Annotated in this window: 56 protein-coding genes (2 of these 56 cut by a window edge); 5 read left to right on the top strand and 51 right to left on the bottom strand. The window is 50.4% G+C overall.

Going from position 1 to position 57671, the window contains the following annotated elements:
• The 9 genes from NDK47_RS12260 to NDK47_RS12220 all read right to left on the bottom strand — a co-directional run.
• Positions 1–648, bottom strand: partial view of a stalk domain-containing protein gene (locus NDK47_RS12260; RefSeq protein WP_251875229.1) — the 5' portion only. Its footprint begins 366 nt before the window's first position; 648 of the gene's 1014 nt are visible here — the first part of the coding sequence; the start codon lies at positions 646–648; its stop codon lies off the left edge, out of view.
• 79 nt (positions 649–727) lie between these two features.
• Positions 728–1687 carry an ABC transporter permease gene (locus NDK47_RS12255; protein ID WP_251875227.1) on the bottom strand — a complete coding sequence of 320 codons (960 nt, stop codon included), beginning with the start codon at positions 1685–1687 and terminating at the stop codon, positions 728–730.
• Positions 1687–2757, bottom strand: coding sequence for an ABC transporter permease (locus NDK47_RS12250; RefSeq protein ID WP_251875225.1), 1071 nt, complete (start codon positions 2755–2757; stop codon positions 1687–1689). Before NDK47_RS12250 ends, NDK47_RS12255 begins: the two co-directional genes overlap by 1 nt.
• Positions 2750–4291: an ABC transporter ATP-binding protein gene (locus tag NDK47_RS12245; protein WP_407653414.1), complete on the bottom strand. Its 1542-nt coding sequence runs from the start codon at positions 4289–4291 to the stop codon at positions 2750–2752. Before NDK47_RS12245 ends, NDK47_RS12250 begins: the two co-directional genes overlap by 8 nt.
• A 92-nt stretch (positions 4292–4383) precedes the next feature.
• Entirely contained in the window at positions 4384–5439 is a 1056-nt protein-coding gene (locus tag NDK47_RS12240; protein WP_251875223.1) for a BMP family lipoprotein, read from the bottom strand.
• 166 nt (positions 5440–5605) lie between these two features.
• Positions 5606–6331 (bottom strand): GntR family transcriptional regulator, encoded by a 726-nt coding sequence (locus tag NDK47_RS12235; RefSeq protein WP_251875221.1) that lies wholly within the window; start codon positions 6329–6331, stop codon positions 5606–5608.
• Between the two features lie 182 nt (positions 6332–6513).
• The gene (locus NDK47_RS12230) at positions 6514–8919 is read right to left on the bottom strand and encodes an FtsK/SpoIIIE family DNA translocase (protein WP_251876127.1); all 2406 of its coding nucleotides are present in this window, start codon (positions 8917–8919) and stop codon (positions 6514–6516) included.
• A 131-nt stretch (positions 8920–9050) separates the two neighbouring features.
• Complete coding sequence (locus NDK47_RS12225; protein ID WP_251875219.1) at positions 9051–9284, bottom strand: YlzJ-like family protein; 234 nt, start codon at positions 9282–9284, stop codon at positions 9051–9053.
• Entirely contained in the window at positions 9281–10090 is an 810-nt protein-coding gene (locus tag NDK47_RS12220; protein WP_251875217.1) for a ClpP family protease, read from the bottom strand. The genes NDK47_RS12225 and NDK47_RS12220 overlap by 4 nt, the downstream gene beginning before the upstream one ends.
• A 98-nt stretch (positions 10091–10188) precedes the next feature.
• Between NDK47_RS12220 and NDK47_RS12215 the strand changes: the two genes are divergently transcribed.
• A complete protein-coding gene (locus tag NDK47_RS12215; protein ID WP_407653413.1) occupies positions 10189–10365 on the top strand; it encodes a YozQ family protein in 177 nt (58 codons plus the stop codon).
• Between the two features lie 141 nt (positions 10366–10506).
• On the opposite strand, the gene NDK47_RS12210 is transcribed toward NDK47_RS12215, so the two are convergent.
• Entirely contained in the window at positions 10507–12183 is a 1677-nt protein-coding gene (locus NDK47_RS12210; protein WP_251875215.1) for a ribonuclease J, read from the bottom strand.
• A 215-nt stretch (positions 12184–12398) separates the two neighbouring features.
• On the opposite strand from NDK47_RS12210, the gene NDK47_RS12205 reads away from it, so the two are divergent.
• Genes NDK47_RS12205 through NDK47_RS12190 form a run of 4 tightly spaced genes read left to right on the top strand, consistent with a single transcriptional unit; the run spans position 12399 to position 16574 of the window.
• Complete coding sequence (locus NDK47_RS12205) at positions 12399–14054, top strand: spore germination protein (protein WP_251875213.1); 1656 nt, start codon at positions 12399–12401, stop codon at positions 14052–14054.
• Positions 14038–15159, top strand: coding sequence for a GerAB/ArcD/ProY family transporter (locus NDK47_RS12200; RefSeq protein ID WP_251875211.1), 1122 nt, complete (start codon positions 14038–14040; stop codon positions 15157–15159). The genes NDK47_RS12205 and NDK47_RS12200 overlap by 17 nt, the downstream gene beginning before the upstream one ends.
• Positions 15128–16354: a Ger(x)C family spore germination protein gene (locus NDK47_RS12195; RefSeq protein WP_251875209.1), complete on the top strand. Its 1227-nt coding sequence runs from the start codon at positions 15128–15130 to the stop codon at positions 16352–16354. The genes NDK47_RS12200 and NDK47_RS12195 overlap by 32 nt, the downstream gene beginning before the upstream one ends.
• Before the next feature lie 13 nt (positions 16355–16367).
• Entirely contained in the window at positions 16368–16574 is a 207-nt protein-coding gene (locus tag NDK47_RS12190) for a CLC_0170 family protein (RefSeq protein WP_251875207.1), read from the top strand.
• Between the two features lie 73 nt (positions 16575–16647).
• On the opposite strand, the gene dapA is transcribed toward NDK47_RS12190, so the two are convergent.
• The 41 genes from dapA to NDK47_RS11985 all read right to left on the bottom strand — a co-directional run.
• Positions 16648–17517, bottom strand: a complete 870-nt coding sequence (gene dapA / locus NDK47_RS12185; protein WP_251875205.1) for a 4-hydroxy-tetrahydrodipicolinate synthase — start codon at positions 17515–17517, stop codon at positions 16648–16650.
• A gap of 100 nt (positions 17518–17617) precedes the next feature.
• Positions 17618–18844 carry an aspartate kinase gene (gene dapG, locus NDK47_RS12180; protein WP_251875203.1) on the bottom strand — a complete coding sequence of 409 codons (1227 nt, stop codon included), beginning with the start codon at positions 18842–18844 and terminating at the stop codon, positions 17618–17620.
• 11 nt (positions 18845–18855) lie between these two features.
• Complete coding sequence (locus tag NDK47_RS12175; RefSeq protein ID WP_251875201.1) at positions 18856–19896, bottom strand: aspartate-semialdehyde dehydrogenase; 1041 nt, start codon at positions 19894–19896, stop codon at positions 18856–18858.
• 40 nt (positions 19897–19936) lie between these two features.
• Positions 19937–20533, bottom strand: coding sequence for a dipicolinate synthase subunit B (locus NDK47_RS12170; protein ID WP_251875199.1), 597 nt, complete (start codon positions 20531–20533; stop codon positions 19937–19939).
• Positions 20526–21428, bottom strand: a complete 903-nt coding sequence (dpsA, locus tag NDK47_RS12165; protein WP_251875197.1) for a dipicolinate synthase subunit DpsA — start codon at positions 21426–21428, stop codon at positions 20526–20528. Before dpsA ends, NDK47_RS12170 begins: the two co-directional genes overlap by 8 nt.
• A gap of 134 nt (positions 21429–21562) precedes the next feature.
• Positions 21563–21823 (bottom strand): YlmC/YmxH family sporulation protein, encoded by a 261-nt coding sequence (locus NDK47_RS12160; RefSeq protein ID WP_251875195.1) that lies wholly within the window; start codon positions 21821–21823, stop codon positions 21563–21565.
• Positions 21824–21936: 113 nt separating this feature from the next.
• Positions 21937–23190 carry a M16 family metallopeptidase gene (locus NDK47_RS12155; protein ID WP_251875193.1) on the bottom strand — a complete coding sequence of 418 codons (1254 nt, stop codon included), beginning with the start codon at positions 23188–23190 and terminating at the stop codon, positions 21937–21939.
• A 104-nt stretch (positions 23191–23294) separates the two neighbouring features.
• The gene (locus tag NDK47_RS12150) at positions 23295–24305 is read right to left on the bottom strand and encodes a polysaccharide deacetylase family protein (protein WP_251875192.1); all 1011 of its coding nucleotides are present in this window, start codon (positions 24303–24305) and stop codon (positions 23295–23297) included.
• A 138-nt stretch (positions 24306–24443) separates the two neighbouring features.
• A complete protein-coding gene (gene pnp / locus NDK47_RS12145; RefSeq protein ID WP_251875190.1) occupies positions 24444–26582 on the bottom strand; it encodes a polyribonucleotide nucleotidyltransferase in 2139 nt (712 codons plus the stop codon).
• Between the two features lie 159 nt (positions 26583–26741).
• Complete coding sequence (gene rpsO / locus NDK47_RS12140; protein WP_251875188.1) at positions 26742–27011, bottom strand: 30S ribosomal protein S15; 270 nt, start codon at positions 27009–27011, stop codon at positions 26742–26744.
• A gap of 138 nt (positions 27012–27149) precedes the next feature.
• Positions 27150–28091 (bottom strand): bifunctional riboflavin kinase/FAD synthetase, encoded by a 942-nt coding sequence (locus NDK47_RS12135; protein WP_251875186.1) that lies wholly within the window; start codon positions 28089–28091, stop codon positions 27150–27152.
• A gap of 2 nt (positions 28092–28093) precedes the next feature.
• A complete protein-coding gene (truB, locus tag NDK47_RS12130) occupies positions 28094–29020 on the bottom strand; it encodes a tRNA pseudouridine(55) synthase TruB (RefSeq protein WP_251875184.1) in 927 nt (308 codons plus the stop codon).
• Positions 29017–30009 (bottom strand): DHH family phosphoesterase, encoded by a 993-nt coding sequence (locus NDK47_RS12125; RefSeq protein ID WP_251875182.1) that lies wholly within the window; start codon positions 30007–30009, stop codon positions 29017–29019. Before NDK47_RS12125 ends, truB begins: the two co-directional genes overlap by 4 nt.
• Positions 30002–30373 carry a 30S ribosome-binding factor RbfA gene (gene rbfA / locus NDK47_RS12120; protein ID WP_251875180.1) on the bottom strand — a complete coding sequence of 124 codons (372 nt, stop codon included), beginning with the start codon at positions 30371–30373 and terminating at the stop codon, positions 30002–30004. Before rbfA ends, NDK47_RS12125 begins: the two co-directional genes overlap by 8 nt.
• A 20-nt stretch (positions 30374–30393) precedes the next feature.
• On the bottom strand, positions 30394–30675 hold the full coding sequence (locus tag NDK47_RS12115; protein WP_251875178.1) for a DUF503 domain-containing protein: 282 nt from the start codon (positions 30673–30675) through the stop codon (positions 30394–30396).
• Positions 30675–33134: a translation initiation factor IF-2 gene (gene infB, locus NDK47_RS12110; RefSeq protein WP_251875176.1), complete on the bottom strand. Its 2460-nt coding sequence runs from the start codon at positions 33132–33134 to the stop codon at positions 30675–30677. Before infB ends, NDK47_RS12115 begins: the two co-directional genes overlap by 1 nt.
• Positions 33135–33152: 18 nt before the next feature.
• The gene (locus NDK47_RS12105) at positions 33153–33452 is read right to left on the bottom strand and encodes a YlxQ family RNA-binding protein (protein ID WP_251875174.1); all 300 of its coding nucleotides are present in this window, start codon (positions 33450–33452) and stop codon (positions 33153–33155) included.
• Positions 33449–33739: an RNase P modulator RnpM gene (gene rnpM / locus NDK47_RS12100; protein ID WP_251875172.1), complete on the bottom strand. Its 291-nt coding sequence runs from the start codon at positions 33737–33739 to the stop codon at positions 33449–33451. The genes NDK47_RS12105 and rnpM overlap by 4 nt, the downstream gene beginning before the upstream one ends.
• An 8-nt stretch (positions 33740–33747) precedes the next feature.
• Positions 33748–34833 carry a transcription termination factor NusA gene (gene nusA / locus NDK47_RS12095; RefSeq protein WP_251875170.1) on the bottom strand — a complete coding sequence of 362 codons (1086 nt, stop codon included), beginning with the start codon at positions 34831–34833 and terminating at the stop codon, positions 33748–33750.
• A gap of 39 nt (positions 34834–34872) precedes the next feature.
• Positions 34873–35331: a ribosome maturation factor RimP gene (gene rimP / locus NDK47_RS12090; RefSeq protein ID WP_251875168.1), complete on the bottom strand. Its 459-nt coding sequence runs from the start codon at positions 35329–35331 to the stop codon at positions 34873–34875.
• A 185-nt stretch (positions 35332–35516) separates the two neighbouring features.
• A complete protein-coding gene (locus NDK47_RS12085) occupies positions 35517–39827 on the bottom strand; it encodes a PolC-type DNA polymerase III (RefSeq protein ID WP_251875166.1) in 4311 nt (1436 codons plus the stop codon).
• A 226-nt stretch (positions 39828–40053) separates the two neighbouring features.
• Positions 40054–41802 carry a proline--tRNA ligase gene (locus tag NDK47_RS12080; RefSeq protein ID WP_251875164.1) on the bottom strand — a complete coding sequence of 583 codons (1749 nt, stop codon included), beginning with the start codon at positions 41800–41802 and terminating at the stop codon, positions 40054–40056.
• A 30-nt stretch (positions 41803–41832) separates the two neighbouring features.
• Complete coding sequence (gene ispG / locus NDK47_RS12075) at positions 41833–42915, bottom strand: flavodoxin-dependent (E)-4-hydroxy-3-methylbut-2-enyl-diphosphate synthase (RefSeq protein ID WP_251875162.1); 1083 nt, start codon at positions 42913–42915, stop codon at positions 41833–41835.
• Positions 42916–42961: 46 nt separating this feature from the next.
• Entirely contained in the window at positions 42962–44230 is a 1269-nt protein-coding gene (rseP, locus tag NDK47_RS12070) for an RIP metalloprotease RseP (protein ID WP_251875160.1), read from the bottom strand.
• A gap of 26 nt (positions 44231–44256) precedes the next feature.
• On the bottom strand, positions 44257–45417 hold the full coding sequence (locus NDK47_RS12065; protein WP_251875117.1) for a 1-deoxy-D-xylulose-5-phosphate reductoisomerase: 1161 nt from the start codon (positions 45415–45417) through the stop codon (positions 44257–44259).
• A gap of 39 nt (positions 45418–45456) precedes the next feature.
• The gene (locus tag NDK47_RS12060) at positions 45457–46245 is read right to left on the bottom strand and encodes a phosphatidate cytidylyltransferase (RefSeq protein WP_251875115.1); all 789 of its coding nucleotides are present in this window, start codon (positions 46243–46245) and stop codon (positions 45457–45459) included.
• An 18-nt stretch (positions 46246–46263) separates the two neighbouring features.
• Entirely contained in the window at positions 46264–47034 is a 771-nt protein-coding gene (locus NDK47_RS12055) for an undecaprenyl pyrophosphate synthase (RefSeq protein WP_251875114.1), read from the bottom strand.
• A 63-nt stretch (positions 47035–47097) separates the two neighbouring features.
• Positions 47098–47655, bottom strand: a complete 558-nt coding sequence (frr, locus tag NDK47_RS12050) for a ribosome recycling factor (protein ID WP_251875112.1) — start codon at positions 47653–47655, stop codon at positions 47098–47100.
• A 3-nt stretch (positions 47656–47658) separates the two neighbouring features.
• Positions 47659–48381 carry a UMP kinase gene (gene pyrH / locus NDK47_RS12045; protein ID WP_251875110.1) on the bottom strand — a complete coding sequence of 241 codons (723 nt, stop codon included), beginning with the start codon at positions 48379–48381 and terminating at the stop codon, positions 47659–47661.
• Positions 48382–48521: 140 nt separating this feature from the next.
• Positions 48522–49409, bottom strand: a complete 888-nt coding sequence (tsf, locus tag NDK47_RS12040; RefSeq protein ID WP_251875108.1) for a translation elongation factor Ts — start codon at positions 49407–49409, stop codon at positions 48522–48524.
• A gap of 94 nt (positions 49410–49503) precedes the next feature.
• Positions 49504–50211 (bottom strand): 30S ribosomal protein S2, encoded by a 708-nt coding sequence (rpsB, locus tag NDK47_RS12035; RefSeq protein ID WP_251875106.1) that lies wholly within the window; start codon positions 50209–50211, stop codon positions 49504–49506.
• 195 nt (positions 50212–50406) lie between these two features.
• The gene (locus NDK47_RS12030; protein ID WP_251875104.1) at positions 50407–51084 is read right to left on the bottom strand and encodes a DNA polymerase III subunit gamma/tau; all 678 of its coding nucleotides are present in this window, start codon (positions 51082–51084) and stop codon (positions 50407–50409) included.
• Positions 51071–51577 (bottom strand): DUF6115 domain-containing protein, encoded by a 507-nt coding sequence (locus NDK47_RS12025; RefSeq protein ID WP_251875102.1) that lies wholly within the window; start codon positions 51575–51577, stop codon positions 51071–51073. Before NDK47_RS12025 ends, NDK47_RS12030 begins: the two co-directional genes overlap by 14 nt.
• 48 nt (positions 51578–51625) lie before the next feature.
• Positions 51626–51967 (bottom strand): hypothetical protein, encoded by a 342-nt coding sequence (locus NDK47_RS12020; RefSeq protein WP_251875100.1) that lies wholly within the window; start codon positions 51965–51967, stop codon positions 51626–51628.
• Between the two features lie 35 nt (positions 51968–52002).
• A complete protein-coding gene (locus NDK47_RS12015; protein WP_251875098.1) occupies positions 52003–53421 on the bottom strand; it encodes a flagellar assembly protein A in 1419 nt (472 codons plus the stop codon).
• A gap of 87 nt (positions 53422–53508) precedes the next feature.
• The gene (locus NDK47_RS12010; protein WP_251875096.1) at positions 53509–54297 is read right to left on the bottom strand and encodes a FliA/WhiG family RNA polymerase sigma factor; all 789 of its coding nucleotides are present in this window, start codon (positions 54295–54297) and stop codon (positions 53509–53511) included.
• A gap of 17 nt (positions 54298–54314) precedes the next feature.
• Positions 54315–54686, bottom strand: a complete 372-nt coding sequence (locus tag NDK47_RS12005) for a hypothetical protein (protein ID WP_251875094.1) — start codon at positions 54684–54686, stop codon at positions 54315–54317.
• 4 nt (positions 54687–54690) lie between these two features.
• The gene (locus NDK47_RS12000; protein WP_251875093.1) at positions 54691–55176 is read right to left on the bottom strand and encodes a chemotaxis protein CheD; all 486 of its coding nucleotides are present in this window, start codon (positions 55174–55176) and stop codon (positions 54691–54693) included.
• A complete protein-coding gene (locus NDK47_RS11995; RefSeq protein ID WP_251875091.1) occupies positions 55163–55789 on the bottom strand; it encodes a chemotaxis protein CheC in 627 nt (208 codons plus the stop codon). Before NDK47_RS11995 ends, NDK47_RS12000 begins: the two co-directional genes overlap by 14 nt.
• 3 nt (positions 55790–55792) lie before the next feature.
• Entirely contained in the window at positions 55793–56269 is a 477-nt protein-coding gene (locus NDK47_RS11990) for a chemotaxis protein CheW (protein WP_251875089.1), read from the bottom strand.
• Positions 56270–56285: 16 nt separating this feature from the next.
• On the bottom strand, positions 56286–57671 hold the 3' portion of the coding sequence (locus NDK47_RS11985) for a chemotaxis protein CheA (RefSeq protein ID WP_251875087.1). It continues 675 nt past the right edge of the window; only the last 1386 of its 2061 coding nucleotides appear in the window; its start codon lies beyond the right edge, outside the window; it ends in the stop codon at positions 56286–56288.

The following is a 57671-nucleotide window of genomic DNA, read 5'->3' as shown; positions in this document are numbered from 1 at the left end:
AGCATTTCCCGAATGGCTTTCGCTCCACTCTCGCGCTGATCCGTAGCTGTCACCGTATGCTTCGTAGTGGCTATGCTTATCAAAAGGGAACACATAGCGTTCCGAGAGCAGATCTGCATTCTTTACCTGTGCAGTGACCGGAGAAGCTGCTATTTTGGCAGACTGCTCGTGATCTTCATCACGTGTCCGAATCTTCACTACTTTCGCCCTGTTATCCCAGGCGACCGAATACCCCAGCGTTTCACTCACAAAGCGGACAGGGATCATAGTCCTTTGATTTTGAATCACGGTTGCTGTATCCAGCGTCACACGTTCTCCATTCACATAACCAATCCGGCTGTCGGCAAATACAGCGACTTGATTCACGCCATCCCGCAGCGTAACCCGGCGAGAATCCGCATCATAGGAAACCTTCGTTCCCAACTGCTCTGCAACAAAGCGTATCGGGACGAGGATTCGCCCGTTTTGATGCAGAGGCGGAACATCCGTTTTCACACCGATGCCATCTACTATCAAAGAGATGACAGGGCCTGGTGATTGGGCAAAAGCCGCTTTGCTGTGAAAGATCGTGAAAACCGTCACAAGCAAAAACGCGCCCAGAATCCTGCTGATCAGACGAGAGCTGTTACTATGTAAGCAGCGGTTCATCTTATCCCCCCTGTGCGATTTTTGTCGTACACATTATCGCACAGGGAGAAAGACAGGTTCCAGACGCAAAAATTGTTAATCAGCGAGATCCAGTCTCGTATACCTTTCCGAGTGCTGCCGGGGCACTGGATCGTCCCACTACTCCAGCCAGCACCAGGATGGTGAGCACATACGGAAGCATAAAGATCACTTCTGTCGGTACATATTTGGTCAAGCCAAAAATTTGAACCAGGGACTTGATCGCTTGCGCAACCCCGAAGAACAGGGCAGCGCCCATCGCTCCCATCGGATGCCATTTCCCGAAAATGAGTGCTGCAAGGGCAATAAAGCCTTGCCCGGAAACGGTGTTATGAGAGAAGTTGCTGGTCGTTGTGAGCGAGATGGTCGCTCCGCCCATCGCTGCCAAGGCACCGGAGATCAGCACTGCTGTATAGCGCATCCGCTTTACATTGATCCCGACTGTATCGGCTGCGCGCGGATGCTCACCGACAGCGCGGAGGCGAAGTCCAAACGATGTTTTAAAGAGCAAATACCAGGAAAAAGCAACGAGTGCAAACGCAATATAACTGGTGGGATAGCCTTCAAAAATAGCATGTCCCAAGATCGGAATATCGCTAAGCAAAGGAATGTGCCACTTTCCAAAGACCTGTTGAAGGGTGGTTGTTTGCCCTGCACCGTGGAAGATGATTTTGGTCAGGTAAACCGAAAGACCGACAGCCAAAAAGTTCAGGGCTACGCCACTGACAACCTGATCGGCCCGAAAGGTAATCGATGCAACCGCATGCGGTGCTGCGAAGATTGCCCCGGCGATACATGCGCCCAGAAAGCCGATCCACGGAGCCAGTCCGCCAAACGTATCCTGTGCAAAATAAGTAACCACCGCACCTGTAAAGGCGCCAATTACCATCATGCCCTCCAGCGCAATGTTGACAACCCCGGATCGCTCCGAGTACATCCCGCCCAAAGCGGCAAATATCAAGGCAGTGGAAAACACGATGGTGTCATGCAAAAGGTTGCTGAGTACGACTCCCCAATCCATCAGTGTCCACCCTCCTTTTTCTTCCAGATTGGCTTAATGAAAAACTTCACGATGCCATGAGCTGCAACAAAGAAGATGACGGAAGAGATGACCACCCGGATCAATTCCACCGGAACACCTGCACCAAACTTCATGCCTGCTGCCCCGAACGTCAATATCCCGAACAGAATCGCTCCCAATACAACGCCAAGCGGAGTGTTGCCGCCGATCAAGGCAACGGCAATTCCGTCAAACCCGTAGCCCGGCTGTGCAGCCATGATGGATTGATAGTGGAAGACGCCCAAAATCTCGCATGCGCCCCCGATTCCGGCGAACATCCCGCCGACGAACATTGCGTTGACAACGTTGCGGTTTACATTCATGCCTGCGTACTCCGAAGCGTTCGGATTCAGACCGACAGCACGCAGCTCAAAGCCACTCTTGGTTTTCCACAACAGGACGTAGAAGAAGACAGCCGCCAATACGGCAAGCAATGTTCCCCAGTGCAGGCGCGCACTGTCAAACATTTGCGAGAGCCATGCAAAGGAAATCGATGCCGAGTCCTTGATCATATCGGAGCGTTGTTGGCCTTCCGCCACGTAAAACGCTTTGAGAATATAGTTGGCAAAATAAAGGGCGATCCAGTTCAGCATGATCGTCGTAATGACCTCGTTTACACCGCGGGCCGCCTTTAGCCAACCGGCGATGGCTCCCCACAAACCTCCTGCCAGACCACCCGCCAGTACAGCCAGCGGCGCATGAAGGTACCAGGGAAGATCAACGGAGATCCCAACCGCTGTGGAAGCGATCATCCCGATGATAAACTGCCCCTCCGCTCCGATGTTAAACAAACCGGTACGGAAGGCAAATGCTACAGAAAGACCTGTAAAGATCAGCGGAGTGATCTGTCGAATCGTTTCCCCAAAGTTATACGCATTGCCAAAAACCTTTTCAATCAAGGATGCATAGGCCTTGACCGGGTTAAAGCCCCCCGCCAGCATGGCAATCGCGCCCGTCAGCAAGCCGAGGATAATGGCAGCAACCGGCACGAGGAAGGATTCCTTGGTAAAAATGGCGATGACTCTATTCACCGTTGCCGCCCCCTTGCATACGTTTTCCTCCGGACATCATCAAGCCGAGCTCTTGCTCGTTCGTCTCTTTCGCATCGACAATGCCGACAATCTGGCCTTCGTAAATAACAGCAATGCGATCGGACACATTGATAATTTCGTCCAGTTCCAAGGACAGCAGCAGCACAGCTTTACCTTTGTCACGCTGCTCAATCAGCCGTTTATGAATAAATTCGATCGCCCCGACATCGAGGCCGCGCGTCGGCTGAGCCGCGATCAACAGATCAGGGTCCTTGTTTACTTCGCGAGCGATAATTGCCTTTTGCTGATTTCCTCCGGAGAGTGCACGGGCTTTCGTGTAAATACTGGGTGTCCGCACATCAAACTCCTTGATCAGCTTGCTGGCATGCTTGTCAATCGCCGGATAGTCCAGGAATCCGTTTTTATTAAATTCCTTATGGAAATACGTCTCCAAAACCATGTTTTCGCTCATGGAAAAATCGAGAATAAGACCGTGTTTGTGACGATCCTCTGGAATATGTGACAAGCCAGACTCTGAGATCAGACGCGGTGACTGATTGGTAATCTCTTGCCCTTTCAGAAGAACCCGGCCGCTGGAAGCTTTTCGAAGGCCGGTCAAAACCTCGATCAACTCACTTTGGCCGTTTCCATCGACGCCAGCGATCCCGAGGATTTCGCCCCCTCTGACCTCCAGGCTGATGTTGTTTAATGCATTGACGCCACGGTTTCCCATAGCGGTCACGCCTTCCACAGACAAGATCACTTCTTTGGGGCGGGATGGCTGCTTGTCCACCCGGAAGTTTACTTCTCTGCCCACCATTTTGGCAGCAAGCTCATCCGTGTTTGTGTCTTTGATCGCAAGCGAATCAATAACCTTTCCTCTGCGGATGATGGTGACGGAATCGCACACAGCCATAATTTCTTTTAGCTTGTGCGTAATCAAGATAATGGTTTTTCCCTCTTTGACCAGATTATGCATGATCTCGATCAGTTCCATAATTTCCTGAGGGGTCAGTACAGCAGTAGGCTCGTCAAAAATCAGAATGTCCGCACCGCGGTAAAGCGTTTTCAAAATCTCTACGCGCTGCTGCATTCCCACCGAAATGTCTTCGATTTTCGCTCGCGGATCTACCTTCAGGCCATATTGATTGGAGAGCTTCTCCACGTCCTGAATGGCTCGCTGCATATCTATCTTTAACCCGGATTTCGGTTCATTTCCCAATACAATGTTTTCAGCAACAGTAAACTTTTCCACGAGCATAAAATGCTGGTGGACCATGCCAATTCCAAGTTCATTTGCTACATTCGGGCTCGTGATTTTAACGACCTTTTCATTAATCAGGATGTCGCCCTCTTCAGGCTGATACAATCCGAACAACACGTTCATCAACGTGGATTTGCCAGCGCCGTTCTCTCCCAGGAGGGCGTGGATCTCCCCTTTTTTCACGACAAGGTTGATGTTGTCATTGGCAATAATGCCGGGGAAGCGCTTGGTAATACCGCGCATTTCAACAACAGTCTGTACAGGTTTCAACCATGTTCCCCCCGTTTTCGTGGGTCTATTGTAGAAGGTAAAGAACAAGGCTAGTCGCTCGAACTAGCCTTGTCTCTCTCAGCTTTCCGCTCTTACTTTTCTGGTACAGTGATTTCGCCTTTGACGATCTTCTCTTTGAACTCATCCGCCAGCTTCAGGACATCAGCTGGTACGTTCTTGGTGGAGGTGTCAGCGAGGCCAACACCGTTCTCAGCAAGGCCGAGCCATACGATTTTTCCGCCTTCGAACTTGCCGTCGATTACGTCTTTGGATACACGGTAAACAGCTTCGTCTACGCGTTTTACCATGGAAGTCAGGGTAACGTCGTCACCAAATGTCAGGGATTGGTCTTTGTCCACACCGATTACCCATACGTCTTGACCTTTGGATTTGCGGTTTTTAGCTTCGTTGAACACGCCGTCGCCAGTTGCACCGGACGCGTGGAAGATGATGTCCGCGCCTTGGTCGTACATTTGGGAAGCAGTAGATTTGCCCAGGTCTGGTTTGTCAAATGCACCCGTGTAAACAGTAATAACTTGTACGCTTGGGTCTACAGCTTTTACACCTTCAGCAAAGCCAACTTCAAAGCGTTTGATTACCGGGATTTCCATACCACCCACGAAACCAACCTTTTTGGACTTGGACATTTTCGCTGCGACTACACCAGCCAGGTAGGAACCTTCATGCTCTTTGAAGAGTACGGATTCTACGTTTGGTGCATCTACTTCTGCATCGATGATGGCCAGCTTGCTGTCAGGGTTTTCTGTTGCTACCTTTTTCACGTGGTCACCGATTACAAAACCGATACCCCAAGTGAGATCCCATTTGTCTTTTACGAATTGAGTCAGGTTCGGGATGTAATCTGCATCAGAGGTAGATTGCAGATAGTCTACGCTTTCTTTCGGCAGATTCAGGTCTTTTTGCAGCTTTTGCAGACCTTCCCACGCGCTTTGGTTAAACGAGTTGTCGTTTACCCCACCAATGTCGGTAACCATACCGATGCGAGTGGTTGCGGCTGCTTCTCCCCCTTGTGCTCCACCTTGATTGCCAGCACCTTGGTTCTGTCCTTCGGGTTTGCTACCACAGCCAGCCAGAACGAGTGACAGGCTAAGGGTAGCTACGGATAGGACGGAAAGTACCTTTTTCATGTCAGAATACCCCCTGTTTTTTTGTGTGAAAAAACGCATTGGCGCTTTTTCTGAAAGTAGGTGAAACATTTTTGTTGGTCAACACACATTGTTCCCGCTGCTAGAGAGGGAAAACAGTCTGGACCGGTTGGTAAGATGAAATTGTTGAGCGAGGTTTCCCTCACTGTTACAACCGTCTGCGTACGACATGAAAGTGAAATTTGTCTGCCCGGAAGTAATTATGCGAATACAGGACAGGTCTTTCATTTTCGTCGTAATGGATCTGCTTTAAGAGTAAAAGAGGAGTCGTTTTGCTGCATTTCAATAGCGGAGAAGCCTTTTCAGAGTAACCCAAAGGTTCGATATCCGCAATCGCATAGGAAATGCGTATCCCCGTAACAGACTCCAGCCACTTGAAAATAGACTCTCCACCCTCGGTATAGCCCCCAGGAACAAGATGAGCAGGTATCCGGTCCATGCAATAGACGACCGGCTCCCCATCCGCCGTACGAATGCGTTCTACCATGAGAACACCTTCGCCTGGATTGAGAGAAAGGCGTTTCCGTTCTTCCTCTGCAGGTTCGCCGTAGGCAGTACGCAAAATAGTTGTGCCGGCCTGATAGCCCTGGCGTTCGATCGCATCCGTCACACTAAAGAGTTCCCCAATTCCTCCCGAAAAAACAGGCCGGGCATTAATAAATGTCCCTACTCCATGCTTTCGGATGACAATTTTCTCCTCTTCGAGAAGACGGAGTGCTTCCCGCAGCGTCGCTCGACTTACGCCCAACTGTTTGGACAGATCGGCTTCGGAAGGGAGACGCACCCCGGGTTTTAGTGTCCCAGATTCGATGTCGCTTTTGATCTTGTCCATTACCAAGAGACAAAGCGAACGGAAACTCCCCTTGATGCTCATCTTCCTTCACTCCTGCATTCTCTGCTATTCAATAGGTAAGACGTCAGACCTCTTAAACACAAAAGACGATAACAACAATTTCCTTTGTATCCTTAAAAATTGTACCTTAGGGGCCGATATCATGCAAGCCAATTTTTTTTATTGCTTGCCAGCCCCGCTGGTATGTTATGGGTTTGTTTCTATCAGGAAATATTGCTTTCGGGCGTAGGTCTGGGCAGGCGAACCTCTCGCGGCTTGCTGCCTTCGTAGGGTCCAACAATGCCCTGCGCTTCCATCATGTCGATCAAACGGGCAGCTCTCGTATAACCAACCCGCAGCCTGCGCTGCAAAAGGGAAGCGGATGCCTGCTGGGCCTCGACAACCACCTGGACGGCCTGATCGTACATATCGTCATCTGCGACAGGTTGTGCATCTTCGCTTATTTCTTCGGGGATCATATCTTCCTGGTAGCGAGCCTCTTGCTGTTCTTTGACAAACTTGACGACTTCCTCTACTTCCTTGTCAGAGACAAACGCCCCCTGCACACGGGTTGGTTTGGAAGCGCCCATCGGCAGATAGAGCATATCTCCGCGTCCGAGCAGCTTTTCTGCGCCTCCCATGTCCAAAATCGTGCGGGAGTCAGCCATAGAAGAGACGCCGAACGCAATCCGCGACGGGATGTTTGCCTTGATCAACCCTGTAATGACATCCACGGAAGGCCGCTGTGTCGCGATGATCAGGTGGATACCGGCAGCACGGGCCATCTGAGCCAGGCGACAAATCGCATCCTCCACTTCTCCCGGCGCGACCATCATTAGATCGGCCAGCTCATCGACGATCACAACGATGTAGGGCAGCGGGGAGCCTTCCGCCTGCTGATTGTACATTTCGATGTTGCGGCTGCCTGTTTTGGCAAACAGGTTGTAACGCCGCTCCATCTCTGAGACGACCTTTTTCAGGGCGACCGAAGCGCGGCGCGGATCTGTTACAACCGGCGCCAGCAGATGCGGAATGCCGTTGTAGACGTTCAGCTCCACCATTTTCGGGTCGACCATCATCAGTTTTACTTCATCCGGGCTTGCCTTGAACAGAATACTCATGATCAATCCGTTGATACACACCGACTTCCCGCTGCCCGTCGCTCCTGCCACCAACAGATGAGGCATTTTGGTCAGGTCGGCTACGATCGGCTCGCCGGAAATATCGCGCCCCAGCGCCACTGTCAGCTTTGCCGATGCATCCTGGTAGGACGCTGACTCCAATACTTCGCGCAGGGAAACCATGGCTACTTCGGAATTGGGAATCTCAATCCCGATCGCCGATTTGCCGGGAATCGGGGCTTCAATCCGAATATCCTTGGCAGCCAGCGCAAGGGCCAAGTCATCAGTCAGACTGACGATCCGACTAACCTTTACGCCCGTCGCAGGCTGGACTTCGTACCGCGTAACAGCCGGTCCGCGATGGACTTCGGAAACAATGGCATTGACCCCAAAGCTTTTCAGCGTCTGCACCAGTTTGTTGGCATTGGAAGTATGATCAACATCTTTCCCCGGCGTAAAGCTTTTCGGACGAGGCAGCATTTGCAAACTGGGAAGGACATACGGAATACTTAGCTGCACTTCTTCACTTTCCAGCGTGCCAAATATCTCTTCATCCCCCTCTAGCGAGAAGGTAATTTCTCTCTCTGGCGTCTGTTTTGCAGATACGGCCTTGTGTCGTGCAGCAGCAGGGGGGAGATTTTCCTCTGTATCGCTCTCTCCCTCAGCAACTAGTCTTTCAGCAAAATCTCGAATGAGCGGTGCTACAACTGGAGGTGATGGTTCGCTTACCGCTCCGTTCTCCGGATGATCTTCCGTCGAAGTTTCAGCGCTTAAGGCCGCACTGGATTGACCCTCTGGGGCGACTGCATCATCTGCTTGCTTGGCTTTGGCAGCTTCCCGCTTCTCCTCTGCCTTCTGCTTCCTTTTTTCGCTTTCGGACTGCAGCATCTCCACAGAATCTTTGACCGAATCTTTCAGCTTGGTATAAAACATCGAGAGCTTGTCTTTCGTAAACAAAGCCATATCTACATACGAAAGATTAAATAAAAACATGATCCCGACCAGGATCAAAAAGCCGATGATGATACCGGTTCCGACGAGTCCGACGAGGCTGTTGCAGATCGCAAAGAAAACAGCGCCGAGCATTCCGCCGCCGACGCCTGTCGTCGAAACCTTTTGACTGTGATCCAGCCAGATCCGGTCCCAGGTCACACGGATGATGCTTTGATCCGCAAAGGTTCCGCCTGCCGTTACCTGCTTGAACAAAAACAGATGATCCCAGGTTAACACGGCCAGCAGTATGAGCAGAAGTCCGAAAACTCGCAGGGAAAGACGGGGCGGCTTTCGGGTAAACATCATATGTACGGACAGCCCCATGATGATGAGAGGGATGGTAAAATCCCAGGACCCTGCGAAGAATCGGAACAGAAAGGCAAGTATATTTTTGCCAAGCCAGCCGCTCTCCAATAATCCGATCAGGCACAGAACAATCAAGACTAAACCCAGCAGCTCCAGTTTTACAACAGAGGCAACTGCCGTTTGCGACTTTCTTCTCTCTCTTCTACTCAGGTGGCATGCCTCCTTTCTTTCTTTTCCTGTGGGCAAAAGCACGCCAACGTATAAAAAGGCAGCCGGGATGCTGTTCGGCTGCTGTTCGTTCACGTCTAGTATAACACAGGAAAATCGTAGAAATACAGGACTTATTCCCCGAATCCTTCCGGGCGGAAGCGAATGATTTGCCCAGGCATATAGGCCGGATTAAGGTAGTCCTGCGGGTTGGGACTGATCAGGCGAACCATTCTTCCTTCGTAGGGGCTGGTCTGTTCAACGACCATGGTCGCCTCTCCGATTGGCAACTCTCGCAGGACCTGCTTTTCCACTTGATCCATCCCTTCGAAAACCACTTCCATAGGCATGACTGAGTAAAAAATCACTGCAGCACCTTCTCTCCATTACGGGCTATTTCTATCAGTTCGTTCAGTTTTTTCAACGCTTTTCCCAGCCCTCCAACTTCGTCAATCAATCCGTATTTGACGGCGTCTGTTCCAACGACATTTGTTCCGATGTCTCGCGTCAGCTCTCCTGTCCTCAGCATCAGCTCGCGGAATTTATCTTCCGTGATGTTGGAGTGGCGGGAAATGAAGCTGACGACGCGATCCTGCATTTTGTCGAGGTATTCAAAGGTTTGCGGCACCCCGATGACGAGTCCGGTCAGGCGGATCGGATGGATCGTCATGGTCGCTGTTTCCGCAATAAAGGAATAATCCCCCGCTACTGCGATCGGTACACCGATGCTGTGACCGCCGCCAAGAACCAGAGTGACAACCGGCTTCGACAGAGAAGCGACCATCTCTGCAATCGCCAGACCTGCCTCTACATCTCCACCGACCGTATTTAAAATCACCATAACTCCTTCAATCTTGCTGTTTTGCTCTGCGGCCACCAACTGAGGAATAATATGCTCGTATTTGGTCGTTTTATTTTGCGGCGGAAGCTGGATGTGCCCCTCTACCTGACCGATTACCGACAAGCAGTAGATGTTGCTTTCCAGTTGCGGGACATTGGTTTGCCCCAATGTAGTAATCGAATCAATCAATCGTTTCTTGGAGTCATCGTTGCCCGGGCTTTCAGCCGGAGGCTGTGCACGCTGCGGGTCCTCAACGGGAGTCGTTTGCGGTGGCTCCTCTGCACCACTAAAAGGTGGTCGATTCAAGTATTCTGGCCTGTTTCGGTTTTGCATGAATCCTCCTCCTTCACTGTCTGTGATAGTATGGATAAGATTCGGCTTTCTTACTCATTTTAGTAGGTAAGGAAATCTACTGAAGGAGGAAAACCGAAATGCCAACCAGACGTGAAGAAGACTTGTCACAAGCTGCTGATGAAGTCGCCACAAACAACTACCAGCCTTCTGACTATCAGAGCAGCTCCTTTACGGAAAAAGGACTGGCGGTTACGCATGAACAGGTCAGCGATGACTATATGGAAGGAAACAATGATCCAGCAAAACGGCCTTGAACGATTTTCTCCTCTCATCGAGGGACAACAGTATTGACCGCAAGCGTGCACATCCCATTTTATGAAAAATGTATTGACGTTTTACACAGAAAAAACCCCTGAAATCTCAGGGGTTTTTTCGATGCCTCCGTTTGTCTTGCCCTACACTTCCATAATGATTGGCAAGATCATCGGACGGCGGCGGGTCTGATCATACAAGAACCGACCCAGCGCTTCTTTTACGTTGTTTTTCAACGACGACCATTCATTTACATTTTCTTCCATGCATTTTACAAGTGTTTGGGTGACGATGCGATTTGCCTCTTCCAACAGCTCTTCCGATTCCCGTACATAGACGAAACCGCGGGAAATAATGTCGGGACCAGACAAAATCGTACCATTTTGTTTGCTGAGTGTAACGACGACTACCAGTATTCCATCCTGTGAAAGTAATTTTCTGTCCCGAAGAACAATATTTCCTACATCTCCTACACCCAGACCGTCAATCAATACATTGCCCGCGTGAACCTTCGGACCGAATCGCGCTTTTCCTCCCGAGATTTCCACTGTGTCGCCATTATCCAAAAGGAAAATGTTTTCACTGGGAACACCCACTTGTTCTGCCAGAACGCCGTGCATCCTCAGCATGCGGAACTCACCGTGGATGGGAATGAAATACTGCGGCTTCATCAAGTTCAACATCAGTCGAAGGTCTTCCTGACTGCCGTGACCGGAAACGTGGACGGTTCCGTTCGGTCCGTGACCGCCATAAATCACTTCTGCGCCGATGCGCGACAATTGATCAATCGTACGTGCAACGTATTTTTCATTGCCTGGGATGGGGGTTGCTGCGATTACTACAGTATCTCCTGGAAGGATGTCAATTTTCCGATGGGCGGATCGGGCCATACGGGTGAGCGCTGACATGGGCTCTCCCTGACTTCCAGTGGATAAAATAACGACTTGCTCAGCAGGCAGCTTGTTCACCTCATCCGTCTCGATCAAAAGCCCTTCCGGTACGTTCAAATACCCCAGGTCTTTACTGATATTGATGACGTTTTGCATGCTCCTGCCCACGACTGCAATTTTCCGGCTATACTCTGCCGCTGCGTCCACAACCTGTTGAATCCGATGGACGTTCGAGGCAAAGGTAGAGACGATAATTCTTCCCGTCGCTTTGCTGAAAACGTCTTTGATCGCAACCCCGACGGAACGCTCCGATCCGGTAAAACCAGGGCGCTCCGAATTCGTACTGTCAGAGAGCAGACACAATACACCACGGTCACCGATCATCGCCATTTTGGCCAGGTCCGCCTGCTGGTTGTTGACAGGTGTCTGATCAAACTTGAAGTCTCCGGTGTGAACGATGTACCCTTCCGGCGTTTCCAAGCAAACCCCTACGCTATCCGGGATGCTGTGGTTGACACGAAAAAATGTCGCCTTCATGCCTCCGAGAACGAGCTCCGAGTCGCTGTTGATTAACATGCGCTTGGTATCATTTAGGATACCCGCTTCTTTTAATTTTGCTTCAATCAGACCCAAAGTTAATTTTGTCGCATATACCGGTACTTTCAATCGTTTTAGCACATAGCTCAGTCCGCCAATGTGGTCTTCGTGTCCGTGCGTAACAATAATACCGCGTACTTTGTCGCGATTTTCCTCCAGGTACGTGATGTCCGGGATCACCATGTCAATTCCCAGCATTTCCTCCTCCGGGAATTTTAAGCCAGCGTCAATGACTACGATGTCATCATCGCATTGGATCACGTACATGTTTTTCCCAATTTCGCCTACTCCGCCCAAGGCGAAAATGAGAACAGAGTGATTCGATTTTGCCAAAACGTGTAACCTCCTATATTTAGTTGTCTATCACACTCAAATTAACCGCCCCAAATCACTTATCCTCATTATACCCGAATGGAAAAGTGGAACACAAGAAAAAAGAACCACAGACCCAAATTGTTCTCGACACGAAAAATAGGACCCTAAAAATCGTATGGAATTGAAAGAAACTGACAGACTATAGGTAACTTACCGAAAAGGGGGTTGACCTCTTGTCTCTTTGGCAATGGCTGAAATACAGGAAGGAAAACGGAAGAGCAGCACCTCCTCTTAGTAAGCCGTCTGATTCATCCTTGCCCGCAGAGCAGCGTATCTCCGACAAGCTGGAGCACTCGATCACCCATCTGAAAGAAGTATTTGCCGATACGGACGATCTTATTGTTCGTCGCATTCACGCGTTTGGCCGTATCCCGGCAGCGCTTTTTTATTTGGAACATTTAACGGACCAGCGCGAATTGCAGACCAGTATCCTTCGGCCTATTTTGGGGACAGATGCTTTGGCGGACAAGGAAAGCCACCCGGTCGAAGCTAATCTCATCAACCGCATCACTCAAGACTCCCTTCTGACGGGGAATGTTTATGTTGAAAATGACTGGTCCTGTCTGATTGAGCACATCTTGTATGGACGTGTGCTGATCTTTTTGGAGGGACAGTCAAAAGCAATCGTGGCCGAGGCTTCAAAAAAGGAATACCGTTCGATCAGTCAGCCGGAAACAGAGCCTGTCATACGCGGACCCCGTGAAGGCTTTATTGAAAATTACAGTGTCAATCTGTCTCTCCTGCGAAATCGTCTGCCCACTGCGGATTTGGTTATCAAGACGATCCAGGTCGGGCAGAGGACAAAAACAAAGGTTGCCGTCTGCTACCTGCGGGATGTGTGCAATCCCGCTTTGGTACACGAAGTGCTTCATCGGCTAAACAGCATTGAGATCGACGGTATCGTTGATTCGGGCTATTTGGAACAGTATATCGAGGATAACAATTTCTCGCCCTTTCCCCAAATCCAAAACACGGAGAGGCCGGATAAATCGGTCGCCAATTTGCTGGAAGGCCGAGTGGTTATCATCGTGGACGGTTCCCCGTTTGCCTTGATCGCTCCAGCCGTGTTCAGCCAATTTTATCAGTCCGTTGATGATTATTCCGAGCGCTATCTTTTATCCAGCTTTGTTCGTTTATCACGGCTGGTTGCCCTGCTGTTTTCCCTGATCTTTCCCGCCTTGTATGTATCGGTCATCTCGTACAATCCAGAACTGATCCCGACGGAGTTTGCCGTCGCCGTAGCGGGAGGAAGAGCAGGGGTTCCCTTTCCTGCACTGGTAGAGGTGCTGATCATGGAGATCTCCATGGAAGTTTTGCGCGAAGCGACGATTCGGCTCCCGCAGCAGGTCGGCGGTGCATTGTCCATCGTAGGCGTGCTGGTGATCGGACAAGCTGCTGTTTCTGCCGGATTCGCCAGCCCGATCACCGTTGTCGTGATCGCATTGACGACGATTGGCTCCTTTGCCACTCCCGCTTACAATATGGCGCTCGCGCTGCGGCTGCTTCGTTTTCCCCTGATCATTTTGGGCGGTGTTTTTGGATTGTACGGGGTGATGGTCGGATTGATTCTGATTGTGAACCATATGCTTTCCGTACGCTCCTTCGGCGTCCCGTATATGAGTCCTGTTGTCCCCGGCCAATGGCAAGGGATGAAGGACACAGTAGTACGCGCTCCTTTTTGGACCAGCCGAAAGAGACCGGCCTTCCTGCATCCGCAAGATCCCGTTCGGTCTGGCGATAGTAGCAAGCCATTAAATGAAAAGCCACACAACCCATTAGACCCCGTGGCAGTTGGTAATAGGAGGCGAGAAGATGGAGACCCCACGTGAAATCACTCTCTTGCAAGCCACCGCTGTCTTGATCAGTACCATCATTGGCGTCGGGATTCTGTCCCTGCCCTTATTTGCGGCGCGGGCGGCCGATTCGGGTGCGCCTCTTTTGACCCTGTTCGGTTGTGCGATTGCCTTTCTCTCTTTGTTTTTGCTGTCGTCTTTGGGCAAGCGTTTCCCGCGAAAGTCAATCATACATTACAGCGAAGCTATTTTGGGCGTCTGGTTGGGGCGACTTGGGAGTATTGCGATCATTTTGTTTTTCGCCATGCTCAGCGCGCTTACAGCAAGAGAATTTGGCGAGGTGGTCATCACGACTGTTCTGCGCAGTACTCCGGTCGAGATAACCGTCATCGTCATGCTCACTCTCGCAGCCATCTCATGTCGCAACGACCTGAACACGTTTTCGTATATTCATCTGTTTTACTTGCCGTTTATTTTGGCCCCGGGTCTGCTCATCGTTGCCTTGTCCCTGCAAAACGCAGATCCGATCAACCTGCTGCCGGTATTTTCTCGTCATGACGGAAACTGGCTAGGAGGAGCCTTGACGATTGCAGCCCTTTTTCAAGGATCATTTGTCTTTTCGATGATCATTCCTTCCATGCGAACGCCAGCCAAAGCTTTGCGAGCTTCTTACTTCGCCATTCTCGTTTCTGGCGGTCTGTACGTGTTGATCGTCATTGCCAGTATCGCGATTTTCGGCGCGGAAGAAGCAAAGCTCCAGCTCTGGCCGACTCTTGAGCTGGCCCGTATGACTTCTCTGCCGGCCAATATTTTGGAGCGGTTGGATATTCTCTTTTTAGCTGTTTGGGTTACCGCTGTGTTTACGACTCTATTTTCCAGCTATTACTTCACCATTCACTCCATCAGCAATCTCTTTAAACTTCGCGACCACAAAATGTTTACATGGGCCATGCTGCCTTTCATCTTTATCCTGGCCATGCTGCCTAAAAACGTTTTGGAAACCTATCACCTGATTCTTGTGATCGGTTCATACGGCCTGTTCATTACGATCGCCTACCCCGCTTTCCTGTTGATCGTCGCGATGCTGCGAAAGAAAAGGGAGGATCAGCATGATCGAGAACTTACACAAAAAGCACCGTAACCTGCTGATATGGATCGGTCTGCTCTGCCCGCTCCTATCTGGTTGTTGGGATCGTCTGGAAATTGAAGAAAGAGCCAATATTCTTGGAATCGCCATTGATTACATCCAGAAAGACGAAGACACGCAAAAGGAATCAGATGTCAGTCATCTGAAACACCTCTTTCCAAAACCAAGCAAAAATCTGATTGAAATTACTGCTCAAATAGCAGTGCCGGGCCGAATCCCGCTCGGCCCAGAAAGCGGCAGCAGCGGCAATCAAAAGCCTGTTTGGGTCCTTAGCAGTGTGGGGCACACATTGGATGACGCGATCTTGAACCTTCAGCAAGAGGTCGCGGATCGGCTGTTTCTGGGACATTTGCGAGTCATTATTGTCAGCGACAAGTTTGCCCGGAAAGGCGTCGGCGAGTTAAACGATTATCTGCGCCGTAATCCAGAGGTTCGCCGAACTGCCTGGATGATCATCTCGGATGGTAAGGCTTCTACCTTGATGGAAAGCTCACCACAGCTTGAGCGAATTCCGACCCTTTACCTCTCTGCGATGATGGATCATGCCGTTTCCTTAGGGAAATTTCCACGTGACTTCCTGGGCATTTTCTGGAGCTCTTTGTCCAAAAAAGGGCAAGAGCCCTTTCTTCCAGTGATTAAAGTAAAACGAAATGAAAATGCGGAGATCGCGGGAATGGCTTATTTTGTGGAAGATCGGATGGTCGGTTTGCTTCAGCCTCTTGAAATCGGTTTTTTTATGGCTGCAAAAGGGATCAAGCAGGGCGGCTACGCAGCTTTTACACCGATTCCTGATGAGAAAACCGTCGTTCTGGCCCGTGCCCGGACGCGCAGATCCCAGGTTGTTGTAAACATGAAGGAAGGAAAGCCAAAGATCCGTTTGCATATCCATGTGGAAACGGACATTGATGAAAAATTTAACCACGGACACGCTTTACGTCCCCCTATATTGAAAAAAATTTCCACCGAACTGTCCCAACGCGGAAAAAAAAGTGTGCAGAGCATCATAGTGCAGACGCAAAAAGAAGGTGCTGATATTTTGGGACTTGGCGAGCATATCCGTGCGAAGCTGCCCGCTTACTGGGACTCGAACATTCGCACCAAGGAAAACTGGCGAAAAGCCTATCAGCAACTAGAGGTGGAGGTCATCTTCACTACCTCGATTCACCGAATCGGAATGAAAGTGAAATAAGAGGAGGGTTACCATGCGAGTTTGGATCGAGGTGGGGTACCTCTATTATGTTGTGTTTTTGATGATCGTCTCCGGATATTTGGTTCTTCGCACCGACGCCTCTGGTTACCGATTTTTCGGACTTACAAAAGAGCATAAGGTAGCAACGATACTGGGCTGGACCAATATTGTACTCGGCGTAGCGGTAATTCTCTTGCAGCTTCTTTATCCCGTACGCTGAAATGCAAAGAGCAAGACATGAAAAAAGGGAGCCAATCGATTTTGGCTCCCTTGGTGTGTTCCTGTTTTCTGCTCTAGTTTTCCAATAAGGAATAAACAAATGCCTTTTCTTGCTCTGTCAAATCGACAAGCGGTAAGCGTACGCCACCCGTTTCAACACCCAGTTTTTCCAGCGCAGCTTTTGTCGGCCCTGGGCTTGGGTAGGCAAACAAACCTTCAAATACGGGGAGGAGTTTGCGGTGAAGGGCTGCAGCTTGGCTGAGATCACCACGGAAGAACGAATCGATCATCTCTGTCATCTCTTTGCCCACAACATGGCTAGCCACGCTGACAATACCAGCGCCCCCAATCGCAAGTACCGGCAGTGTAAGTCCGTCATCCCCACTGTAGAGCTCAAAGCCTTCTGGAGCGTGCTCAATAATCTTTGCCATCTGTGACAAATTTCCAGAGGCTTCTTTTACACAGACGACATTGGGCAGCTCAGCAAGTCGCAGCGTTGTCTCTGCGGTCATGTTCACACTCGTGCGTCCGGGGACGTTGTACAGCATGACCGGCAGCTTTACGGATTCGGCAAGCACCTTGAAATGTTGGTAAAGGCCTTCTTGAGAAGGTTTAGAGTAATACGGCGTAACCAGCATGATTCCGTCAATACCAATTTTTTCCACTTCTTGTGTAAATGCAATACTTGCCGCTGTGTCATTGCTGCCAGTACCGGCAATAATGTGACATTTCCCTTTTGCGTAGGAAGCCACATGCTTGAACAGATCCAGTTTTTCCTGTGGAGATAACGTCGGGGATTCCCCTGTCGTCCCATTCACTACGAGAGCTTCTGTACCTGTCTCCAGCAAATGATCGATCAGGCGTTCCGTTTTCTCGTAGTCTACTTCCAGTTGATTATTAAACGGCGTTACCATGGCGGTAACCAATCGGCCAAAACGTGCCACTGCCCCCATCTCCTCTTTCTAATACTCATTTGAAAAATGGCTTCGCCAAAAGTGACGAAGCCTTACGAACAAAGATGTGCTGTCGTCGATGTTTTTGTACTTATAAATGCCCGTTATGCAGTTGGAACTGTTGATGAAGGGATCGAACAGCCCGGATCATATCTTCTTCGTGGACCAACACCCAGATGGTGGTATGCGAGTCTGCCGACTGCAGGATCGGAATATCCTCTTGTGTAAGTGCCTCTACGATCTGTGCCATGACACCAGGTACGCCTGTCATCCCGGCGCCTATCACGGATACTTTTGCACAATGCGACAAAATTTGCGGCTCATATCCCATATCCAGCAGGATTTGGGTTGCATTTTCAGCCATTTCATCGTGTACCGTGTACGCAACCCCAAGCGGGTTGACGTTTATAAAATCAACACTGATGTTATTTTTTGCCATGGCCTTGAATACCTGCAGCTGTGTATCGTATTGGTCGTCTTTATTGGCCACCTTGATCTGTGTGATGTTGGGGACGTGGGCAATCCCCATCACCAGGCGGTCATGCACAGTATAACCCATCCGTCCCAGCTCTAATAGATTGGTCACCAAGGTACCGGGATCATCAGAGAAGGTGGACCGCACACGGATGGGAACATTCGCCTGCATCGCGATTTCTACCGCTCGCGGGTGAATAACCTTGGCGCCCAAATGGGCCATATTGCATATTTCTGCATATGTTACACTCGTCAATGGCTGTGCTTCTTCTACGATGCGAGGATCTGCTGTCATAATGCCGTTTACGTCAGTAAAAATGTCGACCATTTCCGCATGCAATGCGACGCCCAAAGCTGTAGCTGTGGTATCGCTGCCTCCGCGGCCCAGCGTTGTGATTTCCCATTCTGACGTTCTACCCTGAAAGCCGGGAACGATGACAACCTTTCCTTCGCTCAGCTCCTGTAAAATTCGCGCAGGTTCAATCGTCATAATCTGAGCGTTGGTAAATTCTTCACTGGTAACAATACTTGCTTGCCCTCCTGTTAAGATCGTCGCCTTTATTCCCTGTGCATTCAGCATGCTGCACATCACTGTCGCCGAGATGATTTCCCCTGTGTGCAAAAGCAGATCCGTCTCCCGTTTGGGCAGACCATTGCCGTTGCTTCGGACCAGTTGCAACAGCGTATCGGTCGCGTACGGGTCGCCTTTTCGCCCCATAGCGGACACGACAACGACGAGGGCATAGCCTTCGTCGATCGCTTTTTTCATATGGGTAATCGCTCTGTTTCGGCAATCCTCTGACGTCAGTGAAGATCCCCCGAATTTCTGGACGAGAATTCTCACAAACCTCTCCCCTATGCTCGTGCTTTGATGAGCTCTTCCGCGATTTGTACTGTATTCCAAGCAGCACCCTTGAGCAGGTTGTCAGAAACAATCCACATGTGCAGGCCTCTTTGGTGATACAGGTCCCGACGCAAACGTCCTACAAACACATCCAGTTTCCCGGTTGCATCTGTTGCCAATGGATAGCGCTGTTGTTCCGGTTCATCAACCAGAACGATGCCCGGCGCCTTTTCCAGGAGAGCTTTCACTTCTGCCAGATCGAATTCTTCTTTTAATTCTACATAGACTGCTTCACTATGTCCGTAGACAACTGGGATTCGCACACATGTAGCTGAAACGGCTACACTGTCATCCCCGAAGATTTTCTTCGTTTCATTGATCATTTTCATCTCTTCATACGTAAACCCGTTTTCTGTAAAGACATCAATTTGCGGAATCGCATTAAATGCAATTTGATGATGAACAGGCAATTTTCCGACGGGGAGCACTTTGCAATCAGGCTCTTTGCCGTCCAGCACATCGCGGGACTGGGTCAACAGCTCTTGAATGGCGGATGCTCCAGCTCCAGATACTGCCTGATAGGTGGACACAATAATCCGATCTATCCCGTAGCGATCATACAGGGGTTTCAAAGCGGCTACCATTTGAATTGTCGAGCAATTCGGGTTAGCAATAATACCCTTGTGGGCGAGTGCGGCATCCATATTAACTTCCGGTACAACCAGCGGTACTTCCGGGTCCATCCGGAAAGCGCTGGTGTTGTCGATGACAACGGCCCCATGACGAACGGCATGGTGAGCCAGATCCTTGCTGATTGCCCCGCCTGCGCTAAACAGGGCATAATCTACTCCTGCAAAGCTGTCCGGTGTCGCTTCCTCCAGAACGATATCCTGTCCGCGAAACTTGACGGTTTTGCCTGCCGAACGACTGGAAGCAAGCAGCTTCAACTGCTTAATTGGAAAATTCCGCTCCTCTAAAATCCTGATCATTTGCTGCCCGACTGCGCCGGTTGCACCGACCACAGCAACGTTGTAGGTCAGTTGGTTCGCCATCTTCTACTCTCCTCCTAATCGCGATCAAACGGTACTGTTTTTAGTATTGATATCTTTCTATTAACAAGGGTTGCAATTGTCGGCTTTCTAACGCGGCTTCACACGTCTCCAAAATCAAGTCCATACGAGCGACAAGCGAGGTTGGTTTTTTATCCGGCGCATCCTGACCAAAAGGCACAAAGTAGATGTTTTTGGCTGCCAGCAGCTTTGCAATATTCGCTGCATTCAGACCCAAACCGTCATTGGTAGAGATCGCGACGACAACAGGTCTTTGGTTCCGCATTGTGGCTTTGGCTGCCATCAGAACGGGACTGTCCGTGATCGCATTGGCCAGCCGACTGGTGGAATTGCCTGTGCAGGGAGCGATGACCATCACATCCAGAAGCTTTGACGGCCCCAATGGCTCCGCTTCCGGAATCGTGGTGATCAGATTTTCTCCTGTGATCTCCCTGAGCTGCTGCTGCCACCCCTCGGAAGTTCCAAAACGGGTATCCGTCGTCATAATCGTGCCTGTGACGATCGGAATCACGCGTGCGCCAGCATCTACCAGCCGCTTGATTTCAGGCATTGTCTCTTCAAACGTACAATGTGAGCCGGTAAGTCCAAACCCGATAGTTTTTCCCTGAAGTTTACTCATGCTGATTCCCCCTGGTCTTCGATTGCTCCCCGATTAGACGCGACAAGGTATGAGCTAAGATTTGTCCGGCTGTTTTGGGTGCGACGATACCAGGTAATCCGGGTGCCAGTAATGCTTTGATGCCACGTCTCTCGGCATAACGAAAGTCTGTTCCTCCTGGCTTGGAAGCCAAATCAAGAATAAATGCGGTCTGTGGCATCTGGGCGATCACTTCCGCTGTCAGAACGAGCTGTGGGACCGTATTAAAGACAAAATCGGCATTGAAAACCTGCTGCTTTAGTTCGCTCATATGAAAGGGCTGAAGCCCCATTTCAAAAATACGTGCTAAGTGTTCCTGACGTCTAGCTCCCACACGAACCTTTGCTCCCAAGGAGTGAAGTGCACGCGCCATGGACATGCCTGTCCGTCCCAATCCAAGTACAATCGAGTTTGAACCGTGAATGGTAATATCTGTATGCTGGATAGCCATCATCAACGCTCCCTCCACGGTAGGGATGGAGTTATATATGGCTACATCATCACGATCCAAGAGCTCCATCAGCTCGATTTTCTGGGCAGACAACAATTTCACTAGGTAGGACTTTGCCATCCCCGTGTAAACGACACAATGCTTGGGCAGACTTGCTACGTGCTCTTCCAAAAGCTGTGGGGGGTTCGAGCAGAAGATACTCTCGACATAACCGTGATCATCCGACCCGACGATAGGGAGGATCAAAGCATCAACGTCTTTCAACACATCGCATGTTAATGGTCTTTTCGTTGCCCCGGTGAAGATGCTCTCCAGGTTGTCGAAGCCAATCAACGTGACACTGGCGTCCAGTTGGATGCATCTCTTGACCACTTCCAATTGCCGTGCGTCACCGCCGATAAAGGCAACATGTTTGCCCGTTAGCATGCTGCGTTCCCCTTTCCACACATTTTACGCATTAAACGATCGAAACGCAAAGGTTTTCCGTGTGAAAAGCTAACGGAAGCGTTACGGTCTACCCCATCCTATTCGATTATCACGGGTGTTGTGACATTAGGCGCCTATTTTCCTGTACTTTGTGACTGCTGTTGGTTTACATGAATGATGACCATGTCGGCTCCAATCTTGACAATGGCTTCCCACGGTATAACCAAGTCTTCCCGCTTTTTTCCAAACCCGAAAAAGCTTCCTCCTGGAACGATGATGGCATTGATTTGACCCGTTTCGGTGTTGATTTCCAAATCGGAGTCGCCGATTACACCCAGCCGCTCCCCATTATCCAATCCGATAATCTCTTTTCCGCTCATTTCACTAAGCCGCATGTACCTCTCCCCTTTTCCCCGGAAACCAGGCTCGTCATCACGTCCATTTCTACTTGTATACGAAAAAAAACCCGGCCTATGCCGGATTTTTTCTGACAGAAAGGAACTTGTCGTTACAGGAGGATATCGCTTTTGACGTTTTCCGGAAATCCTTCCAGTGGGCTGACCATAGCCATCGCCATTTTTGAGCGGAACAACTGCTGCGCTACAGCAAGCACTGAATCATGAGTGACCCGATCAATTTTGGCAACGATCTCGTCCAAAGTTAAATGGCGGCCGAGCAGCAATTCATTTTTGCCCAATCGGCTCATCCGGCTGTTGGTGCTTTCCAGACTAAGCATGAGGCTGCCTTTCAGTTGTTCCTTGCCTTTGTTCAGCTCCTTATCGGTAATACCGTGGTCTGCAACATCGCGCAGGACATGGGCTACGATATCAAATACTTGGCCCACCTGTTCGGGAGCTGTCCCGGTATACACGGTGAAGGTTCCCGCTTCCTTGAACGAGGAATGATAGGAATAGACGGAGTAGGCCAGACCTCTTTCTTCGCGAATCTCTTGAAATAGACGGGAGCTCATGCTGCCGCCAAGTATGTTGTTGAGCAGGATGAGCGAGTACGTTTCCTCATGGCCCACCTGAAAGCCCGGAAGAGAGATACAGAGATGCGCCTGCTCCGTTGCTTTGTGATGAGCGATCGTATGGGCTCGAAATGCTGGCGCTTTGATCTCAGGCAGAACCGACCGGCGATCCAGTGCAGAGAAACGGCGCTTGATTTCTTCGATCAATGCATCATCAAAATTGCCAGCTACCGTGATGACGGTATTGGTCGGCAGATAATGACCGTCGATATAGTGAAGCAAATCTTGGCGTGAAAGGGAGCGCAGCACCTCTTCCGTTCCGAGAATGGAAGAGCCCAGTGAATGGTCACCGTAGCATGCGCGAGCGATCAAGTCATGCACCAGATCATCCGGTGTATCCTCGTACATGCTGATTTCCTCGATTACAACGTTCTTTTCCTTTTCCAGCTCTTCGCTGTCAAAGACGGAGTTGAAGTACATATCCGCCAAAATCTCCAAGGCGATCGGGGCGTGCTGATCCAGAATCCGGGCGTAATAGCACGTATATTCCTTGGAGGTGAAGGCGTTTACATTCCCTCCAATTTCATCGAAGGTCTCGGCTATCTCCTTGGCTGACCGGCTTGTCGTTCCTTTAAAGAACATGTGCTCCAAGAAATGGGAGATTCCATTATCTCTCTCTGTTTCGAACTTGGACCCCGTACCAACCCATACCCCCAATGCTACGGAACGTACAGATGGGATTTTTTCTGTAATGATCCTGAGTCCGTTCTCACATGTATGTCTTTGTATCACGTAAACCCTCCTCGGTTACAATCCATCTCACTATAGCCTTCTCTTTTGCCTATAAACAAGTTTTACTATAACAAAATTCCCCTATTCCCACAACAAAAGGGGTGTTATTTCACCCGCTTGCTAGAAATCACCTCAGAGACCGTAGCCGGGGACAGTCCCTTTGCTTTTGCTTCCTGAATCATAGTATCTAATCCCTCAGCACTTGGTGCCGTCGGATGCATCAAAACCAAGACACCGTTGCCCATTTTTGCTCGCACGCGCTTCAGCATGTCATACACAGGCGGCTTTTTCCAATCCACCGTATCCGCCGTCCAGAGAATCGTCTTCATGTGAAATTCATTTTTGGCGATGTCAACCACCGTCTGGTTAAAGGAGCCGGACGGTGGTGCAAACAGATCAGGCTTGATGCCCGTCGCTTGCTGGATGACCGCTTGTGTCTTTTGGATTTCTTGTCTGATTCGCTCGGGTCCGAGATTGGCCATATCGGGGTGAGAGTATGCGTGGTTTCCCAGCTCATGCCCGCGATCCGCGATTTTTTTCGCCAGCTCCGGGTATCGTTTCACCCAGGACCCATCCAGAAAAAACGTCGTTTTCACGCCGTGTTTGTCCAGTGTATCGAGAATCGGGTCCAGGTACTCATTTCCCCATGCGACATTGACCATAAAAGAGACCGCCGGTTTTTCCGGATTGCCCCGATAAATCGGATGGGAGCCTAATTGTTCCAGAGAAATGGCCGGAGGCACTTCCTGGACAACCAATGAGCGCTTGTCAGGAATCGTGGCAGCTTTCAGCTTCTTGATGGATGCTTCCACGTCTACAGCCAGTCCGTTGTAACCGGGCACAGCACGCCAAACGTGATCGATTCGTGCATCGATCGGTGCCTTTTCAATCTCCTGCTTCCACCGTTCAATCTGCTTCCGAAGCTGCTCGTCCTGTTTGTTCTCCCCCGTTTGTACGACAGCGACGGATTTCTCGGCCGCCGGGCGATTTGCTGTGATTGTCTGTAGTTTTACAGCCTCTATGTATTGGTTTATGGGGCGATTATTCATCAGAATCGCGAGCAAAACGGCGCAGCCCATCGTAAACAGAATCCTTTTTTTCACTGTGTTACTCATTGCGTTGCCCCTCCTTCTATCCGAACCGTACAAGTCCTTCTTTGTCCAATGTATGTCGGATGGATAAAAGATAGAAGGCAAAAGAAAAAGCTTCCGTACGCGAAGAGTCCTTCGAGTGACGAAGCCTTTTGCTTATCATTATTCTGCTTTAACTGCGGCGTCCTTCGCTGCCTGCTGTTCCTTAAGGACGGCTTTGCGGGACAGGTTGATGCGGCCTTGATCATCGATTTCCGTTACTTTTACCATGATCTTGTCGCCAACGGACACGACATCTTCCGTCTTCGCCACACGCTCCTCAGCGAGCTGGGAAATATGGCAAAGTCCTTCCTTGCCTGCGAAGAGCTCCACAAATGCGCCGTATTTTTCTACCCGTTTTACGGTACCCAGATAGGTTTGACCCAGGGCAACCTCACGCACCAGATCTTCGATAATCTGTTTCGCCCGGAGGTTCGCTTCGTGATCAACTGACGCGATGAAGATGCGGCCGTCTTGTTCGATATCGATTTTGACTCCGGTTTCGTCGATGATCTTGTTGATGATGCGGCCTTGTGGTCCGATAACATCGCGAATCTTGTCCGGATTGATTTGCATGGTGAGAATCTTTGGTGCGTATGGAGACAGCGTGGAACGCGGTTCGGAAATCGTGCTGAGCATATGCTTGAGGATAGTCAAGCGACCCTCTCTCGCCTGTTCCAGCGCCTGTTCCAGAATTTCGCGGTTAATCCCGGCGATTTTGATATCCATCTGAATCGCGGTAACGCCAGCTTCCGTCCCGGCAACCTTGAAGTCCATATCGCCCAGGTGGTCTTCCATGCCCTGAATATCAGTCAGAATGGAGAATGTCTCCCCGTCCTCTCCCATAATCAGTCCCATGGCAATACCGGCAACAGGGGCTTTGATCGGCACACCGGCATCCATCAAGGCAAGTACGCTTGCGCAGATCGAAGCCTGTGATGTAGAGCCGTTGGATTCGATTACTTCGGATACCAATCGAATCGTATACGGAAATTCTGTTTCAGACGGAATAATGGGTTCGATGGCACGCTCGCCCAATGCACCATGACCGATTTCACGACGGCCCGGCGGACGCAGCGGTCTTGCTTCCCCGACACTGTATGGCGGGAAGTTGTAGTGATGCATGAAGCGCTTGGTTTCTTCCAGACCGAGTCCATCGAGAATCTGTACATCACCCAGGGCACCCAGTGTGCAGACGCTGAGGGCTTGTGTCTGACCACGAGTAAACAGACCGGAACCATGCGTCCTTGGCAATACATGAGTCTCGCTGGACAACGGGCGAATTTCGCTTAAAGCCCGTCCATCCGGGCGGATCTTATCGTGTGTAATCAAGCGGCGCACTTCTTCTTTGACGATGTTTCCAAGCACTTCATCGATCGCGCGCTCCTGCTCAGCATATGCTGCCGGATCGGCTTCTGCAAAATGCTGCCTAGTCTCTGCCTTGATTGCATCGATGGCATCATAGCGAGCTTGCTTTTCTTCGATGCGAATCGCTTCTTTCAGGCGTGCTTCTGCGTAATCACGAACAGCCTGATTGACCTTCGCATCCACTTCATGGAGCACCACTGCCATTTTTTCCTTGCCGATTTCTGCGACGATCTGGTCTTGGAACACTACCAATTGCTTGATCACATCATGACCGGTCATGATGGCTTCCAGCATGACAGCTTCAGGCACTTGGTTGGCACCTGCTTCCACCATGTTGATTGCATCACGGGTACCAGCGACAACCAGGTGGATGTCACTTCTTTCCATCTGCTGAACAGTTGGATTTACGACGAGATTCCCGTCAACACGGCCGACGATCACACCGGCAATCGGTCCCGCAAACGGAATTTCGGAGACACATAAAGCGGCCGAGGTTCCGATCATGGCAGCGATTTCCGGAGAGCAGTCCTGATCTACGGAAAGCACGGTGTTTACCACCTGTACATCATTGCGGAATCCTTCGGGAAAAAGCGGACGGATGGGACGGTCAATCAAACGGCTGGCCAAGATCGCTTTCTCACTTGGACGTCCTTCCCGCTTGATAAAGCCTCCGGGGATTTTACCTACAGCGTAGAGGCGCTCCTCATAGTTGACAGTCAAGGGGAAGAAATCAATTGGCTTCGCTTCCTTAGATACCGTCACGGCTGAAAGGATTGCCGTATCGCCGTACCGAACCAGGACCGAACCTTGCGCCTGCTTTGCCATCTTGCCAAATTCCAGCGTCAGTTTGCGGCCTGCCAGTTCAAACTCATATGTACGGAATTGTTGCTCCATGTTGCTAGCAGTCCTCCTTTGCATCATTGTGCACGTACACAATCATTTTCTCTGCCTATGTATTATTTCCTGCCAGTCGGAAAATTAAATGGGTAGCTTCGACAGGAGTTTTAGATAATAGAAAAAGCGGGATGAACCCGCTTTTCCTCCGAATACAAACTAGCGACGCAGACCAAGACGATTGATCAGTTCGCGATAACGCGGAACATCCAGCTCACGCAGATAGCCCAACAGGTTACGGCGTTGACCTACCATTTTCAGCAGGCCGCGACGGCTGTGGTGGTCTTTCTTGTGCGTACGCAAATGCCCATTCAGGTTGTTAATGTTTTCTGTCAGGATAGCAATCTGAACCTCTGGAGAACCGGTGTCATTTTCATGAATGCGGTACTCTTGAATCAGTTGAGACTTACGTTCTTGAGACAATGCCATCTTGACTCACCTCCTCATTTATATCCCCATCAGCCTAGTTTGCCGTCGGTGAGAATCGGACAACCAAGCAGTGGGTTGTGTGTACAACGTTATGAATTATAGCACAGTGCCCGAGCAAAAGCAAAGAGATTATGGAAGTTACGCCGTGCCCTCTGCAAATTTCCGTTTGGCCACCTGCACATCTTTTTGAATCTGGGCAATCAGGGCTTCTACTCCGGAGAACTTTTGCTCATCACGGATGAAGAACAGAAGCTCAACATCTACTTCCTTCCCGTAAATTTCACGCGCAAAATCAAAAATATGCACTTCCAATGACTTTTCTTTCTTCTCCAATTCAAAGGTCGGCTTGATCCCGACGTTCATTACGCCCTGATAAACCTCCCCCTCAACGTTTATCCGAACACCATAAACCCCGTTTTTTCCAATCAAAAACGGGCTTGTGACACGTACATTGGCTGTGGGAAAGCCAATCGTCCGCCCCCGTTTATCACCGTGGACAACCTCTCCTGTGATTTTGTAGGAACGCCCCAGAAGATGCCGCGTCTGCTCCACATCACCATGATGCAGGTATTCGCGTATGACCGTACTGCTCACTTTTTCCCCTAAACGATTCACGGGGCCGATCACATCGACTCCGTACCTCCCCCGGCTGAGCTCCTGCAACGTCTGCGCTGTACCCATACCGCGATAACCGAAAGTATAGTCAAAGCCGACAACTACATGACGGCATTCGAGCGGCAGCAGACACTCCTCGATAAAGTCCTCAGGATAAACCGCAGCAAACGAGATGTCAAACCGGACGATGTACGTCAGATCGACACCCATCTTCTCCAGCTGCTCCAGCTTTTCCGGCAACGGGGTGAGGTACTGGGTATAGCCTGTCTGTCCCAGCACTTCACGGGGGTGGGGATCAAAAGTCATGACGGCACTCTTCCAGCCATTTGCCTTTGCGGTGTCAATCGCTTTTTGAATCACTCGCCGATGACCGATATGTACACCATCAAAATACCCCAGTGCAATCGCGCAGGGGACCGTATCCAGATCTTTGGGTAAAGGGTATGTCAACGAAATTTTTTTCACGGTTACACCTCGGGTGAAAAGACTTTTTCAGCCTTCGCAAAAAGGCCCTTGGGCCCTTGGCAGACACGATGGATGCCCAGAAGCTGATTTCCTGAAAACAGGCAGATCAGGGAACCGGCTTCAGCCTGCAAGCCCGGAAGTGCGGTTGTCAGTCCGTTCAGTACCGCTTTTTTTCGATCAGGAGCGATCTCGTACCTGGGCAAAAAGGAAAGCGCCTGCGCTATGGGAATCACCTGATCACTCAAGTCTTCCTCTGCACGGTGCATCGCTTCCAGCTTTTCCAGGGAGATCGCCTGCTCCTCCAAAAACGGACCGCTCTTGACACGCCGCAACTGCTTCATATGGGCAGGATACCCCAGAGTGCGTCCCAGGTCAACACATAAGGTGCGGACATACGTTCCTTTTGAGCAAGTGCATGAAAAAGCAATATCCAAATAATCTCCATCCACGGAAATACCGTGAAAATCGATCTGATAGATCGTCACGGCCCGAGCAGCCCGCTCGATGACAATTCCTTCACGCGCCAGGTCATACAGGCGCTTCCCCTGCACCTTTACGGCAGAATACATAGGCGGGACTTGTTCAATATCCCCCGTAAACTGGTCAAAGGCAGAGAGAATTTTCGCTTCGCTGATGTCATCCGTTTCTACATTTTTCTTCTCGACCACTTCTCCAGAAGCGTCTTCTGTCGTTGTCGCCGTCCCCAAGCGCATGATCACCTCATAACGCTTGGGCAAATCCTGCAGGTATTCCACCAGACGGGTCGCGTTCCCGATGCATATCGGCAATACGCCTGTGACATCGGGGTCAAGCGTACCCGTGTGTCCTACTTTTTTCGTCCCGAATATGCGGCGTATGCGTGCCACACAATCATGGGACGTCATGCCCGCTGGTTTGTCGATGACAATAACGCCATGCGTAATGCTCATCCTCGCTCACTCCCGATTGCTTCCCCGACCAGAGACAAAACCTGTTTGCGAACCGTATCAATCGGTCCCTTCACTGTACAGCCGGCAGCCTTGGCATGCCCGCCGCCGCCCAGCTTTTGGGCTACTTCTGCCACATTAACGTAGCTGCGGGAGCGGAGACTGACTTTAAACACGTCGGTATCTGCTTCAACAAAAGATATGCCAACCTCGACTCCCTCGATGTTGCGGCAGTAGTTGACCAACCCGCCTGCATCCTCACGGTTTGCTCCGGCTTCGGCCAAGTCCTGTCTGCTCACCGCCACAGAAGCAACCAGTTTCTGATGGGTCAGCTCCAGACTGGCCAACGCTCGCCGCAACACTTGTACATGCCCGAGCGTAATGACTTCCAAACAGCGCTCCGCCACATCGCCGGGGTTCACCCCAAAAGTAAGCAGGCGAGCCGCGCTCTCCATCACGTGGGGAGTGGTATTGGAATAGCGAAACCCGCCCGTATCCGTCAGCAAACCCGTATAGAGGCAGAGAGCCAAATCGGGTTGCAACAAAAACTCGGCTGTCGCTGCCAGGTCGTACAGGATTTCTGCGGTGGCGGCTGCTTCCGTGCGAATCACGTTCAGTGTGCCAAAGCCGTCATTGGTGGGGTGATGATCAATATTTAACAGCTGGACGTCAGGTGCAAACAGATGTTCCACTTTTCCCATCCGGGAACGATCGGCACAATCAACAGCAATCACCGCTGAAAAGATTTCCTCCAGCGGTGATACCGATAGGTTGAGGATCTGGCTGCTGCCTGGCAAAAACGAGAATTTTTCCGGAGTTTCACCCTCGTTTATGACCACAAAGGATTTGCCCAGATCTTTCAGCATTTGAGCTACGGCTAGCGCCGATCCTGTCGCATCTCCGTCAGGGTTGACATGAGACAGTACGAGGTATCGGTCATGGGCTCTCATGAAAGCAGCCGCTTCCTCCAGGGAACGTTTGTAATTACTCATCCTGCTGTGCCCCTTTTTCTCCATCCGTGGAGATTTCACGCAGGATGGTTTCAATTTTGCTGCCGTAGTCAATGGATTCATCCAGTTTAAATACAAAATCCGGGATATGACGCAGCTTTACCCGTTTACCAATCTCTGTTCGGAGGTATCCTTTTGCTTTTTGCAGTCCAGCAAGCGAATCTTTTCGCTGTTCGTCACTGCCAAAAATGCTGACGTATACCTTTGCGAGCTGCAAATCACTGGTTACTTCTACATCTGTTACCGTTACAAAGCCGATACGCGGGTCTTTCAATCCGCGTTGAAGCAGCATGCTCAGCTCTTTTTTAATCTCCTCGCCAACCCGGCTCATCCGTGTCTTGTTCATGTCGATCACCTCCGCGGTCATTAATCGTAGTATTCCGTTTCCGTATGGATCAACTCCACCCCTGGGTGGCTCTCCACCATACGTATCATCGCTTGCATCTGATTATGCAAAAAGGACATTTCATTGGCAACGGCAGCGATACCAATTTCGGCACGCTGCCATTGTTCCAAATAGGCCAATTCGGCCGCGGAGACCGAAAAACGACTCCGCAGTTTTCCCAGAATGCTTTTCACGATGGCCCGTTTCTCTTTCAAATTTTGGCAGGCAGGCAGAAACAGTTGAATCCGCGCACCCGCTATCATTATTGCTTCACTTCTTCCATGACAAAGGCTTCGATCACGTCGCCGACCTTGATGTCATTGTAGCGTTCCAGGGTAAGACCGCACTCGTAGCCGGCTGCTACTTCTTTGGCGTCGTCCTTAAAGCGCTTTAACGTATCCAGCTTTCCTTCATAGATCACGACGCCCTCGCGAATCAGACGAGCGCCTGCATCACGAGTCAGTTTGCCTTCGGTTACATAGCAACCCGCGATATTGCCCACTTTGGAGACTTTAAATACTTCGCGAATTTCGGCTTGACCGATGATGGCTTCCTTGAATACAGGGTCGAGCATGCCTTTCAATGCTTGCTCAATTTCCTCGATGACCGTGTAAATCACACGGTGGAGACGAATGTCGATGCTTTCTTGCTCAGCCATGCTGCGAGCGTTTGGTTCAGGGCGTACGTTAAACCCGATCACAATCGCATTGGATGCATTCGCCAGAGTAATATCGGATTCGGTGATCGCTCCGACACCTGTGTGGATAATTTTGACGCGTGTTCCGTTGACGTCAATCTTCTCCAAAGAACCGCGAAGTGCTTCCACAGACCCTTGAACGTCTGCTTTTACGATCAAGTTCAGCTCTTTGATGTCGCCCTCCTGGATGTGCTGGAACAAATCGTCCAGGGAGACACGAGTATTGGCGCGACGCTCGGATTCACGCTGCTTCGATGCACGGGATTCCCCGATGGTACGCGCTTTTTTCTCATCTTCAAAGACCATAAACTGATCGCCGGCCTGCGGCACATCGTTCAGACCTGTAATTTCCACCGGCGTGGAAGGACCCGCTTCCTTCAGTCGACGCCCTTTGTCATTGACCATGGCCCGAACACGTCCATAAGCGGAACCGACAACAATCGGATCTCCTACTTTGAGCATACCGTGCTGTACGAGAACCGTAGCGACAGGACCGCGTCCTTTATCCAGCTCTGCCTCTACAACCGTACCACGTGCCCGTTTGTTCGGATTTGCTTTTAATTCCTGTACCTCGGAGACCAGCAAAATGTATTCCAGGAGCTCTTCGATACCCTGACGCTGTTTTGCAGAAATCGGGGAGAAAATCGTATCGCCGCCCCATTCCTCTGCGACCAGTTCGTATTCGGTCAACTCTTGCTTGATCCGATCGATGTTGGCTTCTGGTTTATCCACCTTGTTGACCGCGACAATAATCGGAACCTTGGCTGCCTTCGCATGGCTGATCGCTTCCACCGTTTGCGGCTTTACGCCGTCGTCTGCGGCCACGACCAGAATGGTGATGTCCGTAATCTGTGCACCACGAGCACGCATTGTGGTAAACGCTGCGTGACCAGGTGTATCCAGGAAGGTGATCTTCTTGCCTTTGATTTCAACCTGATACGCACCAATATGTTGTGTGATTCCGCCTGCTTCACCGGAGGCAACGTTGGCAGAACGAATCGCGTCCAAAAGTGTGGTTTTTCCGTGGTCTACGTGACCCATGATCGTTACGACAGGAGGACGTTCCATCAGATCAGCTGGATTGTCCACTTCTTCGATGGTTTCGAAGTTGGTTTCGTCGATGACGATCTTTTCTTCTACTTCTACATTGTATTCCGTACAGATCAATTCAATGGCATCGCGGTCAAGGTCTTGGTTAATCGTGGCCATGATGCCCAAATTAAACAATTTTTTGATGATTTCCGCCGGTTCCTTGCGAAGCTTTTTCGCCAGTTCGCCTACAGTCAAAGACTCTGTAAACGTAATCTTTGCCGGCGGTTCCATGACTGGACGCTGTGGCTGGTGATCACGATGTCCGCCGCGACGATTGTCCTGGCGTCTGTTTCCACCTTTAAACGGCTGGTTTTTCTTGTTGTCCTCAAATGTTTTCTTTTGACCTGGACCTTTTTTGATTTTCTCTCGTTTTTCCAGGTTGACTTTGTTGGGCACATTTACTTTTTCATCAAAATCCTCGCCCACGCGATTATCCACTTTTTCATTAACCGACGGCTCTTGCTGATTGACTGGTTTGCGATCTTGCGGCTTGGCTGGTTGACTTCTCATATCGTTTGGTTTTCTCTCCTGATTCTTCCCCTGATTTTTTCCGTGATGCGGACGTGACTGTTCGGACCGCTGTCCTCCTGGTCGATTGCCCTGCGGATTGCCGGGACGCTCATTCCTGCGCTGAGCCTGCCCCTGTTGCTGTTGGGATTGCCCTGTGCGTGCTGGCTGTGTCTTGGACTCATCCCGTTTCTTTTCTTCTTTTCTCATAGGTTGTGCTTCCCTCTGTCCAGCAGAACGCGGATGCTCTTGCTTGGCGCCTGCTGAACGCAATTTGGCCAGATGATCTTCTATTTTCTTGACCATCTGTTCGTCCATGATACTCATATGATTTGCTACTTCTATATCTAATCTCTTTAGCAAATTGAGGATTTCCTTGCTGCTCATGCTGTGCTGCTTCGCATATTCATACACTCGTGTCTTCATGAGATCACCCCTTCTGAATTATGTGAGCAGACGCTGTATACTTTCTGCCAGTTTCCCGTCTGTAACGGCAACCGTCACACGACCATCCTTTCCAATGGCACGGCCAAGTTCATAACGGTCTGTCGCCCATACGAACGGCACACCATAAAAAGCACACTTGTCTTGCACTTTTTTTGATGTATTGGCAGAGGCATCGGCCGCAAGCAGCACGAGTTTGGCTTTCCCGTTACGAACGGCTTCAACGACCAGTTCTTCTCCGGTAATGACCTTTCGTGCCCGCATCGCCAATCCCAGCAATTGCGCTGCCTTGGGGATCATTGTCCCATCATCTCCAGCCATTTTTCACGAAACGCATCGTACTGTTCCTGGGTGACAGTCATGTTGAGAGCTCGCTCCAACACCTTTTTCCATTTACCTGATGCAAATGCATCCGGTCTCAGACAGCTTTCCTGGCGGCACACATATGCTCCACGCCCGGCCGCTTTCCCTGTCAGATCAATGATAATCTCTTCTTGGGGTGTACGGACGACGCGCACCAGTTCTTTTTTGGGAAACATTCCTTGACACACGATGCATTTTCGTAAAGGGATTTTCTTTTGTTTCATAGCTATCCTTACTCCGTCCCTTCAAAGCCTTCCTCTGCCTTCGGGTAGTCGATGCCTTCCTGTTCGGCTTGCGATTCACTCTTGATATCGATTTTCCATCCGGTCAACTTGGCAGCGAGTCGGGCGTTTTGACCGCGTTTTCCGATTGCGAGAGACAACTGATAATCGGGGACGATCACACGAGTCACCTTTTCAGCTGCATTTACTTCAACGTGCAGTACTTTAGCCGGGCTCAGTGAATTGGCTACATACTCGGACGGGTCCTCCGACCAACGGACAATATCGATTTTTTCCCCTTTTAATTCGTTGACGATGGTCTGAACGCGCAGGCCTTTTGGACCGACACAGGCACCGACGGGATCGACATCGGGATTGACCGAATGTACAGCGATCTTGGAACGGTCTCCCGCTTCACGGGCAACAGACTTGATCTCAACAACACCGTCGTAGATTTCCGGCACTTCGAGTTCAAACAGGCGTTTCAGCAGCCCTGGATGGGTCCGAGAAACTACGATTTGCGGCCCTTTTGTCGTCTTTTCTACTTTGATAATATATGCTTTGACCCGATCCTGGGACTTCAGATCATCCGTCGGCATTTTTTCCGTAATCGGCATGACCGCTTCGGCTTTGCCCAGATCAATGTAGTAATTGCGCTGGTCCATGCGCTGAACGATACCGGTAACGATATCATCCTCACGCTCGATAAATTCACTGTAGATGAGTCCGCGTTCTGCTTCACGGATTCGTTGGGTAACCACTTGTTTCGCAGTTTGAGCAGCAATGCGGCCAAAATCGCGCGGGGTTACCTCAATTTCGACGATGTCATCCAGGCGGAAATTGGGGTCGATCTCCTGTGCTGCTTCCAGGGAAATCTCCAAGCGGGGATCGAGCACTTCCTCGACAACAGTTTTGCGTGCATACACCCGTACCTGTCCAGAGTGACGGTTTACATCAACCCGTACGTTTTGGGCAGAGTTAAAATTTCGTTTGTATCCTGAAATGAGGGCTGCTTCAATCGCCTCAATCAGTATATCTTTGGAGATTCCCTTTTCTCTCTCAATGGCTTCCAATGCCTCGATAAAATCGGCGTTCATGATTTTCGATGCCTCCTCCTTTACCCACAGAACACAGTATTAAAAGACAATTGCCATACGGGCCGTATCGATTTGGTCCCTTGCAATGACGTATGTTTTTTTAGATTCTTTCACTGTCAGCTTGTCATCCTCAAAGGAAATCAGTTCACCCTCAATCGTGCTTTCGCCATCGATCGGTTCCTTCGTCGTGATATGTACGTGCTTGCCAACAGCTTTGCGAAAATCGCTTTCTTTTCGCAGCGGACGTTCTGCCCCCGGTGAGGATACTTCCAAGAAGTACGCCGACGGGATCGGGTCCACTTCGTCAAGCCGCTGGCTCAGACGCTCGCTGACAAGGCCGCAGTCATCAATATCGATACTTCCTGTTTCATTATCGATGAACACGCGAAGAAACCAGTTGCTGCCTTCCTTTTTGTACTCGATCTCAACCAGTTCCAGACCCAGCTCGTCGAGAATGGGAGTAACCAGGTCGGTGACGATGTCTGTTACCTTGCTCAAGCAAGTACCTCCTTATCAATAATGAAGCATTGAGTTCAGCCAGAAAGAAAGAGTGGGTTTCCCCACTCTCGTTCTGCGCGTGTATAACCAGTATTTCCAAAAAAATTATAGCATAACAGGCCGTTGTTGACAACCGCGGGCGAAGAACCCTTCGTTTCCCTTGTTTGAGAACCTGGATATGTCTATCAAAACAGGGAGAGCTGGTTGGACTCCGGCAGCCCTTGCAGCGCCCCTTGCTCTTCCAGATACTCCAGGACAGTCTTGGAGATACGAGAGCGGGTCAGGAGATCTTCCTTGGACAGAAACTCCCCTTCTTCCCGAGCTTTGACGATTCCGATGGCTGCGTTCGTCCCTAGCCCCGGCATTGCGTTGAACGGCGCAATTAAACTGTTTCCATCGATCAAAAATTTTGTCGCGTCGGATCGATATAAATCGACGTTGGTAAATCGGAAGCCCCGCTCTACCATTTCCAAGGCCATCTCCAAAACGGTGAGCAGCGCCTTTTCTTTTGGCTGCGCTTCATGGCCTTTGGCTTCGATTTCTTCGATCTTTTGCCGAATTGCCGACGCGCCTTTGACCATGAGTGGAATGTCAAAGTCATCCGCACGCACCGTGAAGTACGTGGCGTAGAACTCCAGCGGATAGTGGACCTTGAAATAGGCAATCCGCACTGCCATCATCACATAGGCAGTTGCGTGGGCTTTCGGGAACATGTACTTGATTTTTTGGCAGGATTGTATGTACCAGTCCGGCACATTGTTCTTGCGCATCTCTTCCTGGTCTTCCTCGGGAACACCTTTACCCTTCCGCACGGACTCCATGATTTTAAAAGCACGGGACGGCTCCAGCCCCTTGTAAATCAGATACACCATGATATCGTCACGACAACCAATTACTTCTGGCAGTCGGCAGGTGCCGCTGCGGATCAAATCCTGTGCGTTGTTCAGCCAGACGTCTGTTCCGTGAGAAAGACCGGAGATTTGAACCAGCTCGGCGAAGGTGGTCGGTTTGGTATCCTCCAGCATTTGTCGAACAAACTTCGTACCAAATTCCGGGATGCCCAACGTTCCCATATTGGTACCGATCTGCTCGGGCGTAACCTTGAGCGCCTCTGTCGAACTGAAAATGGACATCGTCTCTTTGTCATCCAGCGGAATCATTTTGGGATCAAGCCCGGTCAGATCCTGCAGCATCCGAATGACTGTCGGATCATCGTGTCCCAGAATGTCGAGCTTCAGCAGATTGTCATGGATGGAGTGGAAGTCAAAATGGGTGGTTCTCCACTCGGATTCATTATCGTCGGCAGGAAACTGAATCGGACAAAAATCTTCAATCTCCATGTAGGAAGGCACGACAATGATACCGCCCGGGTGTTGTCCGGTTGTCCGCTTGACTCCTGTACATCCGTTTACCATTCGTGCGATTTCCGCATTGCGAAGCGTCAAGCCGCGCTCATCGGCGTATTTGCGCACATAGCCGTAGGCTGTTTTTTCAGCAACTGTACCAATGGTTCCCGCACGATAGACATAATCGACACCGAAAAGCTCCTGGGTGTATTTGTGGGCACGAGGCTGGTATTCCCCAGAGAAGTTCAAGTCAATATCAGGGACCTTGTCCCCCTTAAAGCCAAGGAACGTTTCAAACGGGATATCTTGTCCATCCTTGGCCAACGGGTGGCCGCATGACGGGCATTCCTTGTCGGGAAGATCGAACCCGGAGGCAATCGAGCCGTCAGTGATAAATTCGCTGTGCTTGCATTCGGGACAGCGATAATGCGGCGGCAAAGGATTTACTTCCGTAATATCTGACATCGTCGCGACAAACGAGGAGCCTACCGACCCCCGTGAGCCAACGAGATAGCCATCGGTGAGTGATTTCGTCACGAGCCGCTGGGAGATGAGGTAAATAACCCCGAAGCCGTGTTTGATAATACTGGTCAACTCTTTTTCCAATCTGGACTCGACCAGCTCCGGTAGCGGATCTCCGTAAAGCCGGCGGGCTTTGTCATAGCACATCTGCCGCAGCTCATCGTCTGCCCCTTCAATGATCGGCGTGTACAATTTATCGGGGATGGGTGAAACGTCTTCAATACTGTCTGCTAGCTCATTGGGTGCTGTCACGACAATCTGGCGAGCCATCTCCTCTCCGAGAAACGAAAATGCTTCCAGCATCTCATCAGTTGTCATCAGGTAAAGCGGCGGCTGATTGCCGGCGTCATGAGACCCCTGTGAGAGCAGAAACACATCGCGGAAAATGTTGTCCTGCGGATTGAGAAAATGAACGTCTCCTGTTGCCACGACAGGTTTTCCCAGCTCTTGACCGATCTCCACGATCATTTGATGGTACGATTTCATCGTCTCCAGAGAGGGAATCTCCTCGTTTCTCAGCAGAGGAGCGTAGTGTTGGGGAGGCTGCAGCTCCAGATAATCGTAGAAAGAGGCGATTTCTTTCAACTCTTCTCTCGATTTCCCCCGTAAAATGGACTGCATCAGCTCGCCGTCTTTGCAAGCAGTACCGAAAAGCAAGCCTTCCCGATATTTAACCAGCTGGCTTCTCTGGATACGCGGGACTCGGTAAAAGGTCTCCACATGTGATTTGCTTACCAGCTTGTACAGATTTTTCAGCCCTGTCTGGTTTTGTACTAAGATCGTCGCGTGAAACGGACGGCCGCTTTTGTAATCGACTTCTGCATTGCTCCGCTCGTTCAGCTCGGAGAGACGGGTAAGCTGTGCATCGCGAATATCCTTCAGCATGTACTGGAATACATGCGCCAGTGCCACCGTATCGTCCAACGCTCGGTGAGCATTGATCAGTTCAACATTGAAGCGCTTGGCCAAGGTACCCAGGCGGTAATTTCGCATCCCTTTGTACATCATCCGCGCCAGCGGCAGCGTATCCAAAAACGGGTTGTTCCATGGCTCCATGCCGATACGCTTCGCACAAGCGTTAATAAAGTTCTTGTCAAACTCGGCGTTGTGTGCGACCAGAATAGCGTCTCCAGCAAACTCCTTAAATTTGCGCAGCACGATGTCGAGGGTCTCTTTGCCCCGCAGCATTTCATTGGTAATCCCTGTAATTTCTGTCGTTTTCGGCCCAATTTCGATTTGCGGGTCGATCAGCTCGGTCCATTTGTCTACAATCTCCAAGCCCCGCATTTTGACCGCCGCGATCTCGATAATCGTATGCTCTGCCGCGTTCAGACCGGTTGTTTCCGTGTCAAACACAACGTATTCGGTCTGGTCGTTCAGCAAACGGTCCAGCTCCGGGGTCAGATTGTACACAATGTCCACGCCGTCTTCGACTACATACGCTTCCATCCCGAGTATGCATTTGATGTTGTTCTTTTTGGCAATTCCGTACGCCTCCGGGAAAGCCTGCACAACACCGTGATCTGTTACAGCGATTGCCTTATGGCCCCATTTGGCAGCGGTCGAAATCAAGGATTTAACCGAAGCTACGGCATCGAGCGCACTCATCGGGGTATGGCAATGCAGCTCTACCCTTTTTTCAGAAGCAGTGTCCTTGCGAATGACCTGCTCGATCTGATTGATGTCATTGGCCATCATGACCAGATCGCGGAGGAAGGTATCGTGCTGAACACTTCCCCGTACTTTTACCCACATGCCATCCTTGAGGACTTCCAGCATTTTGACGTCTTCTTTGTCTCTCGAGAAGATCTTGACGGTCAGCGAGTCTGTGTAATCGGTGACGTTAAACGTCAACAGATGACGGCCGCTGCGAAGCTCTTTGACCTCTACATTAAATACAGTCCCCTGGATGACAATGCGTCGTTCCTCATCTTGTATCTCGTTAATGGGAATCGGCGCGTCCTTGATCTCGTACCCGATCATCAGCGTGCTAATCGCTTCCGCCTGCTCACTGCCCTTGTTCTCCTTCTCTTGTTGGACCGCACTCATCACGACTTCAACAAGGGCGCGCTCCTCTTCCTCTCGCTGTTCGACAAAAGCTTTGTACGCTTCATCACTTTCTTCTGCCAAAAAGGTAAAGCGAGGGATGCATGTGGTCACCTTTTCGAAGAAAGTCGCCATTTCGCTGTCTGCACGTTTTCGCTTGGCTACCTCCACGGTCATTTCGGTCGGCAGGTAAACCTTTACGTCCTGCTGATCTACTTGCTTGCGAGAAGTACGCAGCGTGACTGCCAAGGAATTGAGGCTCTGTTCCAGGCTTCCGAGGATCACATCCCAGTATTCCTCCACCGCAAACGGCAAAAGGGGCTGCTCCTGATAACGAAAACGTGCGTCCACCGTTGCCAAGTGGGAAAACGTTTGCTTCAACCGCTGTGTGAAGGCCAGATAAACTTCAGCCGGAAGCAATCGCGGAAGCATAAAATGAAAAACCCATTCTTTGTTTTGTCGGTATAGCTCTAGTTTTTCAATACTTGCGCCAAGAAAAAAACGCTCCACCCAATCAGTTGGCAGGTCCATCTGCTTAACCAACAGTGAGAAGCGATGCTTTTGTTCTTCCAACCGATTCACGGTATCTCCCACCTCAATTTTCCCAGCTTTTTCGTAGAGTCTTGCTCTCGTATACGGTTATCAGAATACTTGGTTCCGCCAAGACTTCTGGCTGTGCCTTAATTGCACATATGTCAATAGGAGTTTTATAAATTCCCATTGACCCCAAAATAAAAGAGGCACCCCCTGAAAACCAGGGGAGTACCCCGACTAATTCGACAAAATCTGTGTAAATTCCTGCTTGTAATCAGGAGCGGAACAGCTCGGCACCAGTGCTGTCAACACGGCCTAACAATGCATGAACGAAGGATACCAACTCTTCCAGTTTCACTTCATGCGTTTCTCCTGTACGGCGCACCCGAACTTCGACCAGACCTTCTTCAGCAGCCTTGTCTGAGACCGTGATGCGAAGCGGGAGACCGATCAGATCGGCATCTTTGAATTTCACACCGGCACGCTCTGGTCTGTCGTCGTACAGCACTTCGATCTGGGCAGCTTGCAGGGCCGCAGTGATCTGTTCACTGGCTTCCCGCTGTGCTTCCACTTTTGCGTTGACTGGAATGACGTGTACGTGGAAAGGTGCCACGGAAACGGGCCAGATGATCCCGTTTTCATCGTTATTCTGCTCGATTACGGCAGCCAGTGTCCGGGAAACCCCGATTCCATAGCAGCCCATGATCATCGGCTGACTGCGTCCGTTCTCGTCGAGGAAGGTTGCCCCCATCGCTGTGGAGTATTTCGTTCCCAGCTTGAAGACGTGACCCACTTCTACACCGCGGGCAAACTTGATCACTCCGCCGCCGCGCGGGCACTCGTCGCCTTCCATGATATTGCGCAGGTCTGCAAAGCGGGAAACCGTGAAGTCACGACCTGGCTGAACGTGAAGCAGATGGTAGTCCGTCTCATTGGCCCCGGCAACTCCATCATAAACATCCTGGACAAAGTTGTCTGCCACGATCTCCAGTTTCTCCTGGTCGATGCCGACAGGGCCTACAAAGCCGACAGGAGTACCAATCGCAGCAAGAATCTCCTGCTCGGAAGCCAATCCGACAAAAGCAGCATCAAACAGATTTTTCAGTTTGACTTCGTTGATCTCGTGATCCCCGCGTACCAGCACCATGACCAGCTTCTCATCAATGCGATAGACCAGGCTCTTGATGATGCGACTCGCTTCGATCTGCAGCGCTTGTGTCAATTGTTCGATGGTTTTCACTGCAGGCGTGTGCACCTTCTCCAGCGATGGCACTTCGCTTTGTGGTTTTTCGGCAGGCTTGTACACCACTTCTGCTTTTTCCAGATTGGCTGCATAATCGCCATTTTCCGAATAGGCAATCGTATCTTCACCGATGTCGCACAGAGCCATAAACTCGTAGGTTCCTTTACCACCGATTGCTCCGGCATCCGCTTCGACTGCGCGGAAGTGAAGGCCTACTCTGGTGAAAATGGAGGTATAGGCGTCATACATCGCCTGAAAATTCTTGTCCAGACCTTCTTGGGTAGTATCGAAGGAATACGCATCCTTCATGATGAATTCACGGGAACGGATCAAGCCGAAGCGCGGACGTACCTCATCACGGAATTTCGTCTGAATTTGATACAGATTGATCGGCAGTTTCTTGTAAGAATTGATCTCATCACGAACCAAGCTGGTGATCACTTCTTCGTGGGTCGGACCCAGTGCAAACGGCCGATCATGCCGGTCTTTCAGGCGAACCAATTCCGGACCGTACACATCCCAACGGCCGGTTTGATGCCATAATTCTGCAGGCTGCATGGCAGGCATGAGCAGCTCCTGAGCACCCGCACGATTCATTTCCTCACGAACAATCGCCTGGATTTTATGCAACGTTCGCAGTGCCAGCGGCAGGTAGGTATAAATACCGGACGCCAGCTGGCGCGCCATACCTGCACGGAGCAGCAGTTTATGACTGGCTATTTCCGCATCCGCAGGAACCTCCCGCAGAGTAGGAATCAATATCTGACTTTGCTTTAACACACAAGTGTCCTCCTTCACGATGCAGGGGGTCTAACCGACCTGAGTGGTCTTTTTCTCTTCCACAATTTCATGAATTTCCTTCATCAGTTCCTCGAACAGTTCGGTTTCCTTCACCTTCCGTACAATCTCGCCGTGACGGAAGATCAACCCTTCACCGTTCCCGCCGGCAACCCCTACATCCGCTTCACGAGCCTCTCCCGGTCCGTTTACAGCACATCCCATGACGGCGATTTTCAATGGAGTCTTCAAAGTGGAAACCGCATCCTCCACTTTCGTGGCCAAACCGATCAAATCAATCGCACAGCGTCCGCAAGATGGGCAGGCAATGACGATCGGATCGTTATTGACGATATCGAGACTGCGCAGAATTTGCTTCGCAACTTTAATCTCCTCTACCGGGTCGGCGGTCAGCGAGACACGGATCGTATCGCCAATTCCCATGGACAAAACCGTTCCGATTCCGACAGAAGATTTGATACTTCCGGAAAACTGGGTGCCCGCTTCCGTCACGCCGACGTGAAGCGGATAGTTGCGTTTTTGAGCCATCAAGGAATAGGTTTGGATCATCGTCGGAACATCCGAGGACTTCAGGGAAATCACGATGTTCTCATAGTGAAGCTCTTCGAGAATGTGCACATGATTCATGGCACTTTCTACGATCGCTTCTGGAGATGGATACCCGTATTTTTCAAGCAGCCGCTTTTCTACAGAGCCGGAGTTTACGCCGATGCGAATCGGGACATTCCGTTCCCGGCAAGCTTCTACAACCGCCTTCGTTTTTTCTTTGGAGCCGATGTTCCCCGGGTTGATGCGGATTTTGTCAATTCCGCTTTCCAAAGCGATCAGCGCCAGCTTGTAGTCAAAGTGAATGTCTGCCACGAGCGGTAATGGAGAGCGCTCCTTGATGGCTTTGATCGAACGAGCGGCATCCTCGTTGATCACTGCCAAGCGGACAATTTGGCAACCCACGTCGTGAAGACGCTGAATCTCCGCCAGGGTTGCCTCTACGTCGCGTGTATCAGCAGTCGTCATGGATTGAATGACGACACTTTTTTGTCCTCCAATTTGTACATCTCCCACGAAAACCGGTTTGGTCTCCTCTCGCTTGTACATAGAGCACCATCCTTTATGTTTGTCAAACAGTCTGTGAAGCTTGGTTTTATTCGGTAAACAGCCGCTGCAAATCGTTCCACGTCACAACCAGAATCAGCAGCATCAGCAGTGCAAAACCGAGGAAGTGAACCATCCCTTCCTTGTGGGGGTCGACTGGTCTGCCGCGCAATGCCTCTGCGACCAGAAATGCAAGTCTCCCACCATCTAAAGCAGGCAGGGGAAGCAGGTTAAACAGCCCCAGGTTGATACTGAGTACAGCCGCCCATTTCATCAAAATGGCCAAGCCTTGTTGGGCAAACTCTCCTGTCATCTTGAAGATTCCCACGGGACCGCTCAGATCTTTTAAACCGACCGTTCCGGTAAAGAGCATCCCCAGGCTTTTCAAAATCATCGCGGTGAACTCGTAGGTCTGGTTTGCTCCGTATTGAAGAACTTCACCCGGTGCGTATGTGATGGCATTCGTCACCATGATTTTCCCCACGTTCTTTTCGTTGAACACATGCACCTTGGCCGAGATTTGCTGATTGCCGCGAAGGACGACAAATCCCAGATCCTTATCCGGAGATTTGCCGACGATCTCGACCAGTTCTTTCCATGTGGAAACGGGCTGTCCCTGAATCGAGATTACCTTATCTCCCGCTTGCAGTCCAGCCTTTGCTGCTGGGCCGTTCGGTAGGATGTCCCCCAGGATCGGGCCATTGGACGGAACACCGTAAGCAAGTCCGATGACAATAAACAACACAAAAGCGAGCAAAAAGTTGGCTGCTGGGCCGGCAAAAATAGCCCAAAAACGCTGCATGATCGTCTTGCCTTTGAATTGACGGTTGAGCGGGGCGATTTGCACCTCGTATCCATCTTTCACCAAATGAGCCTGTGGATGAACCGAAAATGTCCGCTGCTCCCCTTCTGTATCAAGTACAATCGACAGGGCTTGTTCCAAATCAAAGCGGACAATCGTACCGGTCACTGCTCCTCTTTCATCACCACTTGGTCCATCCAGCAGGATCCGGGTTACTTTCCCTACTGCATCACGCACCAAGGTTACTTCCATGTGCGGTTTCAGGATATCAAGCTCCGGGTCCTCGCCCGCCATGCGGACCATCCCGCCAATCGGCAAAAGCCGCAGCGTATATTCTGTTTCTCCTCGCTTTACGCTAAATATCTTTGGTCCCATCCCCAGTGCAAACTCCCGACACAAGATGCCGGCCCGTTTTGCCAGGAGAAAATGACCCAGTTCATGCACAAAGACAAGTACACCAAATACGATGACGATCGCGAGAATCGATTCTACTGAATCCAAATTGGGAAAGGGCAAGTGAACAGCCACCTTTCATTCCTTAATTAGCGCAGGTCCCTGTGTAAACAGTTGACAGCTTCCTGGCGCGCCCACTGGTCTGCAAAAAGGATTTCTTCCAGAGAAGGATCACTGATACCCTGATGGGCTTCACATGTCTGGCGAACGATCTGTTCAATTTGTATAAAATCAATCGCTCCTTGCAAAAAGCTGTTAACAGCCACTTCATTTGCTGCATTCAACACCGTAGGGTGAGTGCCTCCTATCCTGCCACAATCATAAGCCAATTGTAACAGAGGATAGCGGTCAAAATCCATCGGTGCAAAGTGAAGAGTACCGCTTTTCACCAGGTCGAGCGGTTCTGTCGCAAGCGGCATTCTCCCCGGATAGCTTAGCGCATACTGGATTGGTACGCGCATATCGGGAGTGCCAAGCTGCGCCATCACTGCTCTGTCTTTATATTCTACCATGGAATGAATGATACTCTCATAATGGAGAACACATTCAATTTTGTCGTACGGAAGATCAAAAAGCCAGTGGGCTTCAATGACCTCAAAGCCTTTGTTCATCATCGTCGCCGAGTCAATCGTAATCTTCGAGCCCATGCTCCAGTTCGGATGATGCAGCGCCTGCTCCAGTGTTACGTGAGCCAGCTCTTCCCTGCTCAAATGACGGAAAGAACCTCCAGAAGCCGTCAGGATGATGCGAGAAACATCTTCTCTTCGGGAGCCTTCCATGCATTGAAAAATCGCAGAGTGCTCACTGTCTACCGGGATGATGGAAACGCCCCGTTCTTTGGCTGCCTTCATCACGATGTGACCTGCGCTGACAAGTGTTTCCTTATTGGCCAGACCGATCGTTTTCCCCGCTTCGATAGCCGCTAACGTCGGTGCAACTCCAACACTGCCGACGACTGCCGTCATGACAAAGTTTGAACTTGGATGCTTCGCTACCTCTTCGAGCCCTTCATTTCCGCAGACGATTTCTACCTGACGTTTCCCCAAACGTTCGCGCAGTTCGTTGGCACCTTGCGTCGTACCAACTGAGACAAGCTCCGGCTGAAACTGCTTAACCTGTTCGGCTAACAGCTCTACATTTGTTCCCCCGGCCAGGGCAACTACACGAAACTCCTCTGGATGCTGGGCTACCACATCGAGTGTACTCTTCCCAACTGATCCGGTAGAACCCAAGAGCGATATTCGTTTCAAGTGTTTCACCCTCTATGTCTTTCTATATGGCGTATCCCACTAGACCATTCCGAGTAAATGCAGAATGGGAAATACAAGAATCATACTGTCAAAACGATCCAGCACCCCTCCGTGGCCCGGAAAGATTCGGCCGGAGTCTTTTACACCAAAATGACGTTTCATCGCCGATTCAACCAAATCGCCGAGCTGCCCCGCAATCCCTGTAACGAGTGCCAGCAGGAGGGCCTGGTCATATGGGATATGGCCAATCCAGGCATTAACCGCCATCACGACCAGAATCGCGACCAGCAGGCCCCCGACAGCACCCTCTATGGTTTTGTTGGGACTGATCGCAGGCCACAGCTTTCGTTTGCCTACCGCTCTGCCCACGAAATAGGCCCCCGAATCGGTCGACCATATTCCCAAGATAACCAGTACAGTAAGCAACAGGCCTGTGTCCGACAAATTGCGCAGGGCAGCCATGTAGGCAAAGCCATAGCTTATGTATAACGCTCCCAGCAAAGTAAGAGCGGCATGTTCAATGTGAAACAGGTTTTTTCGAAAAACCGCGTATAAGAGCAGAAGAAGGGTTACGGGCAGCAACAGATCCGGCATGACAAGTCCAGTCTGGCCCGTGAAGGAGAGAGCTGGCCACATTATACTGATCAAGAGCACGTAGCCCAGTACCCCTGCCACACTCAACGGTTGGATGTTCGCCATCCGCAAAAATTCAAAAAGGCCTATGACGGCCAAAACAAAGACGAGTGAGGAGAACCACGCGCCCCCCAGATAAACCATGAATAAAAAGCCCGCCCCACCAATGAGGCCTGTAATAATCCGCTGCTTCAACTGATTCCACCTCTTGGCTTATACCGCTCCATAGCGACGAGCTCGCCCCTGGTATTCTGCAATTGCTTGATACAAATGTTCCCTGGTAAAATCGGGCCAAAGCACATCGGTAAACCATAATTCCGTGTAGGCCAACTGCCACAACATAAAGTTGCTTAAACGAAGTTCTCCACTGGTGCGAATCAAAAGGTCTGGGTCTGGGATGTCACTCGTGTACAGATGTCGGGAAATCATCTCTTCGTTTAGTTGATCCAGGTCGATCTCACCCGCTTGTATTCGGGTAACTATATCTTTTACAGCAATCGCAATTTCCTTGCGTCCTCCGTAATTCAGCGCAAAGTTCAGTTGCAATCCTGTATTTCCTCTCGTTCGCATCTCTGCTGTTTCCAGAGCCTTGATGGTATGTGCAGGCAGCTCCTCTTTACTGCCTACCATGCGAATTCTCACGTTTCGTTCAACCAATTCTTCCAATTCTGTCGACAAAAATTCCTGCGGCAGCTTCATCAAAAAGTCTACTTCTTCCCGCGGTCGTTTCCAGTTCTCGGTTGAAAAGGCGTACATGGTTAAATACTTGACGCCGATCTCATCAGAAGCTCTGACGATTTCCTTGACGGTTTTCATACCGGAACGGTGGCCAGCGATCCTTGGCAGATTTCGTGCTTTCGCCCATCGCCCGTTCCCGTCCATAATCACCGCAATGTGATTTGGAATCACGCCGTCTTTGTCAAATTCCGCGGTTTGCTCCTGTTTTTCTTTTCGAGCCCACTTGCGCGCGAGATGTTCTAACATAAGTGTTCCCCCGTAATGAGAGATATAGACATTCATCCCCCTCGGCTGAGGGGGATCAAAGCATTAAACTTCCAGAATGTCTTTTTCTTTTTCCTTCACGGTTTTATCGACGTCCGCGATATACTTATCCGTTGTTTTCTGGATTGTCTCTTGGTGGCGGCGAGATTCGTCTTCTGAAATCGTAGCAGCTTTTTCCAGCTTTTTGATTTCATCGTTGGCATCGCGTCGGATGTTCCGGATAGCCACTTTCGTCTCTTCTCCACTCTTGTTTGCCATTTTCACCAGTTCTTTTCTGCGCTCTTCTGTCAGTGGCGGAATCGCGATGCGAATAATCGTTCCGTCATTGGAAGGCGTCAAGCCCAAATCAGACTGTTGAATCGCTCTGTCAATTTCCTTCAGCGACGATTTATCCCAAGGCTGAATTGTCAGCATCCGCGGCTCAGGCACGCTGATATTTGCTAACTGAGAAATCGGGGTTGGCGTTCCATAGTAGTCAACAACGACTTTATCGAGAATAGCTGGATTTGCACGGCCTGCGCGGAGGCTCGAAAGGTCTTTTTTCAACGCTGCGATCGCTTTCCCCATTCGATCTTCCATTTCTTTCAATACGGATTGCGGCATATGTTATTCCCCCTTTACCAGTGTTCCGATTTTTTCACCCATGACCGCTCGGCGAATATTGCCTTCTTCCGAGATATTAAAGACAATCAGTGTAATATCGTTGTCCATGCAAAGACTGGATGCCGTGGAGTCCATCACGCCAAGGCCCTTGCTCAAGACTTCCAGGAACGTCAGCTTGTCGTACTTGACAGCTGTCGTATCGATGCTCGGGTCTGCGGAATAAACACCATCCACTTTATTTTTTGCCATCAGAATAACTTCTGCCTCGATTTCGGCAGCACGCAGGGCAGCAGTCGTGTCGGTAGAGAAGTAAGGGTTCCCCGTACCGGCAGCAAAGATGACCACGCGATTCTTTTCCAGATGGCGGATTGCTCTGCGACGTATGTATGGTTCGGCAACTTGTCTCATCTCGATGGACGTTTGTACTCGAGTCGGGACGTTCACTTTTTCTAATCCATCCTGCAGGGCGAGCGAGTTCATCACGGTTGCCAGCATCCCCATGTAATCGGCTGTTGCTCGATCCATCCCTTTGGAGCTGCCTGAGAGTCCACGCCAGATATTACCACCGCCAACAACAACTGCGACTTGTACTCCCAATTCTACGATTTCCTTGATCTGGTTGGCGACGGAGAAAATCACCTTCGGGTCAATTCCATACCCTAGTTCTCCAGCCAGTGCTTCCCCACTCAACTTTAACACAACCCGTTTATAGGCAGGAAGTGGCATGTGAAACGGCCTCCATTCTTGAAACATTCTCTGTGCTTGATCGGAATCCTTCCAGCTCACTGGCGACTTTTATTCGCGTGGCAGAAGATCTTATTTCTTATAAAATAGGGAACACGCAGGTGTTCCCTATTTTCCAGTTCTTATTGCTTATTAACTTGCGCCATAACTTCTGCTGCAAAGTCTTCTTGCTTTTTCTCAATGCCTTCGCCCACCTGGTAGCGCACGAAGCCTTTGAGCGTTGCGCCAGCTTCTTTCAGCAGAGCGCCAACTTTTTTGTCTGGGTCTTTTACGAATGGTTGTTCCACCATCACGTATTCTTCGAAATACTTGGAAAGACGGCCTTCGACCATTTTTTCCACGATGTTTGCAGGTTTGCCCTCTGCCAGTGCTTGGTTTTTCAGAACCTCACGCTCGCGCTCGATCTCATCTGCAGATACTTCTTCACGGTTTGCAAAACGCGGGTTGGAAGCAGCAGCGTGCATGCCCAGGTCTTTTGCCAGGGATTCATCTGTCGTACCCTCAAGCGCAACCAGAACACCAATGCGTCCACCCATGTGCAGGTAAGTACCGAATGCGCCGTTGTCGGATTTATCGAGGATGGCAAAACGGCGCAGGGAGATGTTTTCCCCGATTGTCGCGATTTTTTCGCTGATGACATGTCCAAGTGTTTCGCCTTGGCCTTTGAAAGGCTGTTCCAACGCTTCTTCTACACTTGCAGGACGTTGGGTTACCACGTGCTCAGCAACGTCTTTCACCAGCTCTTGGAACTCAGGGTTTTTGCCCACGAAGTCTGTTTCGCAGTTAACTTCTACGATCGCTGCACTGTTTCCGCTAGTTGCATAAGCAGTCAAGCCTTCTGCTGCGATACGTCCTGCTTTTTTAGCCGCTTTCGCGATTCCGCGCTCACGGAGCAGGTCAATTGCTTTTTCCAAATCACCGTTCGTTTCTTCAAGAGCGCGTTTGCAGTCCATCATCCCTGCGCCTGTACGTTCACGCAGTTCTTTTACTGCTTGTGCACTGATTGCCATATCATTGACCTCCTTGATTATATCCAATCTAAGTATAGGTGATAAAAAAGGTGGACGGGGTTCTGAAACCCTCAGTCCACCCTCTTACACATGCTTACGCAGTTGTTGTAGCTTGCTCTCCGCCTTGGTTTCCTTCAGTCAGAGCATCAGCCATTTTCGAAGTGAGCAATTTGACAGCGCGGATCGCGTCGTCGTTACCAGGGATTACGTAATCGATCTCATCTGGGTCGCAGTTAGTATCTACAATCGCTACGATTGGGATACCCAGCTTGCGAGCTTCTGCTACAGCGATGCGCTCTTTGCGCGGATCGATGACGAACAGAGCGTCTGGCAGTTCGTCCATATGAGCGATACCGCCCAGGAATTTTTCCAAACGTTCTTTTTCTTTGCGAAGAACGATAACTTCTTTCTTCGGCAGAACAGCGAAAGTGCCGTCTTCTTCCATACGGTTCAGCTCAGCAAGACGAGCTGTACGTTTTTTAATGGTAGTGAAGTTTGTCAGGGTACCACCCAACCAGCGTTGGTTGATGTAGTAGTGACCTGTACGTTCTGCTTCTTCTTTTACGGATTCTTGTGCTTGTTTTTTCGTACCAACGAAGAGCACTTTTCCGCCGTTTTGAGCCAGTTCACGTACAAAGTTGTACGCTTCCTCAACTTTTTTCACGGTTTTTTGCAGGTCGATAATGTAGATTCCGTTACGTTCGGTGAAGATATAGCGTGCCATTTTCGGGTTCCAGCGACGAGTTTGGTGACCGAAGTGAACACCAGCCTCGAGAAGCTGTTTCATCGAAATAACTGCCATATTTCACACCTCCTCATGAAATGGTTTTTTTGTGCTTACCTCCGCCTCACCGCATTTTCCTGACAAAACTGCCAGTCCTGGCAGCACCCTTGCAGGAATTGGTGGACGTGCGAATTCAACACCGTTAATCAATATATCATATGCCCTATATGATTGCAAGAAACGAATCCCATTTCCCGCCCAAAAAGTAACGCCTCATTTTTTAGGAGGCGTTGCGATGATTTTCACGATCTCTTCTTCACTGGCTCCCAAAGGAATCTGATAGGTACCGACCCGAATCCGGTCCAGTTTGTCTTGCGCCCTGAGGGTGTCCACAAAGCGGTTGTCCGCGTTCAATATGCCGGACTCAACCAATGTGCGGGCTACTCCTTCCGCAGTGGCCTTGTATGGAATCGTGATTGATTTTGTTTCCTTTGCCGTCTCTTGTTGAATACTTACAGGGGCTGCCGGTGTCTCCATGACTGAAGAAGCAGGCCCGCTTGATTGGGGAGCAGCCGGTTCATTAGCCTGAGAAAGCTCAGGCTGACTGGGCTTGGACGGCGGGCTTGATGCTTTCACCACTGAATCGCCAGTTGATGGTGCTTTTGGTGTTGCTGTTTTTGGAACTTCAGGCGGCGGGGACGAGGGTACCGCCGGTTGCTTAGGCGGCTCAGCTATTGGTAGAGAGAGCTTTTTCTCCTGCTTCAGCTGATCGAACTCCTCTTTTGAGAGAACGACCAACTGGCTCTGTTCCGCCAATTTTTCGATCTGCTCTCTGGTGAGTGTCTGTGATTCTGCTTCCGTAGGTCCGCCCAGTTGAGACAGCGCTCCCAGAATGGACGTCGCCACCAGCAGACCAGCGCCAAATCCAAAGAGAATTTCAGTCTTTTTCATTGGCATCCCCCCGTTCACGAGGGATAGCTAAAGATAGAATCAGGTCAATTTCTCCTCTGCCTGCCCCTATTCTTTTCGCGATGTCGTCAGGTCCGAGCCCATCATGCTGCAATTCAAAAACACGGCGATACCGCTCCCTCATCGCCAGTACATCACCAGTAGCATCCTCCTGCACTGGCGGCTGGGCGCTTGCCTTTTCTGCCTGACTCCCCTCACGCAATGCGCGCAATTCCTTTTCCGCTTCATCCAACCTCGCCTGAGTTTCGGACAGCTCCATCCTAAGCTGGGCATGGACTCTCCGTGCCTCTTCCTGCTCTGCCTTTTTCTCCTGCTTGATTTGTCCGACAAAGCGCTGCAGGGTTTTCTCGATCTCATCCATGCCGAGCTGCGGCGCTGTATGTTCTTCTTTGCGGGAGCGTGCCAACGAGAACAGCAGCGCCAGTAAAATGGAAACGACGCCTACGCCGATCAAACTATAGTAAACCCCATTCATGATCGCTATTTAAGCTCCCCTCATTATCTTTGTCTTCATGTTGTTTGCTTACAGGGAGATATCGATGAAGCGCCCACGCAGAGGATCACGCATAGCTACCTCCATCGATGAAGCGCCCCCCTCCGAAGATTCCGTTTCTCCTTCGGATGATTGGCCGGAAGAAAATTCTTTTCCCCCCTGCTGTTCTTGCCGCCGTTTGTCTCGAAGGCGGTTCTTCTCGGTTTCATTGACGTCCGCTGCACGCTGGCTCTTTTGTTGGTCCGTCATCTTCTGTTCCTGTTGCAGGAGCTGCTGTTCGTTGTTCAAACGGTGCTGGTATTGTTCCTGCAGTCGACCGACCTCCGCAGTCCGCGGCACCGCCACTTGCAATTCAACCGTTTTGAGACTCAACTTGACTTCAGCTCCTTTTTACTGCTCCCCACTGTCTAAATCAGAGTAGAGGTCGTAATCTCTCCATTAATGACAAGGAATCGAGTGCGAGGAAACTCTTGTTTGATAAATCTGACGAGTTTGCCAAAAACCATCTTAATGCCGGGATACATCATGTAATACACATCAACAGCAGCAGGTGATTCGCCTTCCAGCTCTGTCTCCACTTCTTTTTTGCGGGCTTCCAGCTGTTTCCCTTCCTTTTCCAGGATCAGCCGGGTATTGGCCAATTTGATCTGCATGGCCTTCTTGTCAGGAGCCAGGTCTCCAGTCACTTTCAGCATTTGGCCAAGTACGCCCAGCCCCTGATCGGTTTTCCGCAAATTTTCATAGACGGTCTGCAGCTCTTTGTTTATCGCAGCCAGTTCCAATCTCAGCTCCGGTTTGACCCCTACTTCCAATACAGTAGGGGTCGCACTCGTATTGCCAATGACACGAGCCACAATTTTTTCCCCCGCTTGGAGGGTCCCGCCGATAATAATCCCTTTCGGCCCATTACAGATGATCTGCTTGCCTGCGCGTACTTGGGAAAACATGATGCTTTGGGACACCAACACCTGATTACCTGCGGTTACGTTGCCATTTTGGATAAACGACGTCCTTACATCGTTTCCCGCTACGACTTGACCCTTGTCCTGGGCGACGATTCCACTTTTGATTTCGATGGAACCGCCCGCTTCCAGATCCGCCCCTTCTACGCTTCCCAGAACTCGTATATCTCCCGATGCTTTTACTCGAAATCCTGTCGGTACGTTACCGCGAATGACCACTGTTCCCACAAAATCGATATTCCCAATGCTGAAATCAACATCTCCGTTGACCTCAAACACAGGGAATACATTGACCTTATCTTTATCTGTAAAGGATACCTGGCCATCAATCGCGGCGTACAGCATCGATCGCTCTGCATTCACCACGACATTTTTGCCAGGTTTCAAGACGGCCTCCTTCCCAGGCAAGGGAACGATGGGCTCTCCGGTAACAGATTTACCCGCCTGTCCGGGAGTGGCAGGTGTACGGCGTGCCAGCAACTGTCCTTTGGCTACGTTGGGAATGCTAGTAATCGAATAAAAGTCAACTCGGCCATCCTCCAGCTCCTTTGGCCGCTTGTCATCCTGGTTCAATTTCATAAAGGTGTACTCGATTTTACCGTCCGTTCCCGCTACGGATGGGGACCCTACTGCAACCGTTACAGGACCTGCCGTAAATTTGGACGGATTCGTACAAAGGTCATGCACTACTTGTTCCAGAATCCCATGGGTGATCTTACTCTTCCTCAATATTTCCCGTACTTCAGACTCATTGATCTGAATATTGGTTCCCTGTTCCTGGTCGGTAATCACCAACATGATACCGGCTTCCAGCTTGTCCTGAGAGATTTTGACTTCCAGCTTGTAGTTTCCTATACCTTCCATCTTTCTACCCCTCTCAAACTACGGGCCTCTACCCTATTGTATCTCCCTCTGCTACTTTCCAACCCTCTTTGATTTCTCTCTTATTCTCTATATAAGCTGAGACTTCCATTTCGCCAATGCCGAACGCAGTCGGAAAATTGCTTTGGAATGGAGCTGCGAGATCCTGGAAGGTGACAGGCTCATCACTTCCGCAATTTCCGACAAGGTCAGTTCTTCGAAGTAAAATAAGGAAACAACAAGACGCTCCTTTTCCGGCAGTTTGTCGATAACAGCAGTCAGCACTTCTTTCATCCCCGTATTCTCTGCGACCTGCTCTGGTCGTAGTGTTACTTCATCAACGATGTACGAATGTCGGGCCGTTTTCTGTTCTTCTTCTTCCCCTACTGTCTCATCAATCGAGATCATCGAAGCCAGTGAAGTTTCATAGAATACCTGTTGCAAGTCTTTTTCGGTGATCCCCAGATAGGAGGATACTTCCTGATCCGTCGGTGAACGAAGCTCTTTTTGCTCCAGCATAGTATAGGCTTCTTCGATTTTTTTTGCCTTATCGCGAACGGTGCGGGGAATCCAGTCATTCTCTCGCAGACCATCAATCATCGCACCGCGAATGCGCCACATCGCATAGGTTTCGAACTGAAGACCACGTGTATGATCAAATTTGGCCAGAGCATCCAGCAAGCCAAATCGGCCATAGCTGATCAAATCGTCCTTGTCGACATTGGTGGGCAGGTTGATGGCGAGCCGGTTGGCTACTTTGTCCACCAGTGGAAGATACTGTGTGACCAGATCTACTTCCGCATCCCGGCTCCCTTCCTCTTTCCACATGACCCACTTATCAAATTGTTTTGCTTTTTCTTGATTGGTTAGCCGTGCCACGATTCAGTCACCAACCTTCATTCATCAGTTAAACGCCTCACGACATTTGAAACGGTGGTGGGATCATACTCTGGAGTGATTCTTCCAATCTGCCCCAGTGCCAGTGGAGTAAACCCTCCATCTTCTGCTAAATCCTGCTCCTCGGCAGTCGAAGAGACGTGCTCTTCGACCACTTCCGCCGGAGCCGTCATCTCATCATGACTCGTGGAAGACCCCATAATTTTTGCAACGAGCCAACGTATCGGGAAAGCGGCAAGAAAGAAAAGAATAAATGCATAGCCAGCTCTTTCCAGGGAAACAAGCCATACATTTCCCGAGAATGCCGTAAAAAAGGTAATGATAGAGGCGAGTGCGCCAAAGCCAATATTCAGCCAAATTGTTCCTATCATAAGCTTATACTTCCTTCACACCTTGATTAACGGTCCGAATTTGCAGCATACCCGTTGTCGAGTCGAACTCGATCGTCCTCCCGCAATTTCCCCCTGTATCCTCGGCAATCACTTTGATTTGCGCCTCTTTTAATGCCAGCTTGCACGCTTCAACATTTCTAGGTCCGATTCTCATGGTGTCACTCTTGCCGAGAAAAGCGAACATTTGCGCGCCTCCTGCAAGCTTGGCAACCAAATTGTACGTGGATGCCCCAGCTATTTTCATCTCCTGGATCAGACGGGGGATTGCGGTATCGGCGTACTTCCCGATCGCAACCTCTCCACCTTTTCCAAGCGAGGATTCCGGCAGCATGACGTGGGCCATGCCGGCAACTTTATGTACCGAGTCAAACAGGACAACTCCGACACATGACCCTAATCCTGTGGTGCGAAGACGATCCGGTGCTTTTGCAACTCCAAGATCCGCCATGCCTATCTTAATAATCTCCATCGAACGGTACTCCTAGTGATCGAAATAGTGTCTTTAAAGATTCTGGATCAGGAATCAGAAAAAAATGACCTTGGACCTGTTCATTCCCTTCAAAGAAAGCAGTATCGATGGTGAGGGCAAAATCCCCTGCTTGTCCGAGCTCGAGTAATCCATAGCTGAGAATGGCCCCGGCCATGTCTACGGCCAATGCAGGAACTGATGGCTGAAGATTGAGATTCGTGAAATCCGCAAGAGAAGACAGGTAGGAACCCGTAAGGATATTCCCGATTTCGTGAAGAGCTGATATTTCCCATTCCGTCCATTCTTCCACACTTTTCACTTCTCCGATGATCTGTTGCAGCACATGCTTGGCGGAATCCATATCCAGGATGAAAAACATGTTCCCCGGACAGTCTCCCTCTACTCTCAGAAAAACGGTGACAACGATCGCTTCCGGACCTCCGACGCAATTGGCCACCTCGTCAAAAGGGATGATGTTCACCTGTGGCACTTTCATATCAATTTCCTTTTGAATCAGCTTGGAAAGAGCCGTCGCCGCGTGACCCGCACCAATGTTGCCAACTTCCCGAAGCACGTCAAATTGAAAATCTCCAAACTTGGCGAAGTATTCCATCCCTTATCCCTCAAAGGAGTCCAGTTGTTTGATTTCCTCGTTGCTCAGGACCTTGTCCAGATTTAAAAGAATTAGCAACCGTTTCTCCAGCTTTGCCACACCGCGCAGATAAGCAGCTTCAACCCCACCGACTACCTCCGGCGGCGGCTCGATTGCAGTTACCGGGATATCAATGACGTCGTTGGCGGCATCTACGATCAGACCTACTTCCAGTTCTCCTACCGCAACAATAATGATCCGGGTTGATTCGCTGTACGCCGTTTCTTCCAGTCCAAAACGGTTGCGCAAATCGATAATGGGCGTTACCACTCCGCGAAGGTTGATCACGCCCTTGACGAAAGCAGGCGTGCGCGGAACACGGGTAATATGCTCCAGTTTTTCAATAGATTTGACCTGATTGACTTCAACTCCGTACTCTTCATCTTTCAAGCGGAAAACGATGACTTTCACTTCTCCGACGATTTCCTTTTGGTCGAGCATACGGCTGCCCCTCCTCTTACTTAATCAATGCGTTGCAATCAATAATCAGCGCTACTTGTCCGTCACCTAGAATCGTGGCTCCCGAGATAGCAAATACATTGACGAGGTATTTGCCCAGCGATTTCAGCACAATCTCTTGCTGGCCGATAAAGGAATCAACCACCAAGCCCGCCATTTTTTCGCCCTTCCGTACAATGACGACAGCGACTTCGTCGTCCTTCTCTACTCCATTGTCCGGGATCTGGAATATCTCTTGCAAGGATACAAGAGGGACCACACGGCCGCGGAAATCAATCACCTTTTGCCGGTGCGCCATCATGATTTGATCTTTGCGGAATACAGCAGTTTCAATAATGGAACTGAGCGGAACTGCATACTTTTCATTTTGAACCTGCACCAGCATCGCAGAAATAATCGAAAGCGTGAGCGGCAATTGAATCAGGAAGGTCGTTCCCTGTCCGCGAACGGAATCCACACTTACGTTTCCGCCGAGGGATTCAATCTTTGTTTTGACTACATCGAGGCCTACGCCGCGTCCGGAAATATCCGAGATGGTGTCCGCTGTACTAAAGCCGGAGGAGAAAAGCAGTTCAAAAATTTGCCGATCGGCCAAGGTCTCCGCTTGTGCTTGAGACACAATCCCGCGCTCAAGCGCTTTCTTCAGCACCTTATCCTTATTGATGCCGGCCCCGTCGTCTTTTACCTCAATAAATACGTGGTTTCCACTGTGGAACGCGCGGAGCTGAATCGTACCTTCCTCTGGTTTCCCTGCCTGTTTCCGTTCTGCAGGCGATTCAACCCCGTGATCGAGCGAATTGCGCAGCAGATGTACCAGTGGGTCGCCGATTTCATCAATAACGGTCCGATCCAACTCTGTTTCGGCACCGTAAATATCCAGATTGACTTTTTTGTTCAGTTCCTTCGCCAGGTCGCGAATCATCCGCGGGAAGCGGTTGAATACCTGCTCGACGGGAACCATCCGCATCGTCAGGATAATATTTTGCAGATCCCCGCTGATCCGGCTCATGTGCTCGACCGTTTCCTGCAGTTCACTTTTGCCTAACTCGCGTGCGAGCTGTTCCAGACGACCACGGTCAATCACCAGCTCACTGAACAGATTCATCAGGACATCCAGTCTTTCAATATCAACCCGAATGGTTTTTCCACCAGCTGTCACTTTTTTCACCGGTGCATTACCGCCCGCCGCTGCCTCCGGCTTTTTCACAGCGCCCTCAGCAGGTGCACTCGCTGCAGCGATCTGCTCTTCTGCCTGTTTGGCTTGTTGCAGGGCTTCTTTCATTTCCACAGGCTCGACGATAACTTCCTGAATTTCAGAAATATTACTGATTGCTTTTTTCACTTTCTCCTGTGGCTCCATCGTGACGAACACCACTTCAAAGGA

Source organism: Brevibacillus ruminantium (genome assembly GCF_023746555.1).
GTDB classification, from domain to species: Bacteria; Bacillota; Bacilli; order Brevibacillales; family Brevibacillaceae; genus Brevibacillus; species Brevibacillus ruminantium.
This window is presented reverse-complemented; position numbering and strand designations above follow the sequence as displayed.

Coding starts and splice junctions, on each gene's coding strand:
- NDK47_RS12025 (WP_251875102.1), bottom strand. CDS start 51,577: ATGAATGGGGTTTACTATAGTTTGATCGGCGTAGGCGTCGTTTCCATT.
- NDK47_RS12160 (WP_251875195.1), bottom strand. CDS start 21,823: ATGCGGCTTAGTGAAATGAGCGGAAAAGAGATTATCGGATTGGATAAT.
- rpsO (WP_251875188.1), bottom strand. CDS start 27,011: ATGGCATTGTCTCAAGAACGTAAGTCTCAACTGATTCAAGAGTACCGC.
- truB (WP_251875184.1), bottom strand. CDS start 29,020: ATGAGCATTACGCATGGCGTTATTGTCATCGACAAACCAGCGGGCATG.
- NDK47_RS12000 (WP_251875093.1), bottom strand. CDS start 55,176: ATGGAGATTATTAAGATAGGCATGGCGGATCTTGGAGTTGCAAAAGCA.
- NDK47_RS12115 (WP_251875178.1), bottom strand. CDS start 30,675: ATGATAGCGGGTGCGCGGATTCAACTGTTTCTGCCTGCCTGCCAAAAT.
- tsf (WP_251875108.1), bottom strand. CDS start 49,409: ATGGCAATCAGTGCACAAGCAGTAAAAGAACTGCGTGAACGTACAGGC.
- pnp (WP_251875190.1), bottom strand. CDS start 26,582: ATGGAGCAACAATTCCGTACATATGAGTTTGAACTGGCAGGCCGCAAA.
- NDK47_RS12195 (WP_251875209.1), top strand. CDS start 15,128: ATGATCGAGAACTTACACAAAAAGCACCGTAACCTGCTGATATGGATC.
- nusA (WP_251875170.1), bottom strand. CDS start 34,833: ATGAACGCCGATTTTATCGAGGCATTGGAAGCCATTGAGAGAGAAAAG.
- NDK47_RS12005 (WP_251875094.1), bottom strand. CDS start 54,686: ATGATAGGAACAATTTGGCTGAATATTGGCTTTGGCGCACTCGCCTCT.
- NDK47_RS12015 (WP_251875098.1), bottom strand. CDS start 53,421: ATGGAAGGTATAGGAAACTACAAGCTGGAAGTCAAAATCTCTCAGGAC.
- rnpM (WP_251875172.1), bottom strand. CDS start 33,739: ATGAAACAAAAGAAAATCCCTTTACGAAAATGCATCGTGTGTCAAGGA.
- frr (WP_251875112.1), bottom strand. CDS start 47,655: ATGCCGCAATCCGTATTGAAAGAAATGGAAGATCGAATGGGGAAAGCG.
- NDK47_RS12190 (WP_251875207.1), top strand. CDS start 16,368: ATGCGAGTTTGGATCGAGGTGGGGTACCTCTATTATGTTGTGTTTTTG.
- NDK47_RS12105 (WP_251875174.1), bottom strand. CDS start 33,452: ATGATCCCCAAGGCAGCGCAATTGCTGGGATTGGCGATGCGGGCACGA.
- NDK47_RS12175 (WP_251875201.1), bottom strand. CDS start 19,896: ATGGCGAACCAACTGACCTACAACGTTGCTGTGGTCGGTGCAACCGGC.
- NDK47_RS12030 (WP_251875104.1), bottom strand. CDS start 51,084: ATGAAAAAGACTGAAATTCTCTTTGGATTTGGCGCTGGTCTGCTGGTG.
- dpsA (WP_251875197.1), bottom strand. CDS start 21,428: ATGCTAACGGGCAAACATGTTGCCTTTATCGGCGGTGACGCACGGCAA.
- NDK47_RS12200 (WP_251875211.1), top strand. CDS start 14,038: ATGGAGACCCCACGTGAAATCACTCTCTTGCAAGCCACCGCTGTCTTG.
- NDK47_RS12055 (WP_251875114.1), bottom strand. CDS start 47,034: ATGTTAGAACATCTCGCGCGCAAGTGGGCTCGAAAAGAAAAACAGGAG.
- NDK47_RS12125 (WP_251875182.1), bottom strand. CDS start 30,009: ATGAGTAATTACAAACGTTCCCTGGAGGAAGCGGCTGCTTTCATGAGA.
- ispG (WP_251875162.1), bottom strand. CDS start 42,915: ATGTACAAGCGAGAGGAGACCAAACCGGTTTTCGTGGGAGATGTACAA.
- NDK47_RS12240 (WP_251875223.1), bottom strand. CDS start 5,439: ATGAAAAAGGTACTTTCCGTCCTATCCGTAGCTACCCTTAGCCTGTCA.
- rpsB (WP_251875106.1), bottom strand. CDS start 50,211: ATGGCAGTTATTTCGATGAAACAGCTTCTCGAGGCTGGTGTTCACTTC.
- NDK47_RS11990 (WP_251875089.1), bottom strand. CDS start 56,269: ATGCTCGACCAAAAGGAAATCGTCGGAGAAGTGAAAGTCATCGTTTTC.
- rbfA (WP_251875180.1), bottom strand. CDS start 30,373: ATGAACAAGACACGGATGAGCCGGGTTGGCGAGGAGATTAAAAAAGAG.
- NDK47_RS12170 (WP_251875199.1), bottom strand. CDS start 20,533: ATGAGTAAACTTCAGGGAAAAACTATCGGGTTTGGACTTACCGGCTCA.
- NDK47_RS12150 (WP_251875192.1), bottom strand. CDS start 24,305: ATGAGTAACACAGTGAAAAAAAGGATTCTGTTTACGATGGGCTGCGCC.
- NDK47_RS12220 (WP_251875217.1), bottom strand. CDS start 10,090: ATGCAAAACCGAAACAGGCCAGAATACTTGAATCGACCACCTTTTAGT.
- NDK47_RS12215 (WP_407653413.1), top strand. CDS start 10,189: ATGCCAACCAGACGTGAAGAAGACTTGTCACAAGCTGCTGATGAAGTC.
- pyrH (WP_251875110.1), bottom strand. CDS start 48,381: ATGCCACTTCCTGCCTATAAACGGGTTGTGTTAAAGTTGAGTGGGGAA.
- infB (WP_251875176.1), bottom strand. CDS start 33,134: ATGAAGACACGAGTGTATGAATATGCGAAGCAGCACAGCATGAGCAGC.
- NDK47_RS12255 (WP_251875227.1), bottom strand. CDS start 1,687: ATGGATTGGGGAGTCGTACTCAGCAACCTTTTGCATGACACCATCGTG.
- NDK47_RS11995 (WP_251875091.1), bottom strand. CDS start 55,789: ATGGAATACTTCGCCAAGTTTGGAGATTTTCAATTTGACGTGCTTCGG.
- NDK47_RS12235 (WP_251875221.1), bottom strand. CDS start 6,331: ATGAGCATCAAGGGGAGTTTCCGTTCGCTTTGTCTCTTGGTAATGGAC.